Consider the following 46876-nt stretch of genomic DNA (forward strand, 5'->3'; position numbering starts at 1 on the left):
ATCAGCGGATTGATCCCGGCCGGCGGATGGAAGCTGTCCGTGGCGAGCATCGCCAGCATTGCGACGCCAACCGCGAGTGCCGCGACCCAGGCCTGCGGACCGGCAATCTTGAGCGCAATCACGCCAACGATCGCCGACAGAACATGACCGCCGACAAGCGCGCGCGGCCGGGCCGGCTTGGCTTCCGGTGTGCCGGTCATGAGGACGATCGAGGTCGCGAAAGGGATTGCAGCCAGCGGGAACTCGGTCTGCAGCGAAAGCAGGCACATCAGACCGATGGCGAGGCTTCCGCCCGCCGCACCTGCAGCCATGTGCCAGAAATGCCGATCAACCCGCATGCCGGATCAACTGCAACGGCGGTGCCAGAGCGTCAACGTGCCGCTCGCCCGCAAAAACAAGAGCGGCAGCCTTTCGGCCGCCGCTCCCGCAGCTACTTGGAGAGACGTGTCGCTTACTTCAGAGCACTCAGAGTGGTGTCGAAGGACAGCTTGCCGATGAAGGCCTGACCGCACCACTTCGAACCGACACCGACTGCACCAACGTTCGTCACAGAGATCGGGCTGATCGGGCCAGCGCCGGGATCACCAGTCAAAACCGCGCATTGGGCTTCGTTCAGGTTGGTGTCGTGGTAGCGCAGGTCGATGGTGAGCGCCTTGTAGGTGAAGCCGAGACCGACGTTCCAGTAGGTGTAGTCGGGAAGGTCAATGCCGCCGGTTCCGGTGATGTTGTTGAACACAGCGACCCCCGTCGGGGTGAACACTTGATCCGTGGTGCCGAGCCAATAGTGGCCGAGTTCACCGGACACGTACCAGTTCCAGCCCGACGGCAACGCGTTGCCGGTATATTTCAACGTCAACGCGCCATAAGTGCCGTCAGCACCCGATCGCAGCCAGTCCGGGGTATAGTAGCCCTGAACGCTGAATGCCCAGTTGTCGTTGGGATTCCAGTTCAACTTGGCGTAGAACTCGCCGAAATCCGTATTGCCGAGGCTGGTGGCGCCGCTCGGAACGGTAACGATCACACCGTCGATCTGACGCTCGCGCGGGTAAGCGTAGTACCAGTATCCGAGATCGAGGGTCCATTTGTCCCAGGTGAGCCGCGCACCGCCGTAGATGTCGATTTCGGCGGTCGGATCGGTTGCCAGCTTCACGCTGTAGCCGCCGAGGCCAGCATACCATTCGATGTTCGCTGTCGGCTTGAAGCGGGCCTCAAAGTACGACGACACGGCCGCGCCGCGATCGGATTGCGAAATGCCGCGGAAGTTGTAATCGGTCATAACGGCGGCGCCGATCGCCACATCCCACGGATTGGCTGCCACCGGCGCGGGCGCAGCCTTGTAGACCGGCTTCAGGTCGGCGGCGAGCGCCGGCGCGGCGGCCACAACGGCGGCGGCAACGAACGCCGGCATCACGTATTTCTTCATTTCGAGCCCCTTCGAATTCGACGCTTTCGGTGACTGAAGCGTGACGACTGATTGCGACCAGACCGCCAGACCCCGAAACGCCACCCCCTGCTCTTGCATCTGCAGTTGCGCCAATTCCGCACGGATGAAGGGTTAACGCCAATGTGAACTTTTGCGCAGCTGCTGCCTTTTTGGGCGTTTGCGCCCCCGAATAAGCCGTTGCTCACACGTCTTCGTCACAATCCTCTCATCTGTTGCAGGAAAGTCACGAAAAACGCCGGGGAAGCGGTGCTTTCCCGGCGTCTTTCGAAGGGTTTTCAACAATCCGAAGGCGATCAGGCCGCCTTCTTGCGATTCGCTTCCAGCCGCTGGTCCACCAGCGCCACCTGGGAGTCGATGGCCGGCAAGCTCAGGCCCTTCTGCTTGGCGATCAGCTGGACCAGCTTGTCGGCTCGTTCGATGAAGGGGGCGCCATTGTTCAGCGCCCGGGCCGCGGAGGCCGGACGCGAGAGGCTCTGCGCCGCGGCTGCGTATTTCTCGAACGGCACAAGGTCGTTCGGGTTGGCCCCGAGCTTCACCACGAGGTCGTTGACGAAATTGTAGACCGCGCGCGAGGTTTCGATGTCGGAGTGAACCGCTTCCTGTGCCGTGCGCATGCCGTCAGGCGTGATGCAGCGGTAATTACCGGCCAGCAGCATCGCCCATTTGGCCAGCGGCACGAACAGGGAATCGTGCACGCGCAGCTTGACCGGCAGTTCGATCTTGGTGCCATCGCCCGGATCGAAGCGGATGGCGTCGATCTCCTGTTCCAGCTGACGAAGAATCGCGGTGTCCTTGTCGTCGGCAAATTTGGCGACCTTGAAATTGGTCGGCAGGGTCACCTGCAGCACGTTGGCCGGCTGATCCGGCGGGCGAATCGCCTGTGGGTCGGGGCTGCACAGAGAGATCTTGCCGGGATCGAAATTGTCCCAGACGCTCGGATCGGTATAGGCGGGTTTGAGGCTATCGGCGTCCAGGCCGGGAATACGCCGCATATAAGCGAGCGGCGGCATGTTCATGATCGACATGCACGGCACCCGTGACTTCGCCACCGCGTCCAGCAATTCCCGCACGCCGGGCGAACGATATTGCGGCTCCTGCATCGCAAGCCCGACCAGATCGTATTTTGACGGGTCGACGCCCGCCGCGCCGCTCGCGGTCACCTGTCCCGGCAGCTTGCGCGAATCGAGCACCACCGGGTCCGCCCGGCCCTTCACGGGAAGACGGATGATGAAGCCCTCCGAATTGATCAGATCAGCTTCAGCCGGCAAGCAGACGTGATGAATTTTGTGCCCGCCAAACAGCATCTTGGAGGCGAGCAGCGAACCATAGGCCGCGCCCAGAATAAGGATGTTGTACGCCATCTAAACCTCCCGACTGACGTGTCTGCATGTGGGCAATTGCCCGTACCAAATCGCGGCGGATGCTATTGGGCCGGGGCGCGCAAGGCAATGCGGCGCCCTCGTCGCCCGATACGGATTTCATATCGCTGATGGAACCAGTCTCTCAAGTCGCCTGAGAGGCGAGGGTCCCCTGCAGCCCTAAGGCTTGTAGACGATGTCGAACAGCGGCGCGATCTCGGCTGCTGTCTTCGCGGCCGAGATGTACTTGTAGTCGAGCGCGTCCTGCAACGTGAGGTCGAGCCCCTTGATCTCGCCGATCTGCAAACCCGTCTTCGGATAAAACTCAAACACTGCCTTTTTTGCGATATCGACCGGCAGCTTGTTGTTCTCGGCGAAGATATCGACCGCCTTCTGGTTCTGATACGCCCAGTCGATCGCGCGGGCATAAACGCGCATGAACTTCTCGATCGCCGCCCGCTTCGTCTTCAGCGCATTCTCGCTGGCGATATTGACGCGGATGGTCTGATTCGCCAGTTGCGGCACGTCGGTCGTTCTGGCGATCACCCGGATCTGATTTTCGTTGAGCTGACGCAGCCCGAAGGGTGCAGCCGCCCAGCCGACATCGATCTGGCCAGTCATGATCTGCGTCAGCGTCGCCGGGGCGCCGCCGGTCGCCACCGCTTTGGCATTCGACCCCGCCTGCTTCATCAGCGCGAGCAGAATCAGATTCGACGACGAGCCCGGCGATGAGAATGATACTGTCTTGATCGACGGATCCTTCAGCGACTGGATCGGGCTGTCGAATTTCACGTACCAGTAGAGTTCGCCCGCGCCCGTCATCTGCGCCGAGATCACGCGGACCGGCGCGCCCTTCACATAGGCCCCGATCACGCCCAGGAGTCCGTTGGACAGGCCGATATCGGCGCTGCCGGAGAGAACTGTGGTCAGCGTCGCCGCACCACCATCGGTGTAGAACGGCTCGACGCTCAGCCCGGCCTCCTTGAAGAAGCCGGCCTTTTCGGCGAACTCGACAAACGATGAATCCCAGAAGAAGCGCTGCGAGATCGCGACCTTGAGCGTATCGGCTTGAGCGGAAGCCGTGAGCGGCGCGAATACAAGCGCGAGCGCAGCGAAGATGACCTTCACCATAGAGTCCTCCCGTGTGCGTTATGGCCGGCCTTCTATGGGCCGGTTTTGAAATCCCGTAGCGCTAAGCCACCTGCGCCATCTTCTGCGCGGGCAGTTTCAGATCGAACAGACGGATCGCGTTGCCGCCGAGAATATTGCGCTTCGCCGTTTCCGACAGAAATGGCAGATCGTAGATCGTCGACGGCAGATCGAAATCCCAGTGCGGATAATCCGACGAATACATCAGCTGGGTTTCGGCATTGATCATGCGCATGGTGGTTTCGAGCGCCGCCATGTCCGTCATTTCCATCGGCTGCGTGGTGTAGAACATGTCGCGCATATAGTCGCTCGGCCGCTTCTTCAGCGCGGGGGCTTCGGACGATCGCATCATGTATTCATTGTCGAAGCGTTGCATCATGAAGGGGATCCAGGCGAGGCCGCTCTCGATCCAGACCACCTTCAGCTTCGGAAAGCGTTCCGGAATCCCGTTCACGATCCAGTTCGCCATGTGCACCATGTTGTGGAACGTGAAGCCGAGCGCGTGAACCGAGATGAACCGGTTCAGCATCGACATCGACTGGTCGTTCCAGTTGTAGGCCGCGTGAAAGCCGAGCGGCAGCCCGAGATCCTCCAGAAGCGCGTAGGTCTTCATGTACGAGTTGTGATGGACGGGACGATAGCGCGCGGCCGTCACCATGAACCCGCAGACACCTTCATGCTTGCCGAAGTCCTGCACCATGCGGAACGTCGCTTCCGCATCGTTGAACGGCAGATAGAGCATCGAGCGGATGCGCGGCTCCTTTGAGAGCACCTTCTCGCAGAGCCATCGGTTATAGGCGCGCGCCAGCGCCACCTCGACTTCGACCTGCGGATGGACGCCGAGTTGCAGCATCGGCGTCGGAAACAGGATCGCGACGTCGATGCCGATGCAATCCATCCAGCGCTTGGTCAGTGTGATGTCGCGATGCTGCGGCCCTTCGGTCTTCTCCATCTTGCGGAGCGGATAGCGCGTCACGCGGCCGCCCATGTCCTGATAGCCGACACCGCTCGGCACGACGCCGTTGCTTTTTGCATTGGCCTGGCCCGCGCTGAGCGCCAGCTGACGCAGTACCGGGTCGTCGAGATAGTCGAGGATCTCCATCATGGACTCGGATTCGTAATGGTGAGAGTCCACATCCACGATCGGGAAGCGCTCGTAGCCGCGCTCCCTGGCCTGTTGTGCGGCATGCGCGAGCAGCTTGGTGGTATCGAATTCGGCCACCGCCATCTTGCGGTAATCGCTGAGCGGAAGATCCATGCCTGCCTCGTTCACCGTCCCGACCAGGATTGCCACATACCGAGTTCGAACACCTGGATGTTCACCGCTTTGAGGATTGCGGATACCGTCAGCATCGCCTCGGTCGCGGTAACCCCGCAATCGGGCGGTAACGCCGGCAGCGCATTGTCGCGCATGTCCGCACGCGCCGCGTATTCACGGATTGCGGCCGCAAGCAGCGACTGCAGATCGTCGTCCGGCAATGCCGACAGGTCACCGGCCTTTGCGGGGGCCGGCGTATCAGGCTGTGCGGACATAGATGTCCTCGCCGCGCCGGACGACTTCGTAGGTCTTGAGCTTCAGTCTGCGATCGGCGGCGCATTCCCCGGTCCGCAGGTCGTATTCGTAGCCATGCCAGGGGCACACGAAATGGACCTCGTCCGATGAGAAGCGCTGGCCGTGCCAGGTCCGGTCGGGCGCGAGCACGTCCTCGACCTTGTGCATGATCAGGCCCTCGCAGGCCGGCCCGCCCTGGTGCGCGCAGAGATTCTGATAGGCGTAGAACGCTCCCTGCCAATGGAAGACGCCGATCTCCACACCGTCATGGGAAACGATGCGCCGCTCGCCGTCCGGCAGATCGGACGCCTTGGCAACAAAGATGTCGGTCAAACGCTCACTCCCGGATCGCGCATCTGATGGCGCTTGAGCACAAGGCTACACGATCGGACGCGAATTTCGACCCCTCCCGAAACGCAAACGGCCCGGCTTTTGATGCCGGGCCGTCTGAATTCCGATCGCTCGCGGGCGTTCAGGTTCCGCTGCTGTCGCCGAACGGCTTGTAGCCAGTGTCGCTCATCGGTGCGGGAGCGGATTCCTCCGCCGGTGCTGCTGCGGGCGCAGGTGCCGCTGCCTTCGCCTTCTTTGCCCTCTTCTTCTTTGGTGCTGCAGTCTTTTTCGGAGCGGCGGCCTTCTTGGCCTTGGCCTTTTTCGCTTTCTTGCCCTTCTTGGCTTTCTTCGGAGCGCTCTTCTTCACGCCCTTTTTCTTCTTGGGCATGCTCATCTTTTTGGCTTTTTTGCCCTTCTTGGCCTTCTTGGCCTTCTTCCCCTTCTTCGCCTTCTTCGCCATGACTTCTCTCCGAAAAGGTTGCGCTAGGCTGCCGCTAGGCTGGTGCCGAGGTCTTTGCTGGCAGGTCCCCCTTGACCGGCATCGCTTGCGCGCCGGCAGACAATCCCGCCGGCTTCGGCCCTCCCGTGGCCCAATCGATCAACTCGACCGGGTGAACCACAGGTATCGCCGTCCCCGATGCGATCTGAGTGATGCATCCGATATTTCCTGCCGCGATCACATCGGGACTCAGTTGAGCGATGTTTGCAATCTTACGATCCCGCAGCGTCTGCGCAATCTCGCTCTGCAAGATATTGTACGTTCCTGCCGAGCCGCAGCAGAGATGACCTTCGGGAACGTCCTTCACGACGAAGCCGTGACGGATCAGAAGCTCCTTCGGCTGACGCACCACGCGCTGGCCGTGCTGCAGCGAACAGGCTGCATGATAGGCGACAGTGAGACCTGTCGGCCGGGCCGGCGCGCCGAGCGGCAGCGTGGCCAGATACTCGCTGATGTCCTTGGCAAGACTTGAGATATTCGCGGCCTTGGCGGCATAGGCCGGGTCGGTCCGCAGCATGAATCCGTAGTCCTTCACGGTGGTCCCGCAGCCCGACACATTGATCACGATGGCGTCGAGCCCCTCGCCTTCGATCTCCCGCGTCCAGAGATCGATATTGGCCTTGGCCTGGGCGTGAGACTGGTGCTCGCGCCCCATGTGATGGACGAGAGCGCCGCAACAACCCTCCTCTTCCGGGGTCACCACTTCGATCCCGAGCCGGTTGAGGAGCCGGATCGTGGCGGCATTGACGTCGGCTCCCAGCACCCGGTTGGCGCATCCCTGAAGCAGCGCTACCCGGCCTTTGCGCGCGCCCTCGGCCGGGTGGACACGTGGCTGGTCCGACCGTGCGGGCACCGATCCGGCCGCAGGCGCGAGCCGCAGCATCGATGCGAGCGGGGTCAGACCGATTGCGGCGAGCAGCCCGGCGAATGGCCGCGCCAGCGGCGCGAGCTGGAGCGCGGCGCGCATGCGCTCCGGATAGGGCAGCACCGCCGCGAGCAATCCGCGCACCAGCCGCTCGCGGAAAGGCCTGCGGTAGGTCTTTTCGATATGGGCGCGCGCGTGATCGACGAGGTGCATGTAATGCACGCCCGACGGACAGGTCGTCATGCAGGACAGGCACGACAGGCAGCGGTCGACATGCTTGACCACATCGGGCGTAGCGGGCCGGCCCTGCTCCAGCATGTCCTTGATCAAGTAGATGCGGCCGCGCGGGGAATCGAGCTCGTCGCCCAGCAGCACATATGTCGGACAGGTTGCGGTACAGAAGCCGCAATGCACGCACGCCCGCAAAATCTTGTTGGATTCCGCGGTGTCTGGATCGGCCAGTTGAGCAAGCGAGAAGTGCGTCTGCATCGGCTATACTCCCGCCCACATACGGCCGGGATTCAGTATCCCCTTCGGATCGAAGCTATCCTTGACCCGCTTCGTCAGCGCAGCGACGCCGAGGTCCTGCGGATCGAAGACCGGGACAGCGGCACGGATCGCGGCCGGGGCACGGATCAATGTCGCATGTCCGCCTGCCCTGGCGACCGCACCGCGGACCAACGCGCTGCCAGCGTCATCCGACGGTGGAAGCGCGATCCAGATCAGGCCTCCCGCCCAGTCGAAGAAATAATCGCCGTCCGCCGATGCAACGCTGGCTGCGACCGCTGCACCGTTCATCGGCGCGGTCGATACCCGCCACACCGGGCGATCGTCGCCGACAAACGGAGACACGTCGCGCACTGCCTTCCAGACCATGTGCGAACTCTCGGCCGCGAGCGTTTCGACGGGACCGTAAGTCTTGAGCAAGGCCGTCAGCACGGAAACACGATGCGAGACCGACGGCGCCACGCCTTCAAGACGTAAGAGCGTCACCGGCTTGCCGCCGAACAGCCCCTGCAGACTGCCCAGAGCCCCGGAGGGCAGGTGCGCCGCGCCGGACACCTCGCAGGACGAGCCCATGGCTTCGGCCATCGCTCGCGCCGCGCTCGTGTCATCCAGTCCCAACAGCAGCACTGTCGTTTCGGTCTCGGCCCGCGGCAGCGTCTTGATGGTAACATCGGTCATGGCTCCCAGCGTGCCGTAGGAGCCGGCCATCAGCTTGCAGAGGTCGTAACCGGTGACGTTCTTCACCACGCGGCCGCCCGACTTGAATGTCTCGCCGCGACCGGAAACGGCGGTGACGCCGAGAAAATGATCGCGCGCCGCACCTGCCTTGATCCGGCGCGGGCCGGACAAATTGGTCCCAAGCACGCCGCCGATGGTGCCGCCGCCCGCTCGCTCGCCTAACAGCTGCCCGTAATCGGCCGGCTCGAAGGCGAGTTCCTGGTTCTTCTCCGCGACGAGACGTTCGATCTCGGCGATCGGCGTGCCGGCGCGCGCCGACAGCACCAGTTCTTCCGGTTCATAAAGTGTGACCCCGGTCAGGCCTGACAGATCGAGCGTGATGTCGGACTGGTTCGGCCGGCCGATGCCGCGCTTCGTCCCCTGCCCCGCAATCTCGAGCGTCTTGCTCCCGGCAAGCGCCCAGACGACGGCATCCTCAACGTCCTTGGTATCGCGGGGTCTCAATGTATCCGGCACGGCCTCTCACCTGGCTAGCGGCCTGGGCCGCGCGCCCACTTGTCCGCATCAACTTCGAATGGGTCAAGAGACCGGGCGGAGGTCAGCGATGACCTTGCCGTCATTCGGCAAGCTGTCGGACGCAACGAGCTTCACCGCGCCCTTCAGCTTGGTGACGGACTGCAGCGTCACCGCCACCGCTTCGGCGAGCGCCTCGCCGCCCGCAGCCTCCGCGTGCAGCGTCATGGTATCCTGCTCGCCCTCGCGCGCGACCACGAGCCGCAGGCGGCCCAGCTCCGGGTGACTCTTCGCGATCTCGGCGATCTGTTCGGGCCGCACGAACATGCCCTTGACCTTCGTGGTCTGGTCGGCGCGGCCCATCCAGCCCTTGATCCGCATATTGGTGCGACCGCAGGGCGAACGGCCGGGCAGCACCGCCGACAGGTCGCCGGTGGCGAGGCGAATCATCGGATAGTCCGGATTGAACGAGGTCACGACGACCTCGCCGACCTCGCCCTCCGGCACCGGATCGCCCGTGCCGGGCCGCACGATCTCCACAACGATATTCTCGTTCACGACCAGCCCTTCGCGGGCCGGCGTCTCATAGGCGATCACCCCGGTCTCGGCGATGGCGTAGCATTGCAGCACCTCGACGCCGCGCGACGACAGTTCCTCCCGCAGCGACGCCGGCAACGCGGCGCCGGACACAAGACCGCGCTTGATGGAGGACACGTCCTTTCCCGAGCCTTTCGCGGTATCGAGCAGGATCTTCAGGAAGTCGGGCGTGCCGGTGTAGCCCTCCGGGCGCAGGCGCGCGATCGCCTCGACCTGCTGCTCGGTATTGCCGACGCCGCCCGGAATGACCGGGCAGCCGAGCGCTTCCGCCGCGGCCTCAAACATCCAGGCGCCGGGGGTCAGGTGATACGAGAAGCAGTTGAGAACGATCTGGCCCTCGCGAAAGCCGGCCGCGAACATCGCGCGCGGCACATTGCCGAAATCCCTCCCGTGCCCCTCCGGCTCGAAGATCGGACCCGGGGACATGAGGAGACGCTTCGCCTTGGCGGGCGGCGCGACGTTGAAGCCGCCGAACGGCGGCATCTCGGCCTGCAGGCGCGGAAGATCGGATTTGCGGAGCAGTGGCAGTTCGGCGAGCGCTGCGCGCGAAGTCACGAATTTCGGATCAACGCCGTCGAGTTGCTTCGCCCAACCGGGAGCGGACTTTGCAAGTTCGATGATATCCGGCAGTTGCTCGAACAATAGCCGCTCTCGTTCGGCCTCGCTGCAAGTTTCCAGTTCGTCGTAATGCACATTCATGGTGGTGCGTCAGTTAGCGCGGGTGTCGGCATGACGAGTGCATCGGCAACCTATTTGCGGGCCGCCGATGATGACATACAGAAAAAGAAACAAAAGAAATGCGACGGCTAGAACAGGCGCAAAAAGAAACGCCGTCAGCATGGACACGCCTAGACCGCCCGGCGGCAGATGAAGCCACGTTACAAACCGAGGCCCCGACCGCCAGCGCGATCAGGATCGGACGCAGCATTGTCACGCCAGCCACCGCTTGCGGCGCTTGTAGTGCTTGCCCTCGCGGAACGACTTGCGTTTGCCCTCGGCGATGCCGAGGTAGAATTCCTTCACGTCCTCGTTCTCGGCCAGCGACTTCGCATCGCCGTCCATCACCACGCGGCCATTCTCGAGGATATAACCATAGCGCGCATATTTCAGCGCCATGTTGGTGTTCTGTTCGGCGAGCAGGAAGGACACATTTTCCTTCGTGTTCAGGTCGTTCACGATTTCGAAGATTTCCTCGACGACCTGCGGCGCGAGCCCCATCGAAGGCTCGTCCAAGAGGATCATCTTCGGGCGCGACATCAGCGCGCGGCCGATCGCGCACATCTGCTGTTCGCCGCCCGAGGTATAGCCCGCCATCGAGTTCTTCCGCTCGCGCAGGCGCTTGAAATAGCCATAGACCTTCTCAAGGTCCTGGCTGATGGCGGCGCGTCCGTCCTTGCGCGTGAACGCGCCGGTGAGAAGGTTTTCCTCGATAGTGAGATGGCCGAAACAGTGGCGGCCCTCCATCACCTGGATGCAGCCGCGACGCACCAGTTCGTTCGGCGACAGCGATTGCACTTCCGCTCCCTCGAACACAATCGAGCCCTTGGTGACCTCTCCGCGTTCGGAATGCAGGAGATTGGAAATCGCCTTCAGTGTCGTGGTCTTGCCGGCGCCATTGGCGCCAAGCAGCGCGACGATGCCGCCCCTGTCGACCTCCAGCGACACACCCTTCAGCACCAGGATGACGTGATCGTAAAGCACCTCGATATTGTTGACGGAGAGGATCTTCTCCGTGGCGGGTGCGGGGGATGGTCCTTTTTGTAGAGAAGCTACGGTCATCAACATCTCCACGAGCTTCTTTCCCTCTCCCCTTGAGAAAGAGGGTGCCGAGCCGCATAGCGGCGAGGCGGGTGAGGGGGCGCGGTCAAGATTGCTTATCCCTCACCCCGCGCTGCCGCGCCCCTCCCCAACTGAACTCAGCTTGCCCGAATTCAGCACTTTCGGGTGACCGAAGTCGGAAACATCCGACTTCGGCAGGGAGAGGGGGCTGTGCAAGCCTCAAGACGCCTTGTCGCATGGCTCCGTGCGTTTCGGCCAAGGCTGGTTCTTGCCTACATAGTCCTTCGCCGCCGCCTCCAGCATCGGGCGCACGGTATCCTTCATCGGCGAGATCCAGTCGGTGATCTTCACCCATTTGGTGCCGTCCCATTGCTGCAGGAAGGCCGCCTGATGCCCGTTATGGTCCGTGCAGCTCACCGCAAGCGGCGAACCGAAGTCCGGCAGGCCCAGTTCCTTCCAGCGCTCGGCGGAGATGTTCAGCGTCTCCAGACCGCGGCGGACATCCTCTCCGGTCACAACCTTCTTGCCGGTGATCTTCTGCGCGTTGCGGATCGCTTCCGCGATCATGACCGAATTGTAGACGCCCTTGTTGTAGTGCGACTCGCCGACCTTATCCTTCGGCGTCTGGCTTCCGGCCTTGCCGAGGACATGCTTCTGGATGTCCTGAATGGCCGGGAAGTTCGTTCCGGTGGCGGCGAACGCGAGCGACGTGAAGCCCTTCGCATCGGCGCCGGTCGGACGCGCATCGTCCTCACCGCCACCCCAATAGACACTGAGGAACTTGTCCATCGGATAGTTGATCTTGGCGGCTTCCTTCACCGCGGTCGGATTCATGGCGCCCCAACCCCAGTTGATCATGTAATCGGGCCTGTCGCGCCGCACGTTCAGCCACTGCGCGGACTGGTTCTGCATTTCAGCGACCGGCACCGGGTAAAGCTTCACGTTGAAGCCGTATTGCTTGGCGAACTGCTCGAGAAGCGGAATCGGCTCGCGGCCATAGGCGCCGTCGAAGAAGATGTAGCCGATGGTCTTGCCTTTCAGCTTTTCCAGGCCGCCTTCCCTGTTGCCGATATGCTTGAAGATGACCGACAGCGCGTCCCAATAGGTCAACGGCGGGTTGAACACCCACGGGAACTCGTCGCCGACAGCCGCCGCCGAGAGCCCGTAAGCCATCGAGAGGATCGGAATCTTGTCGACCGGCGCCTTCGGGATCAGCGAGAGCGTGATGCCCGTCGACCACGGATTGACGATGACCGGCTTCTTGCCTTTCACCGCCTCGTAGCACTCGACACCTTTCTTGGTGTCATAGCCGGTTTCGCATTCCTCGATCGCAAGCTTGACGCCGCCGATACCGCCGTCACGCTCGTTCAGCATCTGCAGGTAATCGTACATGCCGTTGGCGATCGGGATACCGGAGCCCGCGAACGGACCAGTGCGATAGGTGAAGAGCGGAACGTAGATCGTTTCCTGCGCTTCCACCCGGGACGTGACCCCGCTCGAAGCGGCGAGGCCGGCCAGCGCGAGGCCGGCAATCCAGTTTTTCGCTTTCATTTCTTCCCTTTCATACCGCCGTCTCAGGACGACACTTCTTGGTTGGACTTTCTGACGTTCGATTCACATCCCGGAAGGTTTCTTGTTGTGCGTCAGCCCCGGCCAGCTGGCGCGGGGCTGACGCAGTCCTGTTACGATGATTTGTCGCAAGGCTCCGTGCGCTTCGGCCAGGGCTGGTTCTTGCTGACGTAGTCCTTCGCGGCTGCTTCCAGCAGCGGACGCACGCGCTCCTTCATCGGCGGGATCCAGTCGGTGACCTTCACCCACTTGGTCCCATCCCATTGCTGCATGTAGGCGGCATGGTGACCATTATGATCGTTGCACGACACGTTCTCGACCGGCGCGCCGAAATCCGGCAGGCCGAGTTCCTTCCAGCGCGCCGCGGAGATCTTCATGCTTTCGAAGCCGCGCCGCACGTCCTCACCATTCACCACTTTCTTGCCGGTGATCTTCTGTGCGTTGCGGATCGCTTCGGCGATCAGCACCGAGTTATAGACTCCGCGGTTGTACAGGTTCTCGCCGAACTTGTCGGACGCGACCTGGCTCTTGCCCTTGTCGACGACGAGTTTCTTGATGTCCTGGATCGCCGGATATTGCGTGCCAAGACCGTTGAAGTTCAGCGTCAGATAGCCTTTTGCGGCTTCGGCTCCGCCGCGCGCATCGTCCTCACCGCCCGACCACCAGACTCCGACCATCTTGTCCATCGGATAGTTGATGCGGGTAGCTTCACGCACGGCCGTCGGGTTCATCGCGCCCCAGCCCCACATGATCATCCAGTCCGGCCTGTCACGCCGCACGTTGAGCCATTGCGCAGACTGGTTCTGCATCTCGGTCGCCGGCACCGGATAGAGCTTGACGTTGAAGCCGTAATCCTTGGCGAACTGCTCGAGCAGCGGGATCGGCTCGCGGCCATAGCCGCCGTCGAAGAAGATGTAACCGATGGTCCTGCCCTTGAGCTTGTCGAGACCGCCTTCCTTGCCGCCGATATAGCGGAAGATCATCGACAGGCCGTCCCAGTAGGTGGCGGGCGGATTGAAGACCCACGGGAATTCATCGCCGACCGCCGATGCCGACAGGCCATACGCCATCGACAGGATCGGAATCCTGTCGACCGCAGCCTTCGGGATCAGTTGCAGCGTGATGCCGGTCGAATAGGGATTCATCACGACCGGCTTCTTCGCCTTCACCTGCTCATAGCATTCGACACCTTTCTTGGTGTCGTAACCGGTCTCGCATTCCTCGATCGCGAGCCTGACACCGCCGATGCCGCCGTCGCGCTCGTTTAGCATCTGCAGATAGTCGTTCATCCCGTTCGCGATCGGGATGCCGGAGCCTGCAAACGGTCCGGTACGATATGTCAGAAGCGGCACATAGATACTGTCCTGTGCGCTTGCGACGACGGGCGCTGCACCGACAAGGCCAGCCAGCGCAATTCCCACTGCGATATTCCTGGTCAGCATTTCGATCCTCCCTAGAAGCAGACCCGGCCGGTTGTTGTGGCCGTGGCCCCTGATCGGACCGGCGGCTTTTCCCACCGGCCCTGCGCGGATTGTGCCCTTTCAATAGGGGAAAGGCCACATCCGAAGCTTCTGCTTTCCGATCTGCCAGAGCCGAGCCAGGCCGTGCGGTTCCACGATCAGGAAGAAAATGATGAGCGCACCGACCACCATGAACTGGATGTGCTCAACGGTCGCCGATTTGACCGCCACTCCAAAGAATTCCGGCGCGGCACGCAATACGATCGGCAGGCCCCAGATGAAGGCCGCCCCGAAGAATGAGCCGATCAGGCTGCCCAGCCCTCCGATGATCACCATAAACAGGATGATGAAGGACTGGTTGATGTTGAAGGAGTCCGCTTCCGCGGCGCCGAGCCACAGGAAGACCATCAGCGCGCCGGCGACGCCGCAATAGAAGGACGAAACCGCGAAGGCGAGGAGCTTGGTGCGATACAGCCGGATGCCGATGAGCTCGGCGGCAATATCCATGTCCCGAACCGCCATCCAGCTGCGGCCGATCCGTCCGCGCACGATGTTGGACGCAATCCATGTCATGAAGACGACGATGGTCAGAACGACGAGATAACGCACCACCGGCGTCGCATTCGGCCCCGTCACCGGAACATCCAGCATGGTGCGTGTCGGCACCTCGATCGCATTCGACACGTTGTAGTTCACGAGCCAGGGAACGCGCACGAAGCACCAGGACAGGAAGAACTGCGCAGCCAGCGTCGCAACCGCGAGATAGAAGCCCTTGATGCGCAGGGACGGCAGGCCGAACAGCGCGCCGACCGCCGCCGCCGCGAAGCCGGACAACAGGATCAGGAGAACGATGTTCGCGCCGGGAAACCAGGTGGTGAGCTTGTAGGTCGCGTAGGCGCCGACGCCCATGAAGCCCGCAGTACCGAGGGAGATCAGACCGGTATAACCGGTCAGGAGATTGAGCCCGATCGCGGCCAGCGAGAAGATCAGAATCGGGATCATCACCGCCGACAGGACAAAGTTCGACATGGTCAGCGGGATGACGACGAATGCGACGATCAGGATCAGCATCATGCCGATCCGGTCCTGCCGGATCGGGAACAGCGCCATGTCGGCGGCGTAGTTCGTCTTGTATTGGCCGGTTTCGCGGTAGAACATCAGTCTGTCCTCAAATCCGCTCGATGATGCGCTCGCCGAACAGTCCCTGCGGACGGAACAGCAGGAAGACCAGCGCGATCATGTAGGCGAGCCAGCTTTCGATGCCGGAGCCGAGCAGCGGCCCCCAGTAGAATTCGCCGAGCTTCTCGCCGATGCCGATGATGATGCCGCCAACGATCGCGCCCGGGATCGAGGTGAAGCCGCCGAGGATGAGCACCGGCAGCGCCTTGAGCGCGAGGATCTGCAGGGCGAACGAGACGTCGGAGCGCGCGCCCCACATGATGCCGGTCGCGAGTGCGACGATGCCGGCCGCGAACCAGACGATGACCCAGATCTGCTCAAGCGAAATGCCGACCGAGAGCGCGGCCTTGTGGCTGTCGGCGACCGCGCGCAACGCGCGCCCGATCCGGGTGCGCTGGAAGAAAACCGCAAGCATCGCCACCATCGCCGAGGCGATGATGGCGGCTGCGATGTCGAGCTTCTGGAACGAAACGAAGCCGCCGAACACCTTCCACTCGATCGCGCCCTTAGGCAGGAAGAGTTCGTTGGTGATCATCACCTTGGGTTCGCCGCCGAAAATGATTTCGCCGAGCCCGATCAGGAAATAGGTCAGCCCGAAGGTCGCCATGAACAGGATGATGTCCGGCTGGTTGACCAGCGGGCGCAGCATCAGCCGCTCGACGCCGACGGCGAGGACCAGCATCACCACGATCGTCAGCGCGAGCGCAAGAAAGGCCGGCACGCCCTTGGCATGCAGCCCGACAAGCGTCAGCGCGGCGAACACCACCATGATGCCCTGCGCGAAATTGAACACGCCGGAGGCCTTGAAGATCAGCACGAAGCCGAGCGCGATCAGCGCATAGAGCACGCCCGAGACGAGCCCCTCCCACAGCGTCTGGATCAGGAGATCCGGCGCGCCGCCCATCTGCACGAAGGGATCGATGAAGATCTTGTAGAGGAGGTCCATCGATTGTCCTCAATGCGCCACGCCGAGATAGGCGGCGATCACCGCCTGGTTGGCCTTCACCTCGTCGGGCGTGCCGTCGGCGATCTTGACGCCGTAATCCAGCACGATCACGCGATCGGAGAGGTCCATCACCACGCCCATATCGTGCTCGATCAGCGCGATGGTGGTCCCGAAATACTGGTTCACGTCGAGAATGAAGCGCGACATGTCTTCCTTCTCTTCGAGATTCATGCCGGCCATCGGCTCGTCGAGCAGCAGCAGGTCCGGCTCCATGGCGAGCGCGCGCCCGAGCTCGACGCGTTTCTGCAGACCATAGGGCAGCCGCCCGACCGGCACTTTCCGGATGTGCTCGATGTGGAGGAAGTCGATGATTTCCTCCACGCGCTTCCTGTGTTCGACCTCTTCCGCGAGCGCCGGCCCGAAACGCAGCATCTGCCAGAACAGACCGCGATGCATTTTGAGCGTGCGGCCGGCCATGATGTTGTCCAGCGCGGTCATGCCGCGAAACAGCGCGACGTTCTGGAATGTGCGCGCGATGCCGCCACGCGCGGCATCATAGGGCCGCATCTTGGCGCGCGTTGCGCCCTTGAAGGTGATGCGCCCCTGCTGCGGCGTGTAGAAGCCGTTGATCACGTTCAGCATCGAGGTCTTGCCGGCGCCGTTCGGACCGATGATGGCGCGGATCTCGCCCTTCTTGATGTCGAACGACACGTCGCGGATCGCCTTCACGCCGCCAAACGAGAGCGACACATTCTCGACCGCGAGCAGAATTTCGCCTGCCGCGATGTCGGATTGCGACGGGGCTCTCATCTCCCCTCCCCATAGCGCTGGCAACTCCCCTCCCCCCGCGAAGCGGCGGGGAGGGGTCGGGGGTGGGGGGTGTCAATGAAGCGCGGAAAGCCCCCCACCCGGCTCGCGCGGAGCGCTCGCCACCCTCCCCACCGCTCGCTTCGCTCGCGGGGGGAGGGAAAAGAAGAAGCGCGAGCGTCGAAACGGGTCCGCACTATCACGCCGCCTTCTCCGTTCGCACGGGCACAGGCTCGGTCTTCATATCCGCGATCTTCACACGTGCCCGCACCATGCCCTTGCGGCCATCCTCAAAGGTCACTTCGGTTGCGATGTCGGCTTCCTTCGAGCCGTCATAGAGCGCCGTAATCAGCGGCGCATAACGTTCGGCGACGAAGCCGCGCCGGACCTTCTGCGTTCGGGTGATCTCGCCGTCGTCGGCATCGAGCTCCTTGTGCAGGATCAGGAAGCGCCTGATCTGCGCGCCCGCCATCATCTCCTCGCTGGCGAGCGAGCGGTTCACTTCGGCGACGTGCTGCTCGATCAGTTCGTAGACACGCGGATTGCCGGCAAGCTCCTGATACGAGCCATAGACCACGTTGTTGCGCTCCGCCCAGTTGCCGACCGCGGTCATGTCGATATTGATGAAGCAGGTCACGAACTCGCGCCCGTCACCATAGGCGACCGCTTCGCGGATATTCGGATAGAATTTCAGCTTGTTCTCGATGTATTTGGGGGCGAACAGCGCGCCGTTCACAAGCCGGCCGACATCCTTGGCGCGGTCAATGATCTTGAGGTGACCGGTCTGGTCGAAGAAACCGGCATCTCCGGTCTTCACATAGCCATCCGGCGTCATCACCTCGGCGGTCTTGTCGCCTTCCTTGAAATAGCCAAGGAACATGCCGGGCGACTTGAACATCACCTCGCCCGATTCCGAAATGCGGATATCCACATTCGGCGCCGCCGGACCAACGGTATCGGGGCGAATATCGCGATCGGCCTGACAGGTCACGTACAGGAATGCTTCGGTCTGGCCGTAGAGCTGCTTCAGGTTGAGCCCCAGCGAGCGGTAGAACGAGAACAGGTCCGGCCCGATCGCCTCGCCGGCGGTGTAGGCCACACGAACACGCGAGAAGCCGAGCACGTTCTTCAGCGGACCATAAACAAGGAGTTCCCCAAGACCGTAGAGCAGACGGCCTCCGAGCGGCACAGGCTGCTTGTTGAGGATTTTCTCGCCGTAGCGCCGCGCGACGCCGATGAAATAGTGGAACATGCGCCGCTTCAGATATCCGGCATCCTCCATCCGGATCATCACCCGCGTCAGAAGATTTTCGAACACGCGCGGCGGCGCGAAATAAAAGGTCGGGCCGATTTCGCGCAGATCCTGCTGGGCGGTGTCGGGCGATTCCGGACAGGCCATGCAGAAGCCCGCAACCAGCGACTGCGCGTAGTTGAGATAATGGTCGCCGACCCACGCGAGCGGCAGATAGGCCAGCACCACATCGTCCGGCGTGAGCTTGTCGAAGGTAACGGTATCCTGCGCCGCGGCGATGCAGCGCCCCGCCGAGAGCACCACGCCCTTCGAGCGGCCCGTGGTTCCGGAGGTGTAGAGAATGATCGATGGGTCGGTCGCTATCCCGGCCGCGATCTCGCGATCGATGCGCGCGACCGCCTCTGCGTCGCCGCGCATGATTGCTTCATTTTCCGCGATCATCACGCCAAGGTCATGCAGGCGGCTGTGGTCGTAATCGCGCAGCCCGCGCGTCTCGTCGTAGACGATCTGGCGCAGCTTCGGCAGCTGGTCCTGGACCGAGAGGATCTTGTCGACCTGTTCCTGGTCCTGCACGACCGCGACCGCAACGTCGGCATGGTGGAGCACATAGGCCATCTCGGTCGCGACCGCGTCGGCATAGACCGGTACCGGAATCGCGCCGAGCGCCTGTGCCGCGAGGATGGATTCGTACAGGCGGGGCCGGTTGTTCCCCGCAATCGCGACCGTGTCGCCGCGCTTCACGCCGAGATTGGACAGACCGAGTGCGATGGCTCGAACCTCGCGCGCGAGATCCGCCCAGGTCCAGGTCTGCCAGATGCCCATATCTTTATGCCGCAGTGCGGGATGATCACCCCGGACGCGGGCATGATGGAGTAGCAGCTTCGGAAAAGTATCCGCAGCAGCGTCTTGCGCCGTTGCCAAAGCGTCCTCCCACATCGCGCCTGCCTGCGCGCGCCGGCCGCCGTTTATCGGCTTGTTCCGACATTGCGATAAGAAGACAGGGCGGTGGGCCGGTCAAGCCTGCCGAAGGTCGGAGTGTGGTCGGTTGACTATTCCGCCGCCTTCAGCATCGGCACAACGCCAGCCCGGAACTGTTCCAGCAAGGCGGCCTCGTCGGCCTTGGCTGACTTGAGATTCCGCAGCTTGACGTGACCGAAACCACGGATCTTCTCGGGGATGACCGCAAGCCCGACGGCCAGCGGATGATTGTCGGCATCGAGCTTGCCGAGCACCTCGCTCAGCATGGCCTCGTAATCGGCGATAAGTTTGCGCTCCGTGCGCCGCTCGGCGGTATAGCCGAACGGATCGAGCATCGTGCCGCGAAGCCGCTTGAACTTACGAAGAATGCCGAAGGCCTTCATCATCCAGGGACCAAAGCTCATCTTGCGCGGTTCGCCGGTGATCTTGTCGACGCGCGCCAGCAACGGCGGGGCAAGATGGAATTCGAACCGCAGATTGCCGGGCTCGAATGACGACTCGATCTGTTTGGCGAAGGTGCCGTCGGTGTAGAGCCGCGCAACTTCGTATTCGTCCTTGTAGGCCATCAGCTTGAACAGGTTGCGCGCGACTGCGTCGGCCAAACCGGTGCGGCCCGGCGCCCTGCTCTCTTCCGCCGCACGAACCTTCGCAACGAGATCGCTGTAGCGCTTGGCGTAAGCAGCATCCTGGTAATCGGTGAGGAACGCCACGCGGCGCTGCACGACTTCATCGAACGTCTGCGACAGCCTGCGGTTTTCGTCGTTCTGAGCAGCGTTCGGGATCAGTTTCTCGACATCGGCTGTGTCCAGCGCGGCGCGGCGTCCCCACCGGAACGCGGCCTGGTTCATCGCGACCGCTTCGCCGTTCATCTCGATCGCCTTCTCGATCGATTCTGCCGAAAGTGGCAGCGCACCCTTCTGGAACGCGTAACCGACCATGAACATGTTGGCGGCAATCGAATTGCCCATCAGCGCAGTCGCGAGACGCGTCGCGTCGATGAAAGACACCTGATCGCGGCCCGCCGCCGCGACGATCGCTCGTTTCAGCCGCTCGGTCGGCAGCGAGAAATCGGCATTGCGCGTGAAGTCACCCGGCAGGAATTCCGCAAGATTGACGAGCATGCGCGTCGCGCCATGCTTGACCGCGGCGAGGACCTTCTTGTTGCCCGCAACAACAATATCGCCGCCGAGGACGAGGTCGGCGCCCTCCGCCGCGATGCGGATGGCGTGAATGTCGTCCGGCTTGTTGGCGATCCTGATGTGGCTGTAGACCGCGCCCCCCTTCTGCGCGAGGCCAGCCATATCGATGATGCCGACGCCCTTACCCTCCAGATGCGCGGCCATACCAAGCACGCCACCGATGGTCACAACGCCGGTGCCACCGATGCCGGTAACGATGATGCCATACGGCTCGCCGATCGTCGGCAGCACAGGCGACGGCAACGACGGCGCATCGCCCTCCGCGACCGCGCGCCCTTTCTTCGGCTTCGCTCCGTGGACAGTAACGAATGACGGGCAGAAGCCCTTCACGCAGGAATAGTCCTTGTTGCAACTCGACTGGTCGATGGTGCGCTTGCGGCCCCATTCCGTCGCGAGCGGCTGCACCGAGACGCAATTGCTCTTCACGCCGCAATCGCCGCAGCCTTCGCAGACCAGTTCGTTGATGATCACGCGCTTGTCGGGATCGGGGAACGTGCCGCGCTTCCTGCGGCGGCGCTTCTCGGCCGCGCATGTCTGGTCGTAGATGATGACCGAGGTTCCCGGCTCGGTCGCGAATTCGCGCTGCACCTCGTCAAGATCGTCGCGATGATGGAACGTGATGCCCTTCGGCCAGTCGATGCCGGAGGGATATTTGTCCGGCTCGTCGCTGACGATCGCGATCCGTTTCACGCCCTCGGCCGACACCTGACGCGCGACCATCGGGACGGTCAGCGAGCCTTCCGGCGTCTGGCCGCCGGTCATGGCCACCGCGTCGTTGTAGAGGATCTTGTAGGTGATGTTGACGCCCGACGCGATCGCCGCACGGATCGCCATATAGCCCGAATGGTTATACGTGCCGTCGCCGAGATTCTGGAACACGTGGCCGCGGTTTGAGAACGGCGCCTCTCCGATCCAGTTCGCACCCTCGCCACCCATATGGGTATAGCCGAGCGTGTTGCGATCCATGAACTGCGCCATGTAATGGCAGCCGATGCCGGCATAGGCGCGCATGCCCTCCGGCACCCTGGTCGAGGTGTTGTGCGGGCAGCCCGAACAGAAATACGGCGTGCGCGCCGCGATTTCCTGCAGCTCGGAGAGCGCGTGCTGCGCCTGCTTGAGCTGCGACACCTTGGTCGCGATCGCATCGTCGTGACTGCGCGCCAGCAATCGTTCGCCTATCGTGATCGCGACTTCGTTCGGATCGAGCGCACCCTTGATCGGGAACAGCCACTCTCCGCGCTCGTCCTTCTTGCCGATGCAGACCGGCTGGTTCGCCGTTCCGTAGAGCTCTTCGCGAACCTGCACTTCGACCAGCGAGCGCTTCTCCTCGACCACAATGATGAGATCGAGTCCCTTCGCGAACTCGATCAGTTCGTCGCGCGGGATCGGCCACGGACATCCGATCTTGAAGATGCGGAGCCCAAGCTGGTTGCAGCGAACCTCGTCGATCCCGAGTTCGTCGAGCGCCTGACGAACATCGAGATAGGCCTTGCCGGTCGTGATCACGCCGATCCTGGCGTTGGGACCGCCCGAGGTGATGATCCTGTTCAGCTTGTTCGCGCGGATGAAGGCCAGCATCGCATCGCGCTTGTAATCGTAGAGACGCGCTTCCTGACCCAGGATCGTGTCGCGCAGCCGGATGTTCAGCCCGCCCTCGGGCATGACAAAATCCTGCGGCGTCACGATGCTGACGCGATCGAGCGACCCATCGACCACCGCGGTGGATTCCACCGTATCGTGCATGCATTTCAACGCCGCCCAGGTGCCGCAGAATCGCGACATGGCGAAGCCGTAGAGCCCATAGTCGATGATCTCCTGAACACCCGCAGGATTCAGGATCGGCATCATCACGTCGACGAAGTGATATTCGGACTGGTGCGCGGTCGTGGAGGATTCCGCGGTGTGATCGTCGCCCATCAGGGCGAGCACGCCGCCGCGTTTGGACGAGCCGGCGAAATTCGCGTGCCGGAACACATCGCCGGTGCGATCGACGCCCGGACCCTTGCCGTACCAGATGCCGAACACGCCATCGAACTTGCCTTCGCCGCGCAGTTCCGCCTGCTGCGAACCCCACAAAGCCGTCGCGGCCAGGTCTTCGTTCAGGCCGCCCTGGAACAGGATGTCGTTCGGCTTCAGGAATTTCTCCGCGCGCATGAACTGGTTGTCCAGTCCGCCGAGCGGGGAACCGCGATAACCCGTGATGTAGCCGCCGGTGTTGAGGCCCGCCCTGCGGTCGCGCTCCTTCTGCATCAGGCAAAGCCGGACAAGCGCCTGATAGCCCGTGACGAAGATGTCTCGCTTCGTCAGGTCATATTTATCGTCGAGACTGACCTGCCGCAGGGTCATGCGCGCAATCCTCTATGCCTCATGTGCGCACCGGATAAGTCGATCGCTAGCCCGGCGCGGCTCGTTAATCTGAGCAACTGGCAGATAGGTCAGCAACACTGACCATTTAGGGGCACCCCCGCCATTTGTCGAGGGTCTTGGGAGGTGCCGCTGCCGAGGCGGATTCGGGCGGGATCATTTTGTGCGACGCAGGGATGAGGCGCAAGTCCCGGACGCCGGGCCCCGACGCCACGGCTTTGGACAAGTCTACACATCAGAATACAGATTGTTACGCGATCGCGGCGCGCGCCCCGGGGCGTCCCGCGCGTAGCAGCCACACCGCAATCGAGAGATTGAGCAGATTCCACGCGAGCCCGTTGAGGAATGCGGCGCGGTATGAGCCGGTAAGGTCGAAGATATAGCCGGACATCCAGCCGCCGAGCGCCATGCCGAACACCGTCGCCATGATCAAGGTACCGACGCGCGCGCCCGCCTCCTGCGGCGGAAAATACTCGCGGATGATGACCGCATAGCTCGGCACGATGCCGCCCTGGAACAGGCCGAACAGGATCGAGATCACGTAGAGCGATGTCAGTCCGTCGAACAGGAAGTAGAGGAACAGCGCGACCGCCTGCATGACGGAGCCGATCAGCAACGTCACGACGCCGCCGAAGCGATCCGCAACGAAGCCGGACGCGACGCGGCTGATGATCCCAAAGGCCAGCATCAGCGACAGCATTTCCGCGCCGCGGGCAACGCCATAACCAAGGTCGCCGCAATAGGCCACGATATGGACCTGCGGCATCGCCATCGCGACGCAGCAGGCAACGCCCGCGATGCAAAGGAGAACGAACAGCGTGTTCTGCGGCACGCCGATATTCGGCGCGACGAACGTCCTGACTTGCGCGCCGCCGTTGGCATGAACGTCCGATCCTCGCCGGAACATCAACGACAGGGGCAGCATCGTCAGTACGCAAAAAATGCCGATGCCGATGTGGGTCGCGCGCCAGCCATCGCTCGCGATGAAATGCTGCGCCAGCGGCGGCCAGATCGCGCCCGCGACATAATTGCCGGACGCGGCGATGGCGATCGCAATGCCGCGGCGCTTCTCGAACCAGTGCGACAGATCCGCGATCAGCGGGCCGAACGACGCCGCGCTGCCAAATCCGATCAAAAGGTGTGCGGCGCACAACAGCCACAGGGTCGGCGCAAAGCCTGCGCTGATATACCCCGCACCGAGCGAGACAATACTGAGCAGGATCGGCACAAGGATGCCGAACCGGTCCGCTAGCCGCCCGAGGATCAGATTGCCGACCGCGAATCCCACCATGGCCAGGGTGTAGGGAACACTGGCGTCGGCACGGGTCACGGCGAATTCGGCCTGCACCGCAGGGAGCGCGACGACGTACGACCACATGCCGACGCTGCCGACCGTGCCAAGCAGCAGCGCCACGCCCAGCCGCAGCCAGGCATAGGGAGAATCGAGAAGATCGGTACGGCTTCCGGCAGCGCCGTGCATCGAGGCATCCTGTGTGGTGCGGCACAGTGATGTGGACGCCCGCTCACATCAAGCGAATTGAATGCAAATGACGCATTCGTATTGCTGATGGGTCAGGGAACAACCGATGCTGAGCAAGGGCGATCCGGCGGCGCGAAGCGGTGCACCGCCGGATTGTGCGATCGGGACGTAGCCTGTCTACGTTGTCGCAGGCACGACAAGCGCATCCACCGCGACACACCCATCATCGCGGACAAGCAACGGATTGATATCCACGGAGGCTATGCTCCCCCCGTGCGAGAGCACAAGCTGCTGCAGCGCCTGGATCGCCTCAAGCAAACCTGAAGGGATCGCAGATCCGGTAAGCCGCTCCAGGAACCGACCGGGCCGGGACTCTCGCAGTCTGTGTTCAACGACATCGGCCGCGGTCGGTACGGGAAACAGAACGACTTCGTCGAACAGTTCGGTGTGGATCCCGCCGAGCCCGACAACGACGAAGTGCCCAAGGTCGGCCTCACGGCTGACGCCGAGAATCAACTCGGCCTTGGACGACAGCATCGGCTGCAGGAGAATCGGAACCGCTGCCCGATCATGCCTCAGCTCTGCAATCCGAGACTCCAGATGCGCGTACCGCTCAGCCAGTTGCTGTTCGTCCCGGATCCCGACTGCGACAAGACCATAGTGGTTCTTGTGGGCTATTCCGGGTGCGAGCGCCTTCAGCACGACAGGAAAGCCGCACCGGGCGGCCGCCGCCTGTGCTTCGCTGAAAGAATTGACGCGAACGCTTTCGACCATTGGAAGCCCGGCGCTACGCAGCAAACGGGCGCTTTCCAGCTCCGAGAGGAAGCCGCCTGTCTCCGCCTCGCCGAGCAACTTGGCCTGCTCGGGATCAGCCGCGACAGAAACCGGCAACTCTTTACCGGGTGAGAATTTCAGGATGCGGACGCATTCCAGGCTGTCGAAACACGCCGCCGTGTCATGGAATACCGGAACGCCATTGGAGCGGTACAACGTTTCGGTCTCGTCGTTCAGCCCGCCCGGGGCCAACGCAACTACCGGGCTCTTGCACCGCTTCTTCCGCTGAATGAGCGCATCCGCGAGCTGCCGATCCATTCCGGGGCCCGCAGCATTGTGCGCATAGCACACGGTCGGACCAACCATGCCCGCTTCGATCAGGGCTTCATCGATCGGTGCAAGCAACGCCCAATTGCCAACAGACCCAAGGTCTAAGGGATGGCGGATAGGGGCCGCCGTGGGCAAGCGAGCGATCTTTTCGCCCGCGTCCTTCGGCAATTCGCCATCGTCGCCCGCGAGCTCCAGTCCGCGTTCTGCGGCCACGTCGGCAAGCAATGCGCCACCGGCACCGGAGGTCGTGATGCAAACCAGACGCTGCTCTTCCAGCGCCCTCCCGGGTTCAAGGCCTGCCAGCATTGCGCATGCGCCAGCCAATGCCTCCACGGAAGGAACACGAGCAACGCCGCATTCCCGGAAGAGCGCATCATACGCGCGTGCACTGCCTGCGAGACGGCTCGAATGCGCCAGCGTTGCGCCAGCTCCCGCGGCCGAGCGACCCAACTTCAAGGCCACGATCGGCTTTCCTCGTTCCCGCGCGCGAGCGGCCAACGTTCGGAAACGTCTGCCGTCGGTCAAACCCTCGACAATCAGTCCGATAACGGAAGTCGACGGATCGTCGATAAAGTAATCGAGAAAATCGAGCATCGTCAGGTCGGCTTCGTTGCCGACGGGGACGAACTTCGACAGTCCGGCGCCGAAATTGCGCAACCTGCGAGCCACACCGTCGAACAGCGCGCCGCTATGCGATGCGATTGCGACCGTTCCAGGCTCGATCGGATTGCCGTGTGCGGCATTGTATCCGAGCGAAAGAAGATCGGCGGCGCTGAACACGCCGTTTGTGTTAGGACCAACGATCCTCATGCCACTCGTCCGGGCAATCCTCGTCAGCTGCTGCTGACGCGAAATCCCCTCTTCACTGCCGAGTTCAGCGAAACCGCTGGCGCCGATCACGGCCACGCGCACGCCAGCATCGCTGCATTGCTGGATCGCCTCGACCACTGCAGGCGCGGGAACGACGAGAATCGCGAGGTCCGCCCTCTCCGGCAAATCCGCCAGGGACCGGTATCCTTTCAGCCCCTCTACGTCAGCTCCGGTGGAGTTGATCGGAAATATGCGACCGGGAAAACCTGTGCGAAGGAGGTTGAGCACAACGGTGTGTCCGAACTTGCCCGGAGTCTTGGACGCACCAACCACTGCGATGCTTTGCGGTTGAAAGAGGTACCGAAGCTGCGAACGCGCAGTCTCATTCTCGACACTCATGCGAGGGATCCCACGGTCAGATCCCCCATCTCGCCTTTCCCCATCTGAACTCCTTTCATGGCGATCACCCGCCCGGCGCTGCTTCGTGATTTGTTTCAGTTGGCCGTAACACCAGCCTTCGCAATCAGCGGCCCCCACAGCCTGATCTCGGCATCGAGCTTTTTGCGTACGGCTTCAGGAGTCACAGCGTCGCCCGTTGCCGGCTCTGCGCCGAGGATATCCAGCCGCTTGATGACCGCCTCGTCCTTGAGCGCGGCCGTAAGCGCTTTGGCAAGCTTGGCGATGATGGCGTCGGGCGTACCGGCTGGCGCGTACATTGCGTGGAAGGTGTAGAACTCGAGCTCCTTGTTACCCAGCTCGTGTACGGTCGGCATGTTCGGCAAAGCCTTCATGCGCTGCCGGGTCATGGCGAAAACACCCTTGATGCGGCCCGACTCGACATTCTCTTTCGCAGCAGGCGTCGGTCCATCGCACATGAAGTCGAGCCGATCGGCCATCAAGTCGACCAGCGCAGGCGCTGTGCCCTTGTAGGGCACCATATTCACCTGGCCGCCGAGTGCGTTCATGATGAGCAGCATGCAAAGATGCGTCGCCGATCCGACGCCGGCATGTCCAACCGTGATCTTGTCGCGATTGGCCTTCATGTAGGCCAGCGCGTCTGCACCGTCCTTGGAAGGAAGATTCGGACGCGCCACAAGGATGGTCGGAAACTCGGTGACAAGCCCTATCGGAGCGAAGCTCTTTTGCGAGTCGTAAGGAAGGTTCTTGTAGAGAGCACCGCCCGTCGCCATTGCCACATGCGTGAGCAGGATCGTGTAGCCATCCGGATCGGAGCGGGCGACCTGCGCGTGACCAATGGTGGCGCCGGCTCCCACCACATTTTCGACCACGATTTTCTGTCCGAGAGCCGCACCCATCGGCTCGGCCAGGGTTCGTCCCAAGGTGTCGATCGGACCACCGGCCGCCAGCGGGATCACCATCTTGATGGGTCGCGACGGATAATTGTCGGTTTGCGCCATGGCCGGAACGGTCGCGAAAATCGAACCGACAACCAAAGATATGCAAGACCACTTCGCCATGAAACCTCTCCCGGAAACGTCATCCTGTTGTCCGGCTGGATAGAGCCGAGCGTTTGTCACATCAATCGCTTGTTTGGTATGCGAAACCCGAACTCGATGTTCGTGATGCGTTGAGTGACGAACTCGATTGCTGCTGCAGGAATTCAGCGCGATCGAGGTTAGTCAGTACCGATCCGCATCTGTTGCGTGCAGATCCGCGTCTGTTGCGTGCAAATGAGGCCGTGCTCTAATCGAGCGCGACGACCTGGCCGCCATCGGCGACGATCGTTGCGCCGGTGATGTAGGCGCCGGCTCTGGAGGCGAGCAGCAGAAGCGCGCCGTCGAGATCGTCGTCATTCCCAAAGCGCCCCATCGGAATCGTGCGCTTCATTTCCTGACCTTTCGCGCTCTCGAGGAAAGCGCGGTTGATCTCGGTCACGAACCAGCCCGGTGCGATTGCGTTCACGCGCACGCCCTTGAAGGCGAGTTCCAGCGACAGTGCTTTCGTGAGTTGCACGACACCGGCTTTCGCCACCGCATAGGCCGCGACGCCCTTCGAGACACCGAAGGCCAGCACGGATGCGGTGTTGACGATCGATCCCTTGACGCCGGCGGCAAGCATGCGGCGCGCGCCTTCCTGCGACCAGAAGAAAACCGAATCGAGATCGAGCGACAGAATGCGGCGCCATTCCTCTTCCTTCATGTCGAGCGCGCGCACGCCCTGCGCCGCACCGGCATTGTTGACGAGGATCGTGGCCGTGCCGAACGCAGCTTCGGTTTGATCGAAGGCCCGCAGCATCGCCGCGCGGTCGAGCACATCGGCCTCGACCGCGATTGCTGTGCCACCGTCTGCTGCAATCCGTTCGCACAATGCATCGAGCCGGTTCTTGCGGCGCGCAACCAGCATTACCCTGGCGCCATTCGCTGCGAGCACCTGCGCGAAGCGTGCACCAAGGCCGGAGGACGCCCCGGTCACGATCGCGACCTCACCTGTCAGATCGAATAGCGCTTCGGCTTTCATGATCCACCATACAAAGCGCGCGGCAGCGCCGTCGCCAGCCCCGGCACGAACCACAGCACCACCAGCGCGGCGAGCTGGATCACGACGAACGGGATGATGCCGACATAGATGTGTCGCGTGGTGATTTCGGGCGGCGCCACCCCGCGCAGGAAGAACAAGGTCGGACCAAGCGGCGGATGGATGTACGACGTCTGCAGGTTCATCGCCATCATGATGCCGAGCCAGACCGGATCGACGCCCGGCATCGCCAGCAGGATCGGAGCCACGATCGGCACGATCACGAAGATGATCTCGAACGCGTCCATGACGAAGCCGAGCAGGAACATCGCAATCATGACCACCATGATCGCGCCGGCGGAGCCGCCCGGAAGGTCGCTGAGCCCGCGATGCACGAGGTCGTCCCCCCCGAAGCCGCGGAATATGAGGCCGAACATGGTTGCGCCGATCAGGATGACGAAGATCATGCTGGTCATCTGTGCGGTCTTCATCACGGTCGCGACCAGCGCCGGCCACAATCGTCCCTCGCCTCGCAAGGCCGCGAGCACAATCGCGCCGACGGCGCCGACGGCTGCAGCTTCCGTCGGAGTCGCAACGCCGGCGAGGATCGAACCGAGCACCGCAAGGATGAGCGCGAGCGGCGCGATCAAAGCGGCAATCAGACGGCCGAGGAGCGCAAGGCCTCTCGGCGCTTTGGGATCCGGTGGTATGGCGGGAGCAGATTGCGGCGACAATATCGCGACAGCGACCACATAAAGCATGTACAGCGCGACCAGCACGAAACCGGGCACGAGCGCACCCGCGAACAGATCGCTGACCGTCACCGAGGCCGGCGCAAAGATGCCTTTCGACAATTGCGCGGCCTGGTAGGCGTTGCCGAGCTGATCGCCGAGCAGCACCAGCACAGTCGCCGGCGGGAAGATCTGCGCGAGCGTTGCTGTGGCCGCCACGACCCCCGCGGCGAGCCGCGGGTCGTAACCAAAGCGCAGCATTGTCGGCAACACGATCAGTCCCATGGTCGCTGTCGTTGCGCCCACCACGCCCTTCGCCGCCGCCAGCAACACCCCGACGACGATGACGGAGATACCAAGTCCGCCGCGCAGCGGGCCGAACAGGCGGCCCATGGTCTCGAGCAGGTCTTCCGCGATCCGCGAGCGCTCGAGCATCACACCCATGAAGATGAAGAGCGGGATGGCCAGCAGCACAGCGTTGGTCATGACCCCGAAGATTCGTTGCGGCAGCGCGCCGAGGAAGCCGAGGCTGAACAGGTCGAGCGCACTGCCCGCCAGCGCGAAGGCAAGCGATACGCCACCCAGCGTGAAGGCGACCGGATATCCCGCGAACAGCGCGACGCAGATCGCGGCGACGAGAAGGATCGCGAAGACTTCCGCCATCAGGCCGCAGCCTTGCCGGAGAGAATGGCCCACGCGCGGATCGCCTGCGCCACGCCCTGCAGCATCAGCATCACGGCGAAAACCGGAATCAGCGTCTTCAGCACGAAGACAAGCGGCAAGCCGCTGGTCTCGCGCGAGCCCTCCATGATCGCCCAGGATCGCACGACATAGGGCCACGAGAAATACAGGATGGCGGTCGCGAACGGGATCAGGAGCAGCAGCGCACCGAACAGATCGACGATCGCCCTGCGGCGCGGCCCCGCCGATGCGTAGAAAATGTCGACCCGCACATGGCCCTCGTTCTTCAACGTCCAGGCCGCGACCAGAAGGAACATCGCGGCGTGACTGTAGATGATCGATTCCTGCAGCCAGATCGAGCCGATGCCGAACAGATAGCGCAGCACAACCACCGCGAACTGGATCGCAACCACGGCGAGGCAAAGCCAGGCGGCGGCGCGTCCGATTCTGGAGTTCAGCCAGTCGATTGTGTCGGCGAGAGTGAGCATGACGTCCGCGGTTCGATTCCGCGGACTATAGCTGCGCAGCGCGGGCTACGCGAACATCCGCTCGCTGGCGATGTAGCCCGTCAGAAGCGCGATGCCGAAGATGAGCACGAGCAGTGCGGCCGCGACTTCCAGTCCGCGCAGCAACAGCATGCCGGGGCCGGGCCGCGTGGCCGCGAATTTCTGCGCCAGCCCGCGCGCGCCGACCGCCAGTGTCGCAATGGCCGCCACGGTGATCGCAGTCCCGATGCCCATGATGAAGGTCGAAACCACTCCGGCCCAGAACAGCCCCTGCGCCAGCGCGAAGACGAGGACGAGGATCGCGCCGGAACACGGCCGCAACCCGACAGCGAAGATGGCCGAGAGCCCGCGCTTCCAGCCGCCGGGACCGGCGAGTTCCTGCGGCTCCGGCGCGTGCGCGTGGCCCCAGGCCGAGGCGTGGTCGTCATGGTCATGGTGATGACCGCAGCAGGCCGCGCCGTGCTCATGCTTGTGATCATGGCTGTGATGGTGATCGTGCGCATGTTCGTGGTGATCGTGATCATGCGCATGATCGTGATGGTGATGGCCATGTGCGTGATCATGGTGGGCATGCGAGGCGTGAGCGTGAGCGGTCTCGGGCGCCGCACGATATTTCCGCCATGCCGCGATCAGCGCACGGCCCTTGACCCAAAGAAGGCGCGCACCGAGCACGGCAATCAGGCTGTAGCTGATGACTTCGATCCACCACACCGCGCCATCCATGGTGCGGCGTGTCGCGCCTAGCAGAACCGCGGCAACGCCCACGATCGCCACCGCCACCAGCGCCTGCAGGATCGCGGAGGCAAACGACAGCACGACACCGCGCCACCAGGTCTCACCATTCGCGACGACATAGGAGGAAATCACCGCCTTGCCGTGACCGGGACCGGCGGCGTGAAACACGCCATAGGCAAAGGACAACGCGAACAGGGTCCAGACCGCGCTGCCATCCTGCTTCGCGGCGCGGATCGCGCCCGACAGCCCGCGATAGAATTCGGATTGCTTGGCGAGCAGCCATCCGACAATGCCTTCGGGCGGAGCCGGAGGCGCGGTCCGCGGCGCACCGAAGGGATTGGCCTGCGCCAGCGCAGGATCGCTCAGCAGCGTCAGCGTCAGCGCGACCGCCGCGGCGCCTGCCAGGACAAGCCAGATATGACTGCGCGGCCGCCGGCCTGTCAGCATTTCACGCCGATCTTGTTGGCGAATTGCGCGCCGAACGGATTGTTCGGATCAGGCCGCGCGAAGATCGATTCGCTCAGCGATTTCGACTGCGTCTGATCGCCGAGCTTCACGGTCGTCAGCTTGCACGAGCCGGGCGCACCCTTCAGCGTGATCGGCTCCTTGTCGGAAAATTCGAAGGCAACGAAGAAGAGCGGATCGTAGATCTCGATATCGACATCCTTGGTGGCGGCCGGCTTCTTCAGCGGCAGCGTGAAATGCAGCGTCAGCAAGTCGTCCTTCTGCTCGAGGAAATAATCGACCGGCTGCTCGAACTCGGCCTTCTGCCCGTTCATTTTTCCCTGCGTGAAGAAATCGTATTCCTTCAGCGAGGTCACATTCACCTCGGCGAGCGGTTGCAGTTCCTCGCGGGTGAACTTGCCCTTCTCTTTCGATTCCAGGCCCTGGGTCGCATAGGACGAGAACATGTCGTCGAAGGTCCAGTGATGCCGGATACCGGTCATCCGGCCCTCGGCGTCATAGACGATTTCGCTCTTCATCGTGACATACACGTGAGGATGCGCATGCGCAGCGGGCACGGCGAAGGCTAGCGCCAGAAGGCCAAGCGCAAGCGGACGGAAAATGCGGGGAATCATGAGGTTCCAGCCGTAAAGCGGTTTCGCCGGACAATATCACGGAAGGCGGCGGAATGGAGGCGAGGGATGTAGCGTTGCCGCGCTGACGCTTGCTCGGTGCACCCCTTCCCCCTGAAAGGGGGAGGGTTGGGGTGACTTTAAAAAGGTAGACCTCCTCCCGCCCGCCTTCGTTTCACTCCGGCGGACGACCTCCCCCTTGCAGGGGGAGGTGAAGGTGCGCGCTCCGCTACTCACACGCCGAATGCGCCTGGATCGGCGCGCGGGTCGTGCGCCCCCTCCATCGTTCCGTCCGAATGCAGGACGACCGCGCCGGCGTGGCCCATCGTGTCCGAATAGGCCTCCGGAATGACCGCGACGTCGTGACCCGCGGACATCAGCCGGTCGATCAAATTGCCGTCGAAGCGGGATTCCATCCGCAGGTTGGTATGCGTCGAGCCCCAGGTCCGGCCAAGCAGCCAGCGCGGCGCGTCGATTGCCTCGGGCAACGGCTGACGGAACAGCACGTGCCGCGAGAAGATCATCCCCTGCGTCTGCGGCTGGCCGTCGCCGCCCATGGTCCCGTAGGACATGATGCGCCCGTCCTTCAGGACGGCGAGCGCGGGATTGAGCGTGTGGAATGGCAGCCGGCCGGGCTCCAGCGGGTTCACCGCGCCCTTGTCGAGCGAGAAGCTCGCACCGCGATTCTGCATCAGCACGCCGGTCCGCGGCAGCACGCAGCCCGATCCGAATTCCCAGTAGATGGACTGGATGTAGGAGACGACGAGTCCCGAAGCGTCGGCCGTGCCCATCCAGATCGTATCGCCTTCGCCATAGGGTGCCGGCCAGCGCGCCGCCTTACTGCGATCGATCTTGAGAAGCTCCGCATCGAGGAACGACGCCGACAGGTATCGGTCGAGCGGCTCCTTCATCCGGTTCGGATCGGTCACGACGCGGTCGCGCAGGCGGAACGCGCGCTTGGTCGATTCCACGAGACCGTGCACGAAGTCGAAGCCTTCGGCTTCCGAAACGCGCAACCGCTCGAACAGCGCAAGGATGATCAGCGAGGCAAGCCCCTGCGTCGGCGGCGGCGCATTGTAGAGCGTGCCGACATTGAGTTGGGCCGACAGCGGCTCGGTGACATAGGCGCGATATTTTTCGAGATCGGCGCGCGTCACCGGCGAGCCGATCCGTTCGAGATCGGCGGCCATCTCGCGCCCGACATCGCCGCGATAGAAATCGTCGAGCCCGGCATTGGCGAGATGATCGAGCGTGGCTGCGAACGCCGTCTGCTTCATCACGGCGCCTTCCGCCGGCACCTTGCCGTCAACAAGGAAGGTCTGCGCGAAGCCCGCCGCTTCATCCATTTCGGACAGCTTGTCTCGCGTCAGCGCGTGCTGGCTGCGGCTGACAATATAACCATCGCGCGCCTGCTTGATCGCGGGCTCAAGCAGGAGATCGAGCGGCAGCTTGCCGCCCAGCGCTTTCGCCGCATCGAGCGCCAGCATCCAGCCGCCGATTGCGCCCGGCACGGTCAGCGCGGCCAGCGGGCCCCGCGCCGGGATCGCGTCGTATCCGCGCTCGCGGTAATTGGCGATCGTTGCACGGGCGCCCGCGGGTCCGGGCGCCATCAGCGCACGCACGCGTCCATTCGGCTCACGAACCAGCCAGAAGCCGTCGCCGCCGATATGGGTCATGTGCGGATAGACGGCGGCGATGGAGGCCGCCATCGCCACCATCGCCTCCAGGGCGTTGCCGCCCTCGGCGAGGATCGACTTGCCGGCTTCAGCCGCGGCGAAATGGGGAGCCACCGCGACACCGCGACGATGACCGGAGGTGCAGGAATTTGCCATGGAACGTCCGCCAAGCCTGATCTGTGGCGGGTGCGTCAGCTCCCGCCGTCTCAGGCTTAGAAGACACGCAAGACAATCGCAACTCGGGCGCGCCTGTCCGAGCCCGAGTTGATTGTACCGGCAGCAGCTAACGCGGCTGCTTGCCGACGATCAGCATCCAGTGGACGCCAAACCGGTCCTTGAGCATGCCGAAGCTGTGGGCGAAGAAGGTTTCGATCAGCGGCTGAATCACCTCGCCACCGTCGACGAGCGCCTTGAACTTCGATTCGGCATCGCGCGTGTTCTCGGCCGCGATCGCCAGCGCGAAGCCATCGAATTTCGGCTGTCCCTGAGCCATGCCGTCGGAGCAGAAGATCGTGGTGTCGCCGAGTTTGAACTCGGCATGCATGATCTTGTCCCTGGCGACATTCGCGCCCTGTGACGAAGCGTCGGGATTTTCTCCGTAACGCATCATCATGCCGGGCTCGATGCCGATTGCCTTCTTATAGAAGTCGAGAGCTTCCTGGCAGCGGCCGTCGAAGAAAAGATAGGGCGTGACATGCATTGTCTTAACTCCCGCTCAAAATCGAGACGTCAGGCTTCTCCCGCCGGCACCGCGTCCACGAGTCCGCGCCGCTCCAGAAGAGCATCCACACTCGGCAGCCGGCCGCGGAACGCAATATAGGCCTGGTCCGAAGTGCGCCGGCCGCCGGCCGCATACACATTGTCACGCAGCTTCGCGGCAGTGGCCGGATCGAAGATGTCGCCTGCCTCCTCGAACGCGCGGAAGGCATCCGCGTCCAGCACCTCCGACCACATGTAGCTGTAATAGGCTGACGAATAGCTCGCCCCCGCGAACACATGCTGGAAATGCGGCGAACGATGTCGCATCACGATCTCGTCCGGCATGCCGAGTTTTCTGAGCGTGTCACGCTCGAAGCCGGCCACATCCAGCGCTTCCGCCGATTGCAGCGAATGGAATTCGAGGTCGACGAGCGCGGACGACACATACTCCACGGTGGCGCAACCCTGATTGAAGGTGCGTGCGTTTAGCACCTTGCGCAGCAGATCCTCCGGGATCGGTTCGCCGGTCTCGTGGTGAACCGCGAAGCGGCGCAGCACCTCCGGCCGCTCGAACCAGTGTTCATAGAGCTGCGACGGCAGCTCCACGAAATCGGTATCGACATTGGTGGCCGAAATGAGCGGATAAGTCACATCCGACAGCATGCCGTGCAACGCGTGGCCGAACTCGTGGAACAGCGTGCGCGCATCGTCGTAGCTCAGGAGCGCAGGCTTGCCGTCGGACCCCTTGTTGAAATTCATCACGTTGATGATCAGCGGACGAACGTCGCCGGCCAGTTTTTCCTGATCGCGCAGCGACGTCATCCACGCGCCGCTGTGCTTGGAGGGACGCGCGAAATAATCGCCGAAGAACAGCGCGACATGCTTGCCGCTTGCGTCGGTGACGTCCCAGGTCCGGACGTCCGGATGCCAGACCGGGACGCCGGACACCTCCTTGAACCTCAGTCCGAACAGGCGCGTCGCGGTGTCGAACGCCGCCTCGATGATCTTGTCGAGTTGCAGATATTGCTTGATCGCCGCTTCGTCGACGTCATGCAGCTTCTTGCGCAGCTTCTCGGCGTAGTAGCGCCAGTCCCACGGCGCGATCTTGAAATTGCCGCCCTCCGCCTGGGCCAGCGCCTGAAGCGCATCGCGATCGGCAAGCGCACGCTTGAGCGCACGCGGCCAGACCTCGCCCAACAGATTTCGGACGGCCTGCGGCGTGCGCGCCATCGAGTCGTCCAGACGGAAATCGGCGTAGGTCGGATAGCCGAGCAGCCGCGCGCGCTCGGCACGCAGCGCCACCATCTCGGCAATGATCGCCTTGTTGTCGGTTGCGCCGCCGGTATCGCCGCGGGCGATCCAGGCCCGGAACGCCTTCTCGCGCAGGTCACGGCGCGACGAATATTGCAGGAACGGCTCGACGCTCGAGCGCGACAGCGTGATCACGTAGCGGCCGGGAAGGCCGCGCGCAGCCGCGGCCTCGCGGGCGGCCGATCGGACGTAATCCGGCAGGCCGGCGAGATCCGCCTCGCCGAGTTCGATGAACGTGTCGCGCTCATCGGCCAGCACATTCTGGCTGAAGGCTGTACCTAGAGAAGCAAGACGCTGGCCGATCTGCGCAAGGCGCTGCTTCGCGGACTCGTCGAGATGCGCGCCGGCCCGGCGGAAATCGGTGTGGTAGCGCTCAAGCACCCGCGCCTGCTCGTCCGTCAGGCCGCCGGCAGCGGCCGCGTGCATCACCTGATCGATGCGGCGGAACAGATCGCCGTTGAGCTGGATCGCGCTGTGATGCGCGGACAGGCGCGGCGACATCTCGCGCTCGACCGCCTGGATCGCCTCGTTGGTGTGAGCACCGGCCAGCACATAAAATACGTCGGTCACATGCGCGAGCGCACGGCCCGAATTTTCCAGAGCCGCGATCGTGTTCTCGAACGTGGCCGGGGCGGCGTTCCGCGCGATCGCGGCCACCTCGGCATCGTGCTCTGCCATCGCCCGCTCGAAGGCGGGAACAAAATGCGACGGATCTATTTCCTGGAAACGGGGAACTTCAAATGCCCCGATCCAGGGGGCAAGGAGCGGGTTAGCGGTATCATCGGACGGACGAATAGTCGCGGTCATTGCGGTCATACGTTGAAATATCTCGATTTTTTGGGACTACAGGCGGTGCCGGACCCGGACATGGGGGCATCGGCACTTCAATTCCAGCCTTGATCGGCGGCTATGTTTCGACGACATTGCCCGCCCCCGCCTTGACCCCGGACTGACCGAATGAACGCCCAAGCCACCACGAAGACGACGACACCCGCAGGCGGCAACCGCATTGTGTGGATCAACGTCGTGACCGTCGTCAGCGCAGCGATCCTGATCGGCGCCGAGGTGTTCGGCGCGGCGTTCGCCGGAAGCTGGGCCATCGCGAACCTGTTCGGGCTGGGTGAGACCGCCGCTCGCATCATCGACGTGGCCTTCCTCGCGGTCGGCGCGGTGATCATGTACAAGTTCATCCAGTTCGCGCGGAAGGTCGAGCCCTTCAGCCGCTGACGGCTGTCTGCAAATGACAACGATGACTGGCCGCGTGCCCAAGGGCCAGATTTTCCGCGACCTCCTGAAATCCGAAAAACCTCTGGTGCTGGTCGGCGCGTATGACGCGCTCGGCGCGCGCCTGATCGCGCAAGCCGGCGCGAAAAGCCTGTTCATCGGCGGCTTCTCGATCGTCGGCGCCCGCTACGGCGTCCCGGATGTCGGGCTTCGCGCCTATGCCGACATTGCGGCGGCCGTCCGCGACATCGTAAACGCCTGCGACTTGCCCGCCTTCGTCGATTGCGACGACGGCTATGGCGACGTGAAGAACGTGGTCCACACCGTGCAGGGCTATGAGCGCATGGGCGTCGCCGCCATGATGCTCGAGGACCAGACCTGGCCGAAGCGCTGCGGCCACATGGCCGGCAAGAACGTCGTTCCAGTCGAGGTGATGGAGGCGAAAGTTCGCGCCGCCGTGTCCGAACGGCTCGATCCGGCCACTTTCATCTTCGCGCGCACCGACGCGCGGGCCGTGCACGGCCTCGACGACGCCATGCGGCGTGCCGAGCGCTATCTGCGCGCGGGCGCCGAAGGGCTGTTCATCGAGGCGCCCGAATCGGTCGATGAGCTTTCGCGAATCGGCCGCGCCTTTTCCGGTGTGCCGCTGGTCGCCAACCCGCTCGAAGGCGGCAAGACGCCGCTCCTCTCGCCAGCTGAATTCGCCGAGCTTGGCTTCACGGTGATTCCCTACGGGATCACGCTGATCCTGCACGCGGCCAACGCGATGCAGAAGGCGATCGTGGACATCACCTCGGGCGCGTTTGCCCGTCGCGATGCGGCGATGGAGTTCCGCGACTATCTCGATGTCATCGAGGAACCCAGCTGGGCAAAGATTCAGGACAAGTACGGCGGCGTCTAGCGCGCAGCACCGCGCCTCATCGCGCTCGCGACATGCAACGCCGCTTCGTGCGCGGACGAGATGTTAACACTCTCGTAATCTCCGCAGTTTTCTCGCGGTGCCGCACACGTATTGCTTGACATGCAGCGTGAATGGATTATTTCCGCGTTTGCCCAATTTCGCACGTGCCTGTGGTCGCGTGTCGGTCGGTAGGTAGCGGGACAAGAGGCCCGCCAGCCGCCTGGGGAGACAAAGCTCTCGAAGGAGAGTCTCTCCAAGAACTCTGACCGGCAGCCGGAGGCGAAACCGGCGAACTCAGTTCTCCGCTGAGGACGCGACTTAAAGCAACGACGGAGCGGGCTTTTTTGGCTACTGCCGGCTGTCCATAAGCCGGTCTGGTTCCGAAAGGGCTTGTCCTTCATTGCCAGGTGTGCGGACGGGGCCTCCCCCATCCAATCCACGGCAGCACTGTCCGGTGTCGAACACCGCTCGTCGTGTCCTCCATCGCACGGCAGCGTGGGTTCGTCATCAGACGCATCCCTAGGGTGTCGCCAGGGCCTCTGGCTGCGCCCGCAGCGCTGTTTTGGGGAAGACAATGACCGACCGCATCCGCGAATTTCTTCGCAACCGCCGTGACGACGGACCTGTGCTGGTCGTCGATCTCGACGTCGTTCGCGACAACTACAACGCCTTTGCGAAGGCGCTGCCGGACAGCCGCGTGTTCTATGCCGTGAAGGCGAACCCGGCGCCGGAAGTGCTGTCGCTGCTGGCCTCGATGGGCTCCTGCTTCGACACCGCTTCGGTCGCCGAGATCGAAATGGTGCTCGCCGCAGGCGCAACGCCCGACCGCATCTCCTATGGCAACACCATCAAGAAGGAGCGCGATATCGCGCGCGCCTATGAGATCGGCGTCCGCCTGTTCGCGGTCGACTGCAAGGCCGAGGTCGAGAAGATCGCCCGTGCGGCGCCCGGCTCGAAGGTGTTCTGCCGCATCCTGTGCGACGGCGCCGGCGCCGAATGGCCGCTCTCGCGCAAGTTCGGCTGCGAGCCGTCGATGGCCGCGGACGTGCTTGAGCACGCGCACCGGCTTGGCCTGAACGCCTACGGCATCTCCTTCCATGTCGGTTCGCAGCAGCGCAACCAGCATGTGGGATCGTGCGCTGGCGCAGTCGGCTGCCGTGTTCAGGGAATGCGGCGAGCGCGGGATCAACCTGTCGATGGTCAATCTCGGCGGCGGGTTCCCGACCAAGTACCTGAAGAACGTCCCGACCGTGCGGGCCTACGGCTCGGCGATCTTCAAGGCGCTGCGTAAGCATTTCGGCAACCGCATTCCGGAAACGATCATCGAGCCGGGCCGCGGCATGGTCGGCAATGCCGGCGTGATCGAGACCGAAGTCGTCCTCGTTTCGAAGAAGAGCGAGGAGGACGAGGTGCGCTGGGTCTATCTCGACATCGGCAAGTTCGGCGGTCTGGCCGAGACGATGGACGAGGCGATCCGGTATCCGATCAGGACGCCGCGTGACGGTGGCGAGATGGCGCCGTGCATACTCGCAGGCCCGACCTGCGACTCGGCGGACGTGCTGTACGAGAAGCAGCCCTATCTGCTGCCGGTCTCGATCGAGATCGGCGACAAGCTGCTGATCGAAGGCACCGGCGCCTACACGTCGACCTACTCCTCGGTGGCCTTCAACGGCTTCCCGCCGCTGAAGACGATCCACATCTGATCGCTCCGCGATCGGGCCACATCTGATCGCTCTGCGACCGGACCACATCTGACAACGCCGGAGGCCGGCTGAGAAGCCGACCTCCCTTCCCTTCACTCCCAGGACTGAAGCCGTCCCGCGCAAAGGCGGGGCACGGAAGGAGATGGCCATGATTGCCATTCGCCAGGAACGCCACGCCGACCACGACGCACGCGAAGCATTGCTTGACCGCGCCTATGGCGATGTGCGCTTCACCAAGACCTCGCAGCGCCTGCGCGAGGACCGTCTGCCGTCGACCGGCCTGTCCTTCGTCGCGACCGAGAAGGGCCGCGTCGTTGGCTCGGTGCGCCTGTGGGACGTGTCGGCCGGCCCCAGCCGCCCGGCGCTGTTGCTCGGCCCGCTTGCGGTCTCGCCCGAACACCAATGCAAGGGCATTGGCGGCAAGCTGATGAAGCACGCGATCGCGGCGGCGCGCATGCGCGGGCACGGATCTATCCTGCTCGTCGGCGACGCGCCGTATTACGGCCGGTTCGGCTTCTCGGCTGAGAAGACCGGCCTTCTGTGGATGCCCGGTCCCTATCAGCAGGACCGGTTGCTTGCGCTCGAACTCCGTGCCGGCGCGCTCGATGGAGCCCGCGGCATGATCGGCGCGACCGGCCGTCTCGCACCGAAGCCCGAACTGGGCGCGCTGGTCGCAGCGGCATCCAACGGGGCAGTCAAGAGCCCGACACCGCGCGCAGCTTAGGTTTGCGCAGCCAAGCCTGGGCGGGTATCGCAGAGGCCGCGATACCCGCCCATTCCCTTTCTGCTTATCTTACTAACTGGAGTGACGCGAGATGACCGACTGGCCCGTATACGGGAAGATCGATGGTCCCATCGTTATCATCGGCTTTGGCTCGATCGGGCGCGGTACCCTGCCGCTGATCGAACGGCATTTCGAATACGACAAGTCGCGCATGGTGATCATCGATCCCGATCCGCTCAACAAGTGGATCGCCGACGAGCGCGGCATCCCCTTCATCCAGAAGCACGTGACGCGCGATAATTACAAAGAGATGCTGACGCCGCTGCTCACCAATGGCGGCGGCCAGGGCTTCTGCGTCAATCTCTCGGTCGACACGGGTTCGGTAGACATCATGGAGCTGTGCCGTTCGCTGGGCGCGCTCTATATCGACACCGTCAACGAGCCGTGGCTCGGCTTCTATTTCGACAAGACCAAAGGCCCGGCCGAGCGCTCGAACTACGCGCTGCGCGAGCTGACACTTGCCGCAAAGCGGAAGAACCCGGGTGGTCCGACGGCTGTGTCCACCTGCGGGGCCAATCCCGGCATGGTGTCATTCTTCGTCAAGCAGGCCGCGCTCAATCTGGCGCGCGACCTCAACCTCAACGTTCCCGATCCGACAACGCGGGAGGAATGGGCCAGCCTGCTGCGCCATGCCGGCGTCAAGGGCATTCACATCGCCGAGCGCGACACGCAGCGGACCAAATCGCCGAAGCCGCGCAACGTGTTTCTCAACACGTGGTCGGTCGAAGGATTCATTTCGGAAGGCCTGCAGCCGTCCGAACTCGGCTGGGGCACGCACGAGAAATGGATGCCTGACTTCGCGCGGCAGCATCCCGATCCGAACGCGCCCGCGATCTACCTGATGCGGCCGGGCGCCGATACGCGCGTTCGCACCTGGTGTCCGACGCCGGGGCCGCAATACGGGTTCCTCGTCACGCACAACGAGTCGATTTCGATCTCCGACTATTTCACGGTGTTCGAAGACGGCAAGCCCGTGTACCGGCCGACCTGCCACTACGCCTATCATCCGGCCGACGACGCGGTGCTGTCGTGGCACGAGTTGTTCGGCAGCGGAGGCAAGACTCAGGACAAGCTGCATGTGCTCGACGAGGATGAACTGACGGACGGTATCGACGAACTTGGCGTGCTGCTCTACGGCCACAAGAAGAACGCCTATTGGTACGGCTCGCAGCTTTCGCTGGAAGAGACGCGCGAACTTGCGCCCTATCAGAACGCGACGGGCCTGCAGGTGACGTCGGCGATCCTTGCCGGCATGGTCTGGGCGCTGGAGAATCCGAACGAAGGCATCGTCGAAGCCGACGAGATGGACTTCAAGCGCTGCCTCGAAATCCAGATGCCGTATCTCGGCCCGGTGAAGGGCTATTATACCGACTGGACGCCACTCGAGGGCCGGCCCGGACTGTTTCCGGAGGACATTGACGAGAGCGATCCCTGGCAGTTCAAGAACGTGCTGGTGCGCTGAGCTGCTCGAGAGAACATCAGAACGAGATCATCATGGCCGGGCATTGCCCGGCCATGATTGTTTTGCAGAGCGCCGAAAAGCGGCAATGATGGATGCCGGAATTGCGTCTGTTCGGGATACTGAATGTCACGAAGCCAGTGTCAGGTCCGCACGCGTGACAGCCGCCAGAGCCGGTCAGCCGCTGAACCATCCAGCATCGCAAGAGCGACCTACGGCAAACACTTGCTGCCCATCGGCAGCTTGGTGCGCTTGCCCCATTCGTTCGTCGGAACCTTGTCGAACGGCGCCGCAAATTGCTGCCGCACCATCCTGAAACCCGTCGGCACCCGCGAACCGCCAGTCCCGAATTCGACGATCCAGAAATAGTCGTAGGTCTGACCGGGCCACGTGTCGGGCACATCCGGCAGCTTGTCGAGATTGAAGAGCTGGCGCAGCGTCACCTTCTGGTCCGGAAATTTAAGTTCCATCGCCTTGTCGGCGATGTGATGATGCTCCCACACCATCACGACGGTCTTGCCGTCATAGCGCGGATCGTCCATCATCGCGCCGACTGCCTGCTGGGTCCGCAGGTTGAGCTGCGGAATGGGGTCAACGCCCGGCAGTGGGACCGCCGAGAATGTCGTGACCGGCATCTCCCAGGTCGCCGCGGCGGGCGACGCGAGTTCAAGCGTATGCAGGGTGATGGCGAGGATCGCCGCAGGCTTGTCGCCCGAGGCGAACAACGATTGCCTGGCGCCCTGCCCGAGATACTGCGCAGCCAATGCCAGCGAACGATCGACACCGATCTTGCAGAGCGCGAAATCGTTTTCCTTTTCCCCGTGCCGAAGAATGATGACCGTCTTCGGCAAGGCCAGGACCGGGAGCGTCAGCCCACCCAGGATCGCGAAAGCGAACAGAAAAATCTGAACTCGCCGAATCATGGCAAGCGCCCTCCGACATTTGCGTCGGGCCAAGTCTAGCGCCGCTTCAAGCCAAGTCCACCACACCCGCGGTGCGATCCTCGCAGGCGAACGCGAGCCGCAACCCGTCCGCGCTCCAGGCCAAAGCCGTGACCGGGGTATCCAGATCTGACGAATGGACAAGCACCTCCGCGCCATCGTCGAGCCGCACCAGCAAGACGAGCCCGTCCTCATATCCGGCGGCCACCACCGGCTGTTTCGGGTGGCAGGCGACGACCGCAAGCCTTTTTGCATGGGGCGCAAGAATGGTGGGCTGCTTTCCCATGGGCCCGTCCTTGCTCGAGAACGGCCAGAGGATCAGCTGGTCCGAACCGCCGGTGGCGAGGAACGCGCCGTCCGCAGTCCAGCTCATCGATCGCACACGCGTCGCGTAGCCCGACATCCGCATGTGCTTGCTGTCGACCAGCCGCCAGCCATGCAGCATCGGCTCCTGCATCGTGGTGACGAGGAAACGGCCGTCAGGGCTGACCGTGACGCCGAGATGCGAGCCTTTCCATTCGAGAGACTCGGGCTTTGCCTGCGCATTCGGAAACCAGAGCGAGGCGCCATTGTAATGAGCGATCGCGAGACGAAAGCCCTTCGGCAAGAACGCAAGGCCGCCCGCGGTCGAGGGAAGATCGAGCGACCTCACCTCGCCCTTCCGGTTGATGGTCTGGACAGTCTTGCCGGTCGACCATGCCACCGCGCCGTCTGGCCCGAGCGCGACCTGATCGATCCACCGTTTTTTCGGATCGGCGACAACCGTGCGAAGGGTGCCGTCGCGGTCAACTTCCGCCACCTTGCCATCGTCACCGCCGGTCACGATGCGCGCGCCGTCGCTGGTCGACGAAAGAATGCCTCCATCGTGCAAAGGCACGCGCTGGCTCGTGCCATCGGCCTTGACCAGCATCGCCGCTTCTTCCGACAGGACGAAGGCGGCAGTATCGCCAAGGAAATGAGCGGCGATCGCGGAGCCGCCGGTCGCAACCGGTTGCGTACGGTCGGCAACCGACGGGGTGTTTGGGCGCACGTCAGACATCGGACGACTTGCAATGTCAGGCAACGCAATCCGCAAAGCCGGTGCGGATCTTGTCTTCAGGGAGATGCTTGCCGATGAACACGATCCGGCTCTCGCGCTTTTCGTCCGCTTTCCACGGCCGCTGGTGATCGCCGTCAAGGATCATGTGCACGCCCTGGAAGACGAAGCGATCCGGATCATCCTTGAACGAGAGGATGCCCTTGGAGCGCAGGATCGCCGGACCGTCCTCGGCGACCAGCTTCTGGATCCACGGGAAGAATTTGTCCGGATCGAGCGGCTTCTCGGTCTTCAGCGAGAGGGATTGCATCTCCTCGTCGTGATAATGCTTCATGCCGTGGTGGTGATGACCATGGTCGTGATGATGATCGTGGTCGTGGTGATGGCCATGATCACGGTGGTGATCGTGGTCATGAGCATGATCGTCGCCATGCAGGAAATCCGGCTCGATATCGAGGATGCGGTCGAGATCGAAAGCCTTGCGATCGAGGACCTCGTCGAGCGCGATCTGCGAGCGCTGTGTTCGATGCAGCTTCGCGTATGGATTGATGCCGCGGATGCGCGCCTCGACCTCCTGCAGGTCGGGCTCCTCTACAAGATCGGTCTTGTTGAGGAGGATCACGTCGGCGAAGGCGATCTGGTTCTTGGCCTCGGGCGCGTCTTTCAGGCGATCCTTGAGCCACTTCGCGTCAGCGACCGTGACCACCGCATCGAGCCGGGTCTTCTTGCCGACCTCCTCGTCGACGAAGAAGGTCTGCGCCACGGGGGCGGGATCGGCGAGCCCCGTGGTCTCAACGATGATGGCGTCGAACTTGCCCTTGCGGCGCATCAGGCCTTCGATGATCCGGATCAGATCGCCTCGCACGGTGCAGCAGATGCACCCGTTGTTCATCTCGAACACTTCCTCGTCGGCATTCACGATCAGATCGTTGTCAATGCCGATCTCGCCGAACTCATTGACGATCACGGCGTATTTCTTGCCGTGCGGCTCCGAGAGAATGCGGTTGAGCAACGTGGTCTTGCCGGCGCCGAGATAGCCGGTCAGCACCGTGACGGGGATCTTGTCGGACATGAACGCTCCAGCCGAGTTTCCGGGCCGCCCGGGCGGGCGGAGCGCAGCGGCTAGGACTGCAGCGCCGCGCTGAGCGTCCTTATATTGTGCCGGATGAGGTCGATGTAAGTGGGGGCCGGGCCTTTTTCGTCGGTCAGAGCGTCCGAATAGAGCGTTCCGCCCACCTTCGCCCCGGTTTCGTCCGCGATCCGGGACAAAAGCCGCGCATCGCTGATATTTTCAAGGAACACCGCAGGAATTTTCTGCTTCCTGATCTGCGTAATGATGCGCGCCACGTCCCGCGCCGAGGCCTCCGAATCGGTCGATACACCCTGAGGTGCGATGAATTCGACGCCGTAGGCATCCCTGAAATAGCCGAAGGCATCGTGGGTCGTGATGATCTTTCTGCGTTCCGGCGGAATCCTGGAAATCGTTTCCTTCACATCGCGGTCCAGCGCATCGAGCTTTTCGAAATAGGCGGCGGCATTCGCCTCGAATGTCGCCTTGCCCGCCGGGTCCGCCGCGATCAGCCCGTCCCGGATGTTGGCGACGTAGGTCTTCACATTGGCGACGGATTGCCAGGCATGCGGATCGCCATCGGACTGTCCGTGGCCGTGGTCGTGGGAATGGGCACCCGCGAGCTTGCGCGGCTTGATGCCCTTGCTCGCCACGATAGTCGTCGCCCTGGTATTCGAGGACTTGATCAGCCGCGCGAGCCAGCCTTCGAAGCCGAGCCCGTTGGTCACGATGACCTTTGCATCGCTGAGCGTCTTCGCGTCGGCGGGCGACGGCGAATAGACATGCGCATCGCTGTTCGGCCCGACCAGATTCCTGACCGCCACGCGATCACCGCCGACATTGCTCGCGATATCACCGAGGATCGAGAAGGTCGCGACCACCGGCATCTTGTCCTGAGCCTGCGCGGCCGAGGCGATCGCGACCAGGGCCGCTGCGATGAGAACGCGTCTGGTCAGCATGACGACCTCCGTGACATCAGGCTTCGAGGTGACGTCCGGGAAACAACTTCCGAACGAGGCCGCCGACGCTGCCGAACAGCAGCGAGACGGCGTACAGGATCGCGGCCACGAGGATGACCGCCGGCCCGGCCGGCGCTGCCGTATGGAACGACAGCAGCAATCCGAGATAGCCGGACGCCATTCCCGCCAGCACCGCGACCACGATCATCGGCGTGACGTCACGCGCCCAGAACCGCCCGATCGCCGCCGGGACCATCATGATGCCGACAGCGAGCAACGTCCCGAGCGCATGGAAGCCGGACACGAGATTGATCACGAGCAAGGCAAGGAAGATCAGGTGCGCCGGCCCTCCGGCCTTGCTGACCGATCTCAGATAGAGCGGATCGACGCATTCCAGAACCAGCGGACGATAGATCAGCGCGAGCCCGAACAGCGTGACCGTGGCATTGATCGCGATCAGGATCAGCGTCTGATCGTCGAGCGCGAGCACC

39 protein-coding genes and 1 pseudogene are annotated in these 46876 nt (G+C 63.1%); 5 read left to right on the forward strand and 35 right to left on the reverse strand.

The annotated features are described in order from the left end of the window. The 30 genes from VNZ93_RS17120 to VNZ93_RS17265 form a co-directional block, all read right to left on the reverse strand. On the reverse strand, positions 1–311 hold a 311-nt coding region (locus VNZ93_RS17120; RefSeq protein WP_325707732.1), incomplete at its 3' end, for an HPP family protein. 140 nt (positions 312–451) lie between these two features. After that, a complete protein-coding gene (locus tag VNZ93_RS17125; RefSeq protein ID WP_325707735.1) occupies positions 452–1507 on the reverse strand; it encodes a TorF family putative porin in 1056 nt (351 codons plus the stop codon). Positions 1508–1737: 230 nt separating this feature from the next. Then, positions 1738–2805 carry a hypothetical protein gene (locus tag VNZ93_RS17130; protein WP_325707737.1) on the reverse strand — a complete coding sequence of 356 codons (1068 nt, stop codon included), beginning with the start codon at positions 2803–2805 and terminating at the stop codon, positions 1738–1740. A 177-nt stretch (positions 2806–2982) separates the two neighbouring features. Continuing rightward, positions 2983–3933 carry an ABC transporter substrate-binding protein gene (locus VNZ93_RS17135; RefSeq protein ID WP_325707739.1) on the reverse strand — a complete coding sequence of 317 codons (951 nt, stop codon included), beginning with the start codon at positions 3931–3933 and terminating at the stop codon, positions 2983–2985. A gap of 61 nt (positions 3934–3994) precedes the next feature. Further along, positions 3995–5209 (reverse strand): amidohydrolase family protein, encoded by a 1215-nt coding sequence (locus VNZ93_RS17140; RefSeq protein WP_325707741.1) that lies wholly within the window; start codon positions 5207–5209, stop codon positions 3995–3997. An 11-nt stretch (positions 5210–5220) separates the two neighbouring features. Further along, on the reverse strand, positions 5221–5484 hold the full coding sequence (locus VNZ93_RS17145; RefSeq protein ID WP_325707744.1) for a hypothetical protein: 264 nt from the start codon (positions 5482–5484) through the stop codon (positions 5221–5223). Beyond that, a complete protein-coding gene (locus VNZ93_RS17150; protein WP_325707747.1) occupies positions 5468–5836 on the reverse strand; it encodes a Rieske (2Fe-2S) protein in 369 nt (122 codons plus the stop codon). Before VNZ93_RS17150 ends, VNZ93_RS17145 begins: the two co-directional genes overlap by 17 nt. Before the next feature lie 139 nt (positions 5837–5975). Then, on the reverse strand, positions 5976–6293 hold the full coding sequence (locus tag VNZ93_RS17155; RefSeq protein WP_325707750.1) for a hypothetical protein: 318 nt from the start codon (positions 6291–6293) through the stop codon (positions 5976–5978). 34 nt (positions 6294–6327) lie between these two features. Then, positions 6328–7686: a glycolate oxidase subunit GlcF gene (gene glcF / locus VNZ93_RS17160; protein ID WP_325707752.1), complete on the reverse strand. Its 1359-nt coding sequence runs from the start codon at positions 7684–7686 to the stop codon at positions 6328–6330. 3 nt (positions 7687–7689) lie between these two features. Then, a complete protein-coding gene (locus tag VNZ93_RS17165; protein WP_325707755.1) occupies positions 7690–8886 on the reverse strand; it encodes an FAD-binding protein in 1197 nt (398 codons plus the stop codon). A 75-nt stretch (positions 8887–8961) separates the two neighbouring features. After that, positions 8962–10191 carry a phenylacetate--CoA ligase family protein gene (locus VNZ93_RS17170; RefSeq protein ID WP_325707758.1) on the reverse strand — a complete coding sequence of 410 codons (1230 nt, stop codon included), beginning with the start codon at positions 10189–10191 and terminating at the stop codon, positions 8962–8964. Positions 10192–10422: 231 nt separating this feature from the next. After that, complete coding sequence (locus VNZ93_RS17175) at positions 10423–11271, reverse strand: ABC transporter ATP-binding protein (RefSeq protein WP_325707761.1); 849 nt, start codon at positions 11269–11271, stop codon at positions 10423–10425. A gap of 219 nt (positions 11272–11490) precedes the next feature. Next, a complete protein-coding gene (locus VNZ93_RS17180; RefSeq protein WP_325707764.1) occupies positions 11491–12822 on the reverse strand; it encodes an ABC transporter substrate-binding protein in 1332 nt (443 codons plus the stop codon). Positions 12823–12953: 131 nt separating this feature from the next. Further along, positions 12954–14282, reverse strand: a complete 1329-nt coding sequence (locus tag VNZ93_RS17185) for an ABC transporter substrate-binding protein (RefSeq protein ID WP_325707767.1) — start codon at positions 14280–14282, stop codon at positions 12954–12956. A gap of 99 nt (positions 14283–14381) precedes the next feature. Further along, a complete protein-coding gene (locus VNZ93_RS17190; RefSeq protein ID WP_325707770.1) occupies positions 14382–15458 on the reverse strand; it encodes a branched-chain amino acid ABC transporter permease in 1077 nt (358 codons plus the stop codon). 10 nt (positions 15459–15468) lie between these two features. Next, complete coding sequence (locus VNZ93_RS17195; protein WP_325707774.1) at positions 15469–16425, reverse strand: branched-chain amino acid ABC transporter permease; 957 nt, start codon at positions 16423–16425, stop codon at positions 15469–15471. A gap of 9 nt (positions 16426–16434) precedes the next feature. Next, positions 16435–17235 carry an ABC transporter ATP-binding protein gene (locus VNZ93_RS17200; protein WP_325707777.1) on the reverse strand — a complete coding sequence of 267 codons (801 nt, stop codon included), beginning with the start codon at positions 17233–17235 and terminating at the stop codon, positions 16435–16437. Between the two features lie 196 nt (positions 17236–17431). Next, positions 17432–19420: an AMP-binding protein gene (locus tag VNZ93_RS17205; protein ID WP_325707780.1), complete on the reverse strand. Its 1989-nt coding sequence runs from the start codon at positions 19418–19420 to the stop codon at positions 17432–17434. 113 nt (positions 19421–19533) lie between these two features. Beyond that, positions 19534–23007, reverse strand: a complete 3474-nt coding sequence (locus tag VNZ93_RS17210; RefSeq protein WP_325707784.1) for an indolepyruvate ferredoxin oxidoreductase family protein — start codon at positions 23005–23007, stop codon at positions 19534–19536. Positions 23008–23275: 268 nt separating this feature from the next. Continuing rightward, the gene (locus VNZ93_RS17215; RefSeq protein ID WP_325707787.1) at positions 23276–24505 is read right to left on the reverse strand and encodes an MFS transporter; all 1230 of its coding nucleotides are present in this window, start codon (positions 24503–24505) and stop codon (positions 23276–23278) included. A gap of 177 nt (positions 24506–24682) precedes the next feature. Then, positions 24683–26818, reverse strand: coding sequence for an acetate--CoA ligase family protein (locus tag VNZ93_RS17220; protein WP_325707838.1), 2136 nt, complete (start codon positions 26816–26818; stop codon positions 24683–24685). 95 nt (positions 26819–26913) lie between these two features. Next, the gene (locus VNZ93_RS17225; protein WP_325707790.1) at positions 26914–27897 is read right to left on the reverse strand and encodes a Bug family tripartite tricarboxylate transporter substrate binding protein; all 984 of its coding nucleotides are present in this window, start codon (positions 27895–27897) and stop codon (positions 26914–26916) included. A gap of 226 nt (positions 27898–28123) precedes the next feature. Next, positions 28124–28897 carry an SDR family NAD(P)-dependent oxidoreductase gene (locus tag VNZ93_RS17230; protein ID WP_325707793.1) on the reverse strand — a complete coding sequence of 258 codons (774 nt, stop codon included), beginning with the start codon at positions 28895–28897 and terminating at the stop codon, positions 28124–28126. Continuing rightward, positions 28894–30321, reverse strand: coding sequence for a TRAP transporter large permease subunit (locus VNZ93_RS17235; protein WP_325707796.1), 1428 nt, complete (start codon positions 30319–30321; stop codon positions 28894–28896). Before VNZ93_RS17235 ends, VNZ93_RS17230 begins: the two co-directional genes overlap by 4 nt. Next, the gene (locus VNZ93_RS17240; RefSeq protein WP_325707798.1) at positions 30288–30794 is read right to left on the reverse strand and encodes a TRAP transporter small permease subunit; all 507 of its coding nucleotides are present in this window, start codon (positions 30792–30794) and stop codon (positions 30288–30290) included. The genes VNZ93_RS17235 and VNZ93_RS17240 overlap by 34 nt, the downstream gene beginning before the upstream one ends. A 45-nt stretch (positions 30795–30839) precedes the next feature. After that, on the reverse strand, positions 30840–31994 hold the full coding sequence (locus tag VNZ93_RS17245; RefSeq protein WP_325707800.1) for a nickel/cobalt transporter: 1155 nt from the start codon (positions 31992–31994) through the stop codon (positions 30840–30842). Further along, entirely contained in the window at positions 31988–32626 is a 639-nt protein-coding gene (locus tag VNZ93_RS17250; protein WP_325707802.1) for a DUF1007 family protein, read from the reverse strand. The genes VNZ93_RS17245 and VNZ93_RS17250 overlap by 7 nt, the downstream gene beginning before the upstream one ends. 230 nt (positions 32627–32856) lie before the next feature. Then, a complete protein-coding gene (locus tag VNZ93_RS17255; RefSeq protein ID WP_325707806.1) occupies positions 32857–34455 on the reverse strand; it encodes a gamma-glutamyltransferase family protein in 1599 nt (532 codons plus the stop codon). Between the two features lie 127 nt (positions 34456–34582). Continuing rightward, positions 34583–34999, reverse strand: a complete 417-nt coding sequence (locus tag VNZ93_RS17260) for a VOC family protein (RefSeq protein WP_325707809.1) — start codon at positions 34997–34999, stop codon at positions 34583–34585. Positions 35000–35028: 29 nt separating this feature from the next. Next, positions 35029–37116: a M3 family metallopeptidase gene (locus tag VNZ93_RS17265; RefSeq protein WP_325707841.1), complete on the reverse strand. Its 2088-nt coding sequence runs from the start codon at positions 37114–37116 to the stop codon at positions 35029–35031. A gap of 150 nt (positions 37117–37266) precedes the next feature. Here VNZ93_RS17265 and VNZ93_RS17270 point away from each other — a divergent pair, with 150 nt between their 5' ends. The 5 genes and pseudogenes from VNZ93_RS17270 (at position 37267) to VNZ93_RS17290 (ending at position 42383) form a co-directional block, all read left to right on the forward strand. Continuing rightward, the gene (locus tag VNZ93_RS17270; protein ID WP_325707812.1) at positions 37267–37536 is read left to right on the forward strand and encodes a hypothetical protein; all 270 of its coding nucleotides are present in this window, start codon (positions 37267–37269) and stop codon (positions 37534–37536) included. A 13-nt stretch (positions 37537–37549) separates the two neighbouring features. Then, entirely contained in the window at positions 37550–38434 is an 885-nt protein-coding gene (locus VNZ93_RS17275; protein ID WP_325707815.1) for an isocitrate lyase/PEP mutase family protein, read from the forward strand. Between the two features lie 574 nt (positions 38435–39008). Next, a pseudogene (locus VNZ93_RS17280) lies at positions 39009–40137 on the forward strand (type III PLP-dependent enzyme). Positions 40138–40285: 148 nt separating this feature from the next. After that, positions 40286–40861: an N-acetyltransferase gene (locus tag VNZ93_RS17285; RefSeq protein WP_325707818.1), complete on the forward strand. Its 576-nt coding sequence runs from the start codon at positions 40286–40288 to the stop codon at positions 40859–40861. A gap of 91 nt (positions 40862–40952) precedes the next feature. Then, the gene (locus VNZ93_RS17290; protein ID WP_325707821.1) at positions 40953–42383 is read left to right on the forward strand and encodes a homospermidine synthase; all 1431 of its coding nucleotides are present in this window, start codon (positions 40953–40955) and stop codon (positions 42381–42383) included. Positions 42384–42592: 209 nt separating this feature from the next. Here the strand turns inward: VNZ93_RS17290 and VNZ93_RS17295 are convergent, their stop codons facing one another. The 5 genes from VNZ93_RS17295 to VNZ93_RS17315 all read right to left on the reverse strand — a co-directional run. Then, positions 42593–43303 carry a histidine phosphatase family protein gene (locus VNZ93_RS17295; protein ID WP_325707824.1) on the reverse strand — a complete coding sequence of 237 codons (711 nt, stop codon included), beginning with the start codon at positions 43301–43303 and terminating at the stop codon, positions 42593–42595. 46 nt (positions 43304–43349) lie between these two features. Continuing rightward, entirely contained in the window at positions 43350–44360 is a 1011-nt protein-coding gene (locus VNZ93_RS17300) for a WD40 repeat domain-containing protein (RefSeq protein ID WP_325707826.1), read from the reverse strand. Positions 44361–44376: 16 nt separating this feature from the next. Beyond that, a complete protein-coding gene (locus tag VNZ93_RS17305; protein WP_325707829.1) occupies positions 44377–45429 on the reverse strand; it encodes a GTP-binding protein in 1053 nt (350 codons plus the stop codon). A 50-nt stretch (positions 45430–45479) separates the two neighbouring features. Beyond that, on the reverse strand, positions 45480–46385 hold the full coding sequence (locus VNZ93_RS17310) for a metal ABC transporter substrate-binding protein (RefSeq protein ID WP_325707832.1): 906 nt from the start codon (positions 46383–46385) through the stop codon (positions 45480–45482). 16 nt (positions 46386–46401) lie between these two features. Continuing rightward, positions 46402–46876: metal ABC transporter permease (locus tag VNZ93_RS17315; protein ID WP_325707835.1), on the reverse strand; the 475-nt coding region annotated here is incomplete at its 5' end.

This window comes from Pseudorhodoplanes sp. (genome assembly GCF_035565795.1).
Lineage (GTDB): Bacteria > Pseudomonadota > Alphaproteobacteria > Rhizobiales > Xanthobacteraceae > Pseudorhodoplanes.

What these genes read in the sequence shown, in the direction of transcription:
- VNZ93_RS17255 (WP_325707806.1), bottom strand. Translation starts at nt 34,455, where the DNA reads ATGGCAAATTCCTGCACCTCCGGTCATCGTCGCGGTGTCGCGGTGGCT.
- VNZ93_RS17260 (WP_325707809.1), bottom strand. Translation starts at nt 34,999, where the DNA reads ATGCATGTCACGCCCTATCTTTTCTTCGACGGCCGCTGCCAGGAAGCT.
- VNZ93_RS17195 (WP_325707774.1), bottom strand. Translation starts at nt 16,425, where the DNA reads ATGGACCTCCTCTACAAGATCTTCATCGATCCCTTCGTGCAGATGGGC.
- VNZ93_RS17180 (WP_325707764.1), bottom strand. Translation starts at nt 12,822, where the DNA reads ATGAAAGCGAAAAACTGGATTGCCGGCCTCGCGCTGGCCGGCCTCGCC.
- VNZ93_RS17275 (WP_325707815.1), top strand. Translation starts at nt 37,550, where the DNA reads ATGACAACGATGACTGGCCGCGTGCCCAAGGGCCAGATTTTCCGCGAC.
- VNZ93_RS17300 (WP_325707826.1), bottom strand. Translation starts at nt 44,360, where the DNA reads ATGTCTGACGTGCGCCCAAACACCCCGTCGGTTGCCGACCGTACGCAA.
- VNZ93_RS17265 (WP_325707841.1), bottom strand. Translation starts at nt 37,116, where the DNA reads ATGACCGCGACTATTCGTCCGTCCGATGATACCGCTAACCCGCTCCTT.
- VNZ93_RS17215 (WP_325707787.1), bottom strand. Translation starts at nt 24,505, where the DNA reads ATGCACGGCGCTGCCGGAAGCCGTACCGATCTTCTCGATTCTCCCTAT.
- VNZ93_RS17220 (WP_325707838.1), bottom strand. Translation starts at nt 26,818, where the DNA reads ATGAGTGTCGAGAATGAGACTGCGCGTTCGCAGCTTCGGTACCTCTTT.
- VNZ93_RS17245 (WP_325707800.1), bottom strand. Translation starts at nt 31,994, where the DNA reads ATGCTGACAGGCCGGCGGCCGCGCAGTCATATCTGGCTTGTCCTGGCA.
- VNZ93_RS17285 (WP_325707818.1), top strand. Translation starts at nt 40,286, where the DNA reads ATGATTGCCATTCGCCAGGAACGCCACGCCGACCACGACGCACGCGAA.
- VNZ93_RS17190 (WP_325707770.1), bottom strand. Translation starts at nt 15,458, where the DNA reads ATGTTCTACCGCGAAACCGGCCAATACAAGACGAACTACGCCGCCGAC.
- VNZ93_RS17175 (WP_325707761.1), bottom strand. Translation starts at nt 11,271, where the DNA reads ATGACCGTAGCTTCTCTACAAAAAGGACCATCCCCCGCACCCGCCACG.
- VNZ93_RS17130 (WP_325707737.1), bottom strand. Translation starts at nt 2,805, where the DNA reads ATGGCGTACAACATCCTTATTCTGGGCGCGGCCTATGGTTCGCTGCTC.
- VNZ93_RS17135 (WP_325707739.1), bottom strand. Translation starts at nt 3,933, where the DNA reads ATGGTGAAGGTCATCTTCGCTGCGCTCGCGCTTGTATTCGCGCCGCTC.
- VNZ93_RS17295 (WP_325707824.1), bottom strand. Translation starts at nt 43,303, where the DNA reads ATGATTCGGCGAGTTCAGATTTTTCTGTTCGCTTTCGCGATCCTGGGT.
- VNZ93_RS17310 (WP_325707832.1), bottom strand. Translation starts at nt 46,385, where the DNA reads ATGCTGACCAGACGCGTTCTCATCGCAGCGGCCCTGGTCGCGATCGCC.
- VNZ93_RS17230 (WP_325707793.1), bottom strand. Translation starts at nt 28,897, where the DNA reads ATGAAAGCCGAAGCGCTATTCGATCTGACAGGTGAGGTCGCGATCGTG.
- VNZ93_RS17170 (WP_325707758.1), bottom strand. Translation starts at nt 10,191, where the DNA reads ATGAATGTGCATTACGACGAACTGGAAACTTGCAGCGAGGCCGAACGA.
- VNZ93_RS17210 (WP_325707784.1), bottom strand. Translation starts at nt 23,007, where the DNA reads ATGACCCTGCGGCAGGTCAGTCTCGACGATAAATATGACCTGACGAAG.
- VNZ93_RS17185 (WP_325707767.1), bottom strand. Translation starts at nt 14,282, where the DNA reads ATGCTGACCAGGAATATCGCAGTGGGAATTGCGCTGGCTGGCCTTGTC.
- VNZ93_RS17145 (WP_325707744.1), bottom strand. Translation starts at nt 5,484, where the DNA reads ATGTCCGCACAGCCTGATACGCCGGCCCCCGCAAAGGCCGGTGACCTG.
- VNZ93_RS17290 (WP_325707821.1), top strand. Translation starts at nt 40,953, where the DNA reads ATGACCGACTGGCCCGTATACGGGAAGATCGATGGTCCCATCGTTATC.
- VNZ93_RS17250 (WP_325707802.1), bottom strand. Translation starts at nt 32,626, where the DNA reads ATGATTCCCCGCATTTTCCGTCCGCTTGCGCTTGGCCTTCTGGCGCTA.
- VNZ93_RS17155 (WP_325707750.1), bottom strand. Translation starts at nt 6,293, where the DNA reads ATGGCGAAGAAGGCGAAGAAGGGGAAGAAGGCCAAGAAGGCCAAGAAG.
- VNZ93_RS17205 (WP_325707780.1), bottom strand. Translation starts at nt 19,420, where the DNA reads ATGTGGGAGGACGCTTTGGCAACGGCGCAAGACGCTGCTGCGGATACT.
- VNZ93_RS17140 (WP_325707741.1), bottom strand. Translation starts at nt 5,209, where the DNA reads ATGGATCTTCCGCTCAGCGATTACCGCAAGATGGCGGTGGCCGAATTC.
- glcF (WP_325707752.1), bottom strand. Translation starts at nt 7,686, where the DNA reads ATGCAGACGCACTTCTCGCTTGCTCAACTGGCCGATCCAGACACCGCG.
- VNZ93_RS17305 (WP_325707829.1), bottom strand. Translation starts at nt 45,429, where the DNA reads ATGTCCGACAAGATCCCCGTCACGGTGCTGACCGGCTATCTCGGCGCC.
- VNZ93_RS17200 (WP_325707777.1), bottom strand. Translation starts at nt 17,235, where the DNA reads ATGAGAGCCCCGTCGCAATCCGACATCGCGGCAGGCGAAATTCTGCTC.
- VNZ93_RS17270 (WP_325707812.1), top strand. Translation starts at nt 37,267, where the DNA reads ATGAACGCCCAAGCCACCACGAAGACGACGACACCCGCAGGCGGCAAC.
- VNZ93_RS17240 (WP_325707798.1), bottom strand. Translation starts at nt 30,794, where the DNA reads ATGCTCACTCTCGCCGACACAATCGACTGGCTGAACTCCAGAATCGGA.
- VNZ93_RS17225 (WP_325707790.1), bottom strand. Translation starts at nt 27,897, where the DNA reads ATGGCGAAGTGGTCTTGCATATCTTTGGTTGTCGGTTCGATTTTCGCG.